Annotated in this window: 43 protein-coding genes and 2 tRNA genes; 28 read left to right on the top strand and 17 right to left on the bottom strand. The window is 61.1% G+C overall.

Annotated elements, in window-relative coordinates; all coding sequences use genetic code 11:
- Nucleotides 1-119 precede the first annotated feature (119 nt).
- Nucleotides 120-193: transfer RNA gene (locus HMPREF3160_RS08550), tRNA-Arg, on the top strand.
- A 95-nt stretch (nucleotides 194-288) separates the two neighbouring features.
- On the opposite strand, the gene HMPREF3160_RS08555 is transcribed toward HMPREF3160_RS08550, so the two are convergent.
- Complete coding sequence (locus HMPREF3160_RS08555; protein ID WP_070490606.1) at nucleotides 289-801, bottom strand: SixA phosphatase family protein; 513 nt, start codon at nucleotides 799-801, stop codon at nucleotides 289-291.
- A gap of 108 nt (nucleotides 802-909) precedes the next feature.
- Complete coding sequence (locus tag HMPREF3160_RS08560) at nucleotides 910-1698, bottom strand: winged helix-turn-helix domain-containing protein (RefSeq protein WP_070490607.1); 789 nt, start codon at nucleotides 1696-1698, stop codon at nucleotides 910-912.
- 537 nt (nucleotides 1699-2235) lie between these two features.
- On the opposite strand from HMPREF3160_RS08560, the gene HMPREF3160_RS08565 reads away from it, so the two are divergent.
- Both HMPREF3160_RS08565 and HMPREF3160_RS08570 read left to right on the top strand, forming a co-directional pair.
- Nucleotides 2236-2976, top strand: coding sequence for a response regulator transcription factor (locus HMPREF3160_RS08565; RefSeq protein ID WP_035754796.1), 741 nt, complete (start codon nucleotides 2236-2238; stop codon nucleotides 2974-2976).
- 49 nt (nucleotides 2977-3025) lie between these two features.
- Nucleotides 3026-4777 carry a sensor histidine kinase gene (locus HMPREF3160_RS08570; RefSeq protein WP_052048265.1) on the top strand — a complete coding sequence of 584 codons (1752 nt, stop codon included), beginning with the start codon at nucleotides 3026-3028 and terminating at the stop codon, nucleotides 4775-4777.
- On the opposite strand, the gene upp is transcribed toward HMPREF3160_RS08570, so the two are convergent.
- Nucleotides 4720-5358: a uracil phosphoribosyltransferase gene (gene upp, locus HMPREF3160_RS08575; RefSeq protein ID WP_035754803.1), complete on the bottom strand. Its 639-nt coding sequence runs from the start codon at nucleotides 5356-5358 to the stop codon at nucleotides 4720-4722. The two genes, HMPREF3160_RS08570 and upp, sit on opposite strands and share 58 nt — an antisense overlap.
- An 83-nt stretch (nucleotides 5359-5441) precedes the next feature.
- On the opposite strand from upp, the gene HMPREF3160_RS08580 reads away from it, so the two are divergent.
- Nucleotides 5442-5981: a nucleoside deaminase gene (locus HMPREF3160_RS08580; protein WP_035754801.1), complete on the top strand. Its 540-nt coding sequence runs from the start codon at nucleotides 5442-5444 to the stop codon at nucleotides 5979-5981.
- A 68-nt stretch (nucleotides 5982-6049) separates the two neighbouring features.
- Nucleotides 6050-6140: transfer RNA gene (locus HMPREF3160_RS08585), tRNA-Ser, on the top strand.
- A 44-nt stretch (nucleotides 6141-6184) separates the two neighbouring features.
- Here HMPREF3160_RS08585 and HMPREF3160_RS08590 read toward each other — a convergent pair.
- Nucleotides 6185-7087 (bottom strand): phosphatase PAP2 family protein, encoded by a 903-nt coding sequence (locus HMPREF3160_RS08590; protein ID WP_070508038.1) that lies wholly within the window; start codon nucleotides 7085-7087, stop codon nucleotides 6185-6187.
- Nucleotides 7084-7710, bottom strand: a complete 627-nt coding sequence (locus tag HMPREF3160_RS08595) for a GNAT family N-acetyltransferase (RefSeq protein WP_070508039.1) — start codon at nucleotides 7708-7710, stop codon at nucleotides 7084-7086. Before HMPREF3160_RS08595 ends, HMPREF3160_RS08590 begins: the two co-directional genes overlap by 4 nt.
- Before the next feature lie 37 nt (nucleotides 7711-7747).
- Here HMPREF3160_RS08595 and HMPREF3160_RS08600 point away from each other — a divergent pair, with 37 nt between their 5' ends.
- From HMPREF3160_RS08600 to HMPREF3160_RS08645, 10 genes are all read left to right on the top strand, one after another.
- Nucleotides 7748-8206, top strand: a complete 459-nt coding sequence (locus HMPREF3160_RS08600) for a 23S rRNA (pseudouridine(1915)-N(3))-methyltransferase RlmH (RefSeq protein WP_070490611.1) — start codon at nucleotides 7748-7750, stop codon at nucleotides 8204-8206.
- Between the two features lie 108 nt (nucleotides 8207-8314).
- Nucleotides 8315-9982, top strand: coding sequence for a radical SAM protein (locus tag HMPREF3160_RS08605; RefSeq protein WP_256174289.1), 1668 nt, complete (start codon nucleotides 8315-8317; stop codon nucleotides 9980-9982).
- A gap of 9 nt (nucleotides 9983-9991) precedes the next feature.
- Entirely contained in the window at nucleotides 9992-10345 is a 354-nt protein-coding gene (locus HMPREF3160_RS08610; RefSeq protein ID WP_232219294.1) for a hypothetical protein, read from the top strand.
- Nucleotides 10324-11304, top strand: a complete 981-nt coding sequence (locus HMPREF3160_RS08615) for a prolipoprotein diacylglyceryl transferase (RefSeq protein ID WP_232219295.1) — start codon at nucleotides 10324-10326, stop codon at nucleotides 11302-11304. Before HMPREF3160_RS08610 ends, HMPREF3160_RS08615 begins: the two co-directional genes overlap by 22 nt.
- Nucleotides 11301-11696 carry a hypothetical protein gene (locus tag HMPREF3160_RS08620; RefSeq protein ID WP_070508041.1) on the top strand — a complete coding sequence of 132 codons (396 nt, stop codon included), beginning with the start codon at nucleotides 11301-11303 and terminating at the stop codon, nucleotides 11694-11696. Before HMPREF3160_RS08615 ends, HMPREF3160_RS08620 begins: the two co-directional genes overlap by 4 nt.
- A gap of 85 nt (nucleotides 11697-11781) precedes the next feature.
- On the top strand, nucleotides 11782-12090 hold the full coding sequence (locus HMPREF3160_RS08625; protein ID WP_035756419.1) for a hypothetical protein: 309 nt from the start codon (nucleotides 11782-11784) through the stop codon (nucleotides 12088-12090).
- A gap of 74 nt (nucleotides 12091-12164) precedes the next feature.
- Nucleotides 12165-12536: a hypothetical protein gene (locus HMPREF3160_RS08630; RefSeq protein ID WP_070490614.1), complete on the top strand. Its 372-nt coding sequence runs from the start codon at nucleotides 12165-12167 to the stop codon at nucleotides 12534-12536.
- 53 nt (nucleotides 12537-12589) lie between these two features.
- Nucleotides 12590-12961, top strand: coding sequence for a hypothetical protein (locus HMPREF3160_RS08635; RefSeq protein ID WP_035756420.1), 372 nt, complete (start codon nucleotides 12590-12592; stop codon nucleotides 12959-12961).
- A 28-nt stretch (nucleotides 12962-12989) separates the two neighbouring features.
- Nucleotides 12990-18038, top strand: coding sequence for an Lhr family ATP-dependent helicase (locus tag HMPREF3160_RS08640; RefSeq protein ID WP_070508042.1), 5049 nt, complete (start codon nucleotides 12990-12992; stop codon nucleotides 18036-18038).
- 158 nt (nucleotides 18039-18196) lie between these two features.
- Nucleotides 18197-18637, top strand: coding sequence for a hypothetical protein (locus HMPREF3160_RS08645; protein WP_070508043.1), 441 nt, complete (start codon nucleotides 18197-18199; stop codon nucleotides 18635-18637).
- A gap of 2 nt (nucleotides 18638-18639) precedes the next feature.
- Here the strand turns inward: HMPREF3160_RS08645 and HMPREF3160_RS08650 are convergent, their stop codons facing one another.
- The 3 genes from HMPREF3160_RS08650 to HMPREF3160_RS08660 are packed head-to-tail and all read right to left on the bottom strand — an operon-like array spanning nucleotide 18640 to nucleotide 21271.
- A complete protein-coding gene (locus HMPREF3160_RS08650) occupies nucleotides 18640-19629 on the bottom strand; it encodes a metal ABC transporter solute-binding protein, Zn/Mn family (RefSeq protein WP_176744728.1) in 990 nt (329 codons plus the stop codon).
- Between the two features lie 8 nt (nucleotides 19630-19637).
- A complete protein-coding gene (locus HMPREF3160_RS08655; RefSeq protein WP_070508045.1) occupies nucleotides 19638-20474 on the bottom strand; it encodes a metal ABC transporter permease in 837 nt (278 codons plus the stop codon).
- A complete protein-coding gene (locus HMPREF3160_RS08660) occupies nucleotides 20471-21271 on the bottom strand; it encodes a metal ABC transporter ATP-binding protein (protein WP_218078983.1) in 801 nt (266 codons plus the stop codon). Before HMPREF3160_RS08660 ends, HMPREF3160_RS08655 begins: the two co-directional genes overlap by 4 nt.
- Nucleotides 21272-21412: 141 nt before the next feature.
- On the opposite strand from HMPREF3160_RS08660, the gene HMPREF3160_RS08665 reads away from it, so the two are divergent.
- The 8 genes from HMPREF3160_RS08665 to tgt all read left to right on the top strand — a co-directional run bounded on the left by HMPREF3160_RS08665 (nucleotide 21413) and on the right by tgt (nucleotide 29651).
- Complete coding sequence (locus HMPREF3160_RS08665; RefSeq protein WP_070508046.1) at nucleotides 21413-22438, top strand: pseudouridine synthase; 1026 nt, start codon at nucleotides 21413-21415, stop codon at nucleotides 22436-22438.
- Nucleotides 22435-23073 carry a DedA family protein gene (locus HMPREF3160_RS08670; RefSeq protein WP_070508047.1) on the top strand — a complete coding sequence of 213 codons (639 nt, stop codon included), beginning with the start codon at nucleotides 22435-22437 and terminating at the stop codon, nucleotides 23071-23073. Before HMPREF3160_RS08665 ends, HMPREF3160_RS08670 begins: the two co-directional genes overlap by 4 nt.
- The gene (locus HMPREF3160_RS08675; RefSeq protein ID WP_070508048.1) at nucleotides 23060-24532 is read left to right on the top strand and encodes an MFS transporter; all 1473 of its coding nucleotides are present in this window, start codon (nucleotides 23060-23062) and stop codon (nucleotides 24530-24532) included. The genes HMPREF3160_RS08670 and HMPREF3160_RS08675 overlap by 14 nt, the downstream gene beginning before the upstream one ends.
- Before the next feature lie 121 nt (nucleotides 24533-24653).
- Nucleotides 24654-25397, top strand: a complete 744-nt coding sequence (locus HMPREF3160_RS08680; protein ID WP_070508049.1) for a glutamine amidotransferase — start codon at nucleotides 24654-24656, stop codon at nucleotides 25395-25397.
- A gap of 106 nt (nucleotides 25398-25503) precedes the next feature.
- Nucleotides 25504-26607 (top strand): NADH:flavin oxidoreductase/NADH oxidase, encoded by a 1104-nt coding sequence (locus HMPREF3160_RS08685; RefSeq protein WP_083285585.1) that lies wholly within the window; start codon nucleotides 25504-25506, stop codon nucleotides 26605-26607.
- Between the two features lie 98 nt (nucleotides 26608-26705).
- Complete coding sequence (locus HMPREF3160_RS08690; protein ID WP_035756437.1) at nucleotides 26706-27248, top strand: NUDIX hydrolase family protein; 543 nt, start codon at nucleotides 26706-26708, stop codon at nucleotides 27246-27248.
- A complete protein-coding gene (locus HMPREF3160_RS08695; protein WP_035756439.1) occupies nucleotides 27245-28288 on the top strand; it encodes a DUF6707 family protein in 1044 nt (347 codons plus the stop codon). The genes HMPREF3160_RS08690 and HMPREF3160_RS08695 overlap by 4 nt, the downstream gene beginning before the upstream one ends.
- A 151-nt stretch (nucleotides 28289-28439) precedes the next feature.
- Nucleotides 28440-29651 (top strand): tRNA guanosine(34) transglycosylase Tgt, encoded by a 1212-nt coding sequence (tgt, locus tag HMPREF3160_RS08700; protein WP_052048537.1) that lies wholly within the window; start codon nucleotides 28440-28442, stop codon nucleotides 29649-29651.
- 45 nt (nucleotides 29652-29696) lie between these two features.
- Here tgt and HMPREF3160_RS08705 read toward each other — a convergent pair whose 3' ends face one another.
- On the bottom strand, nucleotides 29697-30485 hold the full coding sequence (locus tag HMPREF3160_RS08705; protein WP_035756441.1) for a queuosine precursor transporter: 789 nt from the start codon (nucleotides 30483-30485) through the stop codon (nucleotides 29697-29699).
- A 144-nt stretch (nucleotides 30486-30629) separates the two neighbouring features.
- On the opposite strand from HMPREF3160_RS08705, the gene HMPREF3160_RS08710 reads away from it, so the two are divergent.
- The 3 genes from HMPREF3160_RS08710 (at nucleotide 30630) to HMPREF3160_RS08720 (ending at nucleotide 36018) form a co-directional block, all read left to right on the top strand.
- On the top strand, nucleotides 30630-31442 hold the full coding sequence (locus HMPREF3160_RS08710; protein WP_239445927.1) for a hydroxymethylpyrimidine/phosphomethylpyrimidine kinase: 813 nt from the start codon (nucleotides 30630-30632) through the stop codon (nucleotides 31440-31442).
- A 325-nt stretch (nucleotides 31443-31767) separates the two neighbouring features.
- Nucleotides 31768-35091, top strand: a complete 3324-nt coding sequence (locus tag HMPREF3160_RS08715) for a S8 family peptidase (RefSeq protein ID WP_070491805.1) — start codon at nucleotides 31768-31770, stop codon at nucleotides 35089-35091.
- Between the two features lie 237 nt (nucleotides 35092-35328).
- Nucleotides 35329-36018, top strand: a complete 690-nt coding sequence (locus tag HMPREF3160_RS08720) for an HAD family hydrolase (protein ID WP_070491806.1) — start codon at nucleotides 35329-35331, stop codon at nucleotides 36016-36018.
- Here HMPREF3160_RS08720 and HMPREF3160_RS08725 read toward each other — a convergent pair.
- The 8 genes from HMPREF3160_RS08725 to HMPREF3160_RS08760 form a co-directional block, all read right to left on the bottom strand.
- Nucleotides 36015-36941, bottom strand: a complete 927-nt coding sequence (locus HMPREF3160_RS08725; protein ID WP_083285586.1) for a cytochrome b/b6 domain-containing protein — start codon at nucleotides 36939-36941, stop codon at nucleotides 36015-36017. The genes HMPREF3160_RS08720 and HMPREF3160_RS08725 overlap by 4 nt on opposite strands.
- Before the next feature lie 112 nt (nucleotides 36942-37053).
- On the bottom strand, nucleotides 37054-37842 hold the full coding sequence (locus tag HMPREF3160_RS08730) for an ABC transporter ATP-binding protein (protein WP_070508050.1): 789 nt from the start codon (nucleotides 37840-37842) through the stop codon (nucleotides 37054-37056).
- A 10-nt stretch (nucleotides 37843-37852) separates the two neighbouring features.
- Entirely contained in the window at nucleotides 37853-38821 is a 969-nt protein-coding gene (locus HMPREF3160_RS08735; RefSeq protein ID WP_070508068.1) for an ABC transporter permease, read from the bottom strand.
- Nucleotides 38822-38995: 174 nt separating this feature from the next.
- A complete protein-coding gene (locus HMPREF3160_RS08740; RefSeq protein WP_070508051.1) occupies nucleotides 38996-39985 on the bottom strand; it encodes an ABC transporter substrate-binding protein in 990 nt (329 codons plus the stop codon).
- A gap of 384 nt (nucleotides 39986-40369) precedes the next feature.
- Entirely contained in the window at nucleotides 40370-41800 is a 1431-nt protein-coding gene (locus HMPREF3160_RS08745; protein ID WP_035756445.1) for an aldehyde dehydrogenase family protein, read from the bottom strand.
- Nucleotides 41801-42017: 217 nt separating this feature from the next.
- Complete coding sequence (locus tag HMPREF3160_RS08750; RefSeq protein ID WP_083285587.1) at nucleotides 42018-43589, bottom strand: APC family permease; 1572 nt, start codon at nucleotides 43587-43589, stop codon at nucleotides 42018-42020.
- A gap of 195 nt (nucleotides 43590-43784) precedes the next feature.
- Nucleotides 43785-44789 carry an AraC-like ligand-binding domain-containing protein gene (locus tag HMPREF3160_RS08755; RefSeq protein ID WP_176744729.1) on the bottom strand — a complete coding sequence of 335 codons (1005 nt, stop codon included), beginning with the start codon at nucleotides 44787-44789 and terminating at the stop codon, nucleotides 43785-43787.
- Between the two features lie 22 nt (nucleotides 44790-44811).
- Nucleotides 44812-45423 carry a TetR/AcrR family transcriptional regulator gene (locus HMPREF3160_RS08760; RefSeq protein ID WP_070508053.1) on the bottom strand — a complete coding sequence of 204 codons (612 nt, stop codon included), beginning with the start codon at nucleotides 45421-45423 and terminating at the stop codon, nucleotides 44812-44814.
- A gap of 213 nt (nucleotides 45424-45636) precedes the next feature.
- Between HMPREF3160_RS08760 and HMPREF3160_RS08765 the strand changes: the two genes are divergently transcribed.
- Nucleotides 45637-47604: a primary-amine oxidase gene (locus tag HMPREF3160_RS08765; protein WP_052048491.1), complete on the top strand. Its 1968-nt coding sequence runs from the start codon at nucleotides 45637-45639 to the stop codon at nucleotides 47602-47604.
- A gap of 118 nt (nucleotides 47605-47722) precedes the next feature.
- Complete coding sequence (locus HMPREF3160_RS08770) at nucleotides 47723-48637, top strand: NAD(P)-dependent oxidoreductase (RefSeq protein WP_256174323.1); 915 nt, start codon at nucleotides 47723-47725, stop codon at nucleotides 48635-48637.
- Nucleotides 48638-48713 lie beyond the last annotated feature (76 nt).

Genomic DNA, 48713 nt, shown 5'->3' on the forward strand with positions numbered 1-48713 from the left:
TACGCGATCAATATATGTAAGGTACGCCGCCGATTTGCACACCCGCCAAAGTCTCGGTAATCTTATGCAGGTCGCCATCGATGAGAACCGATCAGGTGAACATCAGATGAAAACTGAATGCGCCCTTAGCTCAGCTGGATAGAGCGTCTGTCTACGGAACAGAAGGTCAGGGGTTCGAATCCCTTAGGGCGCGCAAATTGTTAGGTCTCGGGACACCGTTCATGCGGTGCCCGAGACCTTTTATATTCTCGGGGGTTTCATCTCCTGGCACACTGCCTTGAATGTTGCTTACTTAAAGGTCTTGAACCGCTCCAGCGCCGCATCGCGCCCGTCAAGCTCAGCCCACACACCATCAAAGTGGAACACACATAACGATGCGGGCGGGTAATGCCCCGCCATGTCCATGACCGCTTGTTCATCTGACTCAGCTGACGCCAACCGCATTGCAGCATCCTGCACCGCAGGCATGTGCCCGACCACAATCAAACGGGACACCGTTTCCGGCACATGATTAATCGCGGCAATCAGGCCCACTGCATCAGTCAGATACAAATCAGCATCGAGATACGCGCTCGGGGCATCCTCGCCCAGCACCGAAGAGAACATCGCATACGTCGCCCTCGTACGCACCGCATCAGACACCAAGGCTGCATCCGGCACGAGCCCCTGCCCCAGCACATACTCCCCCGCCCGGCGCGCTTGCTCGCATCCGAACTCGGTGAGCTGACGCATTCGATCCTCTTGCCCCCACGGAGCCTCAGCTTTTCCGTGACGCATGATCAACAGAGTCTTAGCTGCCATCTGAATCCCTCGCTTGACATCCAACCGAACCACTTACTCAACACCATTAAATGCGAGCGGGGCAAGGCATCAAGCCTCGCCCCGTTCACACCATGGATTGGTTCTATATTAGATGGAGTATTCCGGAACCGCCCACACGGTCACCTCTGGGTGATCATAAAAGCGGTAGCCCTGGCCGCGGACAGTCCGTACCGTATTGGACAGACGCCCGAGCTTGGCGCGCAATCGACGGATATGAACGTCGATCGTACGCTCATTCGGGATCTCGTCGGCGCCGCGCCACAGACTCTCAAGCAGCTCCTCACGCCCCACAGTGCGGGAACCGTTCTCAACGAGGTAGTTCAGAAGTTCAAACTCTTTATGAGTGAGGTTCAGGATGTCGCCGTCGAGCTGCACTTCGCGGCGAGAAAGATCAATCAATACACCCACGGTGTGACGCGCTGGATCAGCGACAGTCGGGACCGCGCGAGCCGGAGCGTTGCCGCTGACAGTTGGGTCGCCCAAGCACTGGCGCACAACGTCGATGTTGCTACCACCGGCGCTTGCGGGCGCCAGCGCTACTGCCGCGTGAGTTTGAGCGTCCGGAACCAGGGTCTGGAGGAACGTCGTGACCTGCGAGGACAAACGCGAAAGCGACGTGCCCGCGTTTGCTGCGGTCTCTTCATCCAGACCCACATAGAGCACGAAACCGCGCGCCGATGTCTCACCGCCGGATTCTGCAGGGTTGTTATGCCTCATAGCTTGACCGGGCATGGGATGCATCCCGTTCTGCCCTTGAGGTACTGGAGCGAGGTTACCCCAGCCGGCCCGACCTAACTCAGCTGCTCGGCGAGCTGCTGCTGCGCGCTTTTGTGCGGCGCGGACAGAGATGTGAACGTATCCGGGGTTGGTGGACATACCTGCTCCTTAGACGCAGCCCCGACACCTTGCCGCCCCGGGGCCCTGCCAACCAAAACTCCAACGCCTAAAAACATACCAATGCGAAAATGACACGATATAACAGAGCGATTTTCACAATGGTCCGAAATTCTGGAACGTTATATGTTTCGGCTCATTTCCTTGTATGACAAGATATTGCTCGCAATATTTCGATATCGCAAGCAAAGTTTATGCAAACGTCTCAGCATGTGAGATACACGCCGATTTTAGTGACGAACCTCACTCCCGGAGGCACTTTGAACCTAAGGCTTTGAATTATCAAAGAGTTTTTGCACACCCACGAACCGGCACTATGCAATCTTCGTCACCATGCAACCCGCAACCTTCAGGCCTCAAGACTGAGAATCAGTGCCGGTTGGTGAATATTGATTCAATCAGTTGCATATAATTCAGATGCTGTCTTGACAAGAAGAAACAGCTGATGTAGAAGCGTTACACAGCATTTACATAGGTTTTCCATAGAATTACCTCACCTCTCTCAGGAAAAGTGGTTACATGAGCACTTCTCGTTTCTCCCCTCAAGAGCTACCGCGCCTTGAACACCCAGACGGTTCCCCTATCCGCGCTCTCGTCGTCGATGACGAGCCAACCCTCGCCGATCTCGTAGCGATGGGAGTCCGCATGCTTGGCTGGGAAGCCACTGTGTGTCACGACGGCCTCGAAGCCGTCCAGATGACCCGTGACGTCAACCCAGACATCGTTGTCCTCGACTGGATGTTGCCAGGAATCGAAGGGCCTGAAGTGCTCAAGCGAATCCGCGGATTCAAGCCTGAACTGCCAGCACTGTTCTTGACAGCGAAGGATTCCGCCAACGAACGAATCGAAGGCCTGGCAGTCGGCGGCGACGACTACGTCACCAAACCCTTCAACCTCGAAGAACTCCTCCTGCGCTTGCACCGTCTTGTGCAACGCTCCGGCGCAGCAAGCGCCGACGAGACCGAAATCGTGGTCGGTGATCTCAGCCTCAACACCGCTTCGCACGAAGTGCACCGCGCTGGCGAAGAGATTCAACTCACCGCAACCGAATTCGACCTTTTGAAATACCTCATGGAGAATGCTCGTCGGGTAGTGTCCAAACCACAGATCCTAGAATCAGTGTGGAACTATGGTTTTGACGGACAAGCTAATATCGTCGAGCTATACATCTCATACTTACGCAAAAAAATTGACACAGGCCGCTCGCCAATGATCCACACCGTTCGCGGAGCTGGTTACGTCCTCAAACCTGGAGCGTGATTATCACGTGCGTCACCGCAAGCGCCACCTAGCACGCAAGAATACGCGCATGTCTTTGCGCGTACGCTTGGTGGTCTTGCTAACCCTGATGCTCGCCGCTGGATCCATGATCATCGGCGGGCTGACGCACACCCTCATGGCCGCAAAGCTGTGGGGGCAGCTCGACTCGAGCCTCGCCGCGACCATCGACCGCGCGACCTCCGCCAGCGGGCACATGCCGGTCACCGACGTAAGCAGCCAGCCCGTTGGAACCGTCGTCGCCCTCGTTGCCGACGGCAAGTTCCGTGCCGGCCCCGAAGTCACCGACTCCGTTACCGGCGAGCCTACAAAGCTCTCAGAAGCCGACCGGAAAACCATCATCACCAAAATCGACGAGTTCGAGTACAACCCTCAAAAGACTGAAGGCATCACAGCCACACTCGAGATCGGGGACTACCGGCTCCTCATTGAGCCTGTCGCCTCACGCGATTTGCCAGCATCAACAGTGATGGTCGCAGGACTGCCCGCTAAACGCACCTACGCAACCCTGCGGACGCTCGACCTCACGATGCTGGTGGTCTCCACCATCGGCGTCGTGTTGGTGGGCGCTGTAGGCGGCGCGGCCATACGAGCCACGATGCAGCCGCTCCACCACGTAGTGGATGTCGCGGACTCCATCGCGACCCTCCCCCTCACAGAATCCGATGTTCATGTGGATCAGCGGGTGAACCGTAACCTTGCCAGCAAACCTACAGAGATCGGGCGCCTCGGTGGAGCTCTGAACCGTTTGCTCGACAACGTCGGAGACGCATTAGAGACCCGCGCCGCTTCCGAAATGAAGATGCGCCGCTTCGTGGCCGACGCATCCCACGAACTGCGCACACCACTAGCCTCGATCCGCGGTTACGCCCAGCTGATCCACGTGACCCACGAGCTCACCCCCGACGGGGAACGCTCACTCGAACGCCTGATCGGCCAAACCGAGAACATGACCGAACTGGTCGAGCAGCTCTTGCTTCTGAACCGACTCGAAGAAGGCCACGCCACGACCATCGAAACCGTGGACATGGTCCAAATCGCCGCGAACGTGTACCTGGACTCTCAAGCCGCGTTCGGCGAGCACACATGGGAATTCGACGCGTTCACCGACGGCGACCCCGCCTACGTCGAAGGCGACCCGTCCCAGCTCGCCCGGGTTCTCAGCAACCTTGCCTCCAACGCCGCGAAACACACCAGCGCCGGAACGCAAGTCGACATCACAGTCGGCATCGAACCGACACAGCTCACCCATGTTCCAGCGCTGTTCAACGCAAGCACCACACAAATGCACGCGGAAGAACGGGCACGCTCGCACAACAGCGGCTACGACGTCGTAGTCCGTGTCCACGACACCGGCGAAGGTATCGACCCAGAATTCCTGCCGAAAGTATTCGACCGGCTCGCCCGCGCCGACAAAGCGCGCTCCGGTTCAACATCAACCAGCGGCCTCGGCCTGGCCATCGTCAAAGCGATTGCAGAAGCCCACCAAGGCACCATCAACGTTGAATCAGAGCCCGGCAACACCGTCTTCACCATCCGGCTGCCATACTGCCCACCACCGGCGGCAGGCGCGGCAAAGCACCGCGCTGAAACCACACAGCTCGAAGCGCAAGCCCCAGCTGATGCCCAGGCCGCGATAGAGACGCAAACACCAACCACGGCGCAGTCCCCAGCCACGCGACAGGAACCGAAGGTTCAAGAGCCTGCCAACGCTAAGGAGCCGGTCTATTCGGCGAGGCCGTACAGGCGATCTCCTGCATCGCCGAGACCAGGCACAATGTAGGCGTTCTCATCCAGCCCTTCATCGAGCGCCGCGATGTAGAGGTTGACGCGGTCATCATCGCCGTAGGCCGCGTTCAGGCGCTCAACGCCCTCCGGGGCAGCGATCAAGCAGATACACGTGACTTGATCCGCTCCATGCTCAAAGAGGTAACCGATCGATTCCACGAGGGTTCCGCCGGTAGCCAGCATCGGGTCGATCACGAAAACCTGACGGTTCGACAAATCATCAGGCAGCCGCTCGGCGTACGTGATGATGTCAAGCGTCTCCTCGTTACGAGCCATGCCTAAGAAGCCCACCTCAGCGGTAGGCAACAGCCGCATCATGCCTTCGAGCATCCCCAAACCAGCGCGAAGAATCGGCACGACAAGCGGGGTCGGCTTTGCGAAAGCAACCCCCTTGGTTGTCGCCACAGGCGTCTCAACCGTGACTTCACGGGTGCGGACGTCCCGGGTCGCTTCATACGACAGCAGTGTGACAAGCTCCTCAGTCAACTGCCGGAAAACCGGGGACGGGGTCGTCTTGTCACGCAGAACCGAAATCTTGTGGGCCACGAGCGGGTGCTCAACAACATGTACGCGCATGAAAACAGGATACCGTCCGAGCAACAACGCCGCCGCCACTGCCGAGTACGCGGCGGGAAGATTCATGGTTTACCGTTGTGAACATGCCGATCAAACCACCCGACGGGGCCAACGCATGGATGGGGGCCGCCCTCGAAGAAGCCCGCGCAGCCGCCCAGCACGGCGACATCCCCATCGGCGCGGTCATCGTGGGTCCGGACGGGAGAATCGTTGCCCGCGGCCATAACATCCGCGAACGCGACGGCGATCCGACCGGGCACGCCGAAGTCGTAGCGATCCGTGAAGCCGCACGCGCCCTCGCATCCAACGCCGGCAACCCCACCGGTGGCGACGCTAGCGACAGAGGAGACGACGATGGCGGCGATGGTTGGCGGCTCACTGACTGCACGCTCGTGGTGACGCTTGAACCGTGTCCGATGTGTGCCGGGGCAATCGTGCTCGCCCGCATCCCGCGGGTGATATTTGGTGCATGGGACGAGAAAGCCGGAGCAACCGGCTCCGTGATGGATATTCTGCGGGAGCCGCGGCTGAACCATCGCGCCGAAGTTTTCGCGGGCGTCCAAGCCGGAGAGTGCCAAGAAATACTCCAGGAATTCTTCGCCACAATGCGTAGCGAGCCGTGAACGCTACGTACCGAGACACCACTTCGGTTTGGAAACCGGCCGGGCTATGACATAGAGTGTCCGGAGTTGGTAGCGTGTCCGAGCGGCCGAAGGTGCAACACTCGAAATGTTGTGTGCAGTGACCCTGCACCGTGGGTTCAAATCCCACCGCTACCGCCACAAACAAGAGGTCCCAAGAACACCAGTTCTTGGGACCTCTTGGCTTAATCGATGTCTATTTTATGCACCGTTTGTCTTATGCGCCGCCTGCGTGCCGGCTTTACCTCGCGGCGTGGAAGCCTTTCTTCGCTCGCCCGGTTGATCTCCCGCGACCACCAGTGCGAGCGAGCCCACACATCGACCGAGATCATGACAAACCCGATCGCCGCACCCAACATGGCGCCGCATTGGACGTCTGATAGCCAGTGCACACCCATATAGACACGGGAGAACGCCATCGCGAACATGTAAGCCACACCGAGGATCACGGTGGCCCACCGCAGCCAAGTGCGCACTGCCCACCGCAGAACCATTGAGATAGACACACTCACGAGGGCGAACGCGTTCAAAGTATGCCCCGAGGGGAACGACCCGGAATACTCGTAAGGTTGTAGCTGGGTTTCAAGGGGTGGCCGCTGGCGGTTGAACACGTTCTTGATGATCACCGTGGCACTCACCGACAGCGTTGCCGTGAGAGCGAGCATGATCACCGACCACAGCGACCGTTTGAAATACGCGATAGATCCAGCAAACACGATCATGATGGGCGTGAACACCGGCGTACTACCGATCATGCTGAACACAGGGACGATGTGGGTCCAGGGCTCAGAGCGGGACGCTACGATCCAGTCCAAAATATCTCGGTCCACGGGTAGGCCTGTTGAGTTACGGCCTACATGCCCCAGCAACGTGATGGTAGCTACCAGAGGTATGAGCGCGCTCAACCACAGGATGGAGATGTTCCAACCGGGAAGAGGCACCGGGTGAGGTGCAGGCCGCCCAGATATAGGGCTGAACACTCCGCGGTTGCTCACACGATCACCCCAAGCTGTATTGAGGGCTTCAGACTCGTCTTCACTTGGGCCTTCGCCTTGTCTTTCATAGTGGCCTTCACGCTGGTCGATCACCAGGTGATGTCAAGTTCCGTGGTTTCTGGTGCCGGGTCTGTCACCAACCGGCCGCTTAAGTGAACGTCGATACGTTCCCCTTTGACAAGGAACTTCTTCCTTTCGACCCCTTCCGGGATGAATCCGGCCAGGGCGGCAACCCGTTGAGAGCCCGGGTTGTTGGCTCTGTAACCTAATTCGAGCCTTTCATATCCTCCGTGATCTAGAGCCCAGTTCGCAACTGTTGCGGCCGCTTGCGAGGTCCAACCACGCTTCCGTGTTGCAGCGTGCATCCAGTACCAGAACCAGCCAACCTTGTTGGCCGCATCGCGGTTTATACCAACAAGCCCCCACAGGCGGTCATTGTCATCCACGACCGCGAACGCGTCCTTGTCATCGCAAGCGTCCGTGGTGTCGCCGGCGGTTTCGGTTGCGGGTTCATCCGTGGTTTCGGGGTCAGCGCTGGAGTCCTCGTTGATGAGCGCGGCTACATAGCGGGCCGCTGAAGCGGCATCGGTGACGTTGCCTTGGCGGATCATCTCTGGGCACGAGGCGAACGCTGCAAGCACCGCATCCGCATCCCCTGCCCGCAAACGGCGAAGACGTGGATGGGTTCCAGGTTCAGGCTCGTGAGAATGACTCATAGGGTTAAGTCTTCCACACGCATGCCAGGATGGTTGTGTGAGTATTAGGGTTCTGGCCGTGGGCCGCAAACATGAGTCGTGGGTTGAAGAAGGCATCGCCCGTTACGAACGCCGGTTGCGCAAGCCGTGGGATGTGCAGTGGGACCTGCTACAGCATAGTTCCAAAGCCGACGATGTTGCACGGGCTGAAGAGTCAGCTCGCCTGCTGAAGAAGATCGGCCACGGCGACTACGTTGTGCTGTTGGATGAGCGCGGGAAGATGCTGAACTCACCTCAGTTAGCGAAGGCGTTGCGTGGCCCGATCGACCAAGGTAAGAGAGTGGTTGTGGTGATTGGTGGCGCTTTCGGTGTTGATCAGAGCGTGCACCAACGGGCGGACCTCGTATGGTCGCTCTCCAACTTGGTGTTCCCGCACCAGCTTGTGCGGTTGATGCTCGTTGAGCAGGTGTACCGATCACAAGAGATCATGGCCGGTAGTGGATACCACCACGTGTGAGAGCGCCGTGCGGATCTTCCGTTATCCACAACCGCGAACGCTCCGTTATATATCCACAATTTTGATAGGAATGTGGTCTACGGCACGTTCTTGTCTTAGGCTCATATCATGCCTGTCGATGCACCTGGGATGCCGCTTCGTTCGTACCGCATTCACCGTTATGTGAATGCGTTTTGTCCCGTATGCCATGAGCAAGACCCTCATAAACCACTAGCCCAGGTTGAGCGGCTCACCGGTTGGCTTGCCGAATACCCTGACGGGCAAGTGTGGCTGGAACGCGGTTGCCGCAAACACGGTCTGCAGCGGACGCTGTATGACGAATCCGGTGAGATCCTCACCTATCTTGAGCAGTGGACAGCTCCCACCAAAGTGCATACCCCGGACCTTGAGAACAACTTCCTACCGGTTCCCGAAGCCTACGAATATGGTCTTCCCACAATGCAGACCCAGCACACCTGCATCTTGTTGGAAGACATCACAGACCACTGCAACCTCAAGTGCCCCACGTGCTTCGCGTCCTCTTCCCCTGCTGAGTCCTCTGTTGCTCCGCTCGCGGAAGTCCTCGCCTCGGTCGATACGCGTTTGTCCCGCGAAGAGAACCGTATCGACGTGCTCATGCTCTCGGGCGGCGAACCGACGCTGTATCCGTGGCTTGAGCAGCTCATCGAGGAACTTGCTGCACGCCCGGTAGTCCGGATCCTGCTCAACTCCAACGGACTGCGTATAGCCCAAGACCAGGAATTCGTTGATTTCCTAGCCAAGCACCGCGAGCGCCTCGAAGTGTATTTGCAGTACGACGGCGAAGAGGAATGCTCCGTGCGTTACCACCGCGGCGGGGACATCCGGAAGATCAAGTTCGAGGCCCTGGACCGGTTGTCTGAGGCCGGGATCTTCACAACGCTGACCATGACGGCGGCTTTAGGAGTCAACGACCACGAGATCGGCACCGTGATCCGCCGTGCGCTCGACACCCCGTTCGTGGGTGGCGTGACGATCCAGCCGGTCTTCGGGTCTGGACGTTCCGCGGGCATCGACCCGAACAACCGTTTAACGCATACAGGGGTTCTTGCCCGTCTTGAGGAACAGACTGATGGCCTCGTCACGTGGCGGGACATGACCGCGCTACCGTGTTCCCATCCGCACTGTTGCTCACTGGGATACCTACTCAAAGACGATTCGGGCGAATGGTCTTCACTCACGAGCCTCGTGGGCCCTGAGAAACTGAAAGAGTTCCTTGACCTGAACCCTGACATGATCGCCAACCGCATCGCGGATTCCGGGGTCAATAAGACACTCAAGAAACAGGTCAAGCAATCACTTCTGGACTTGTTCTCTGAGCAGTCCTCGCTGTCTCACCCGTCGATCGGTTCGCTGTGGCGCGACATCTGTGTGGGGTGTGATCTGGGGATCGGAACGCTCGCCAAGCTCGCGGCTTCTTCCCTGCCGGGGCAACAACACCGGCTACGCCAGTTCATGGGTGAACGCGTCAAACGCATCACGATCAAACCGTTCATGGACATCAACACGATGATCGAAGAACGCCTCACCCAATGCTGTGTACACGTCGCGACAGTGCGTGAAGGCGCCGACGAGGATGGCAACGCGACCCATCAGTGCGCGCCATTCTGCGCTGTGCAGGCGTGGGCTCCGCTAGGTGAACGCCGCATCTCCACCGCCACTGGCAAAGCAGACACCGCAAGCACGCCGGCTCATGACTCCGCTGGCCGGCACCGTCTCCCTGTGTCAGTGAAAGTTCCTGACGGAGTGACACGATGAGGGTGCATCATGACTAATAGGGCACACGAGGCGGAGCATTCGTTCATGACGCCGAACACCCCGGCGTTGAACCAACGTGTCACGGACGGGTTGCCGGAACCGGCTCAGCCTTTCGACCCGTTGCGGTTGTGCATCTTCGCCACCATCGCTTTACTGACGTGTATTTTCGGCCCGCTTTCGCTTTTGTTCTTCTCGATTCTTGGGATTCGCGGCTACGCGAAGGCACGTCGCGAAGGCCTCATGAAATCCAAATGCAAACTAGGCGACACTAAACGTGTGATCGCCTACCTCACCACACTTGCCGTGCTCGCAGCAGCGCTCACACCGCTGTGGGTCATGGCATGGATCAAGATAGTGAGCTGACCATGTATCCACATTTATCTGATTTGATCGGGTTCGAACTCATCCCTGGGGTCCCGTTGGATACCCACTCGGTGTTCGTTGCTATCGCATTATTGCTCGGTTCCGTGGTGTTCTGGATTGAGGCGCGCAGACGCGAACGCCTCAACGAACGCACAGGCGTGCTTGTAGTGGGCGCACTGGCTGGTGCCGCCGTGTTCGCTCGTCTTGGCACATGGGCGCAACACCTGGACCCGCGCGAGAATCTGGGCCTCGCAGAGCAGCTAGCTTATGGCAATGCATCCTTCCTGTCTGCGCTGGTGGGTGCGTGGCTTGGCGTCCATGTTGCGAAGAAGATCATCGGTTATAAAGCCCGCAGCGGTGACTTGTTCGCACCGGCTGTGGCGCTTGCGATGGCTTTTGGGCGTTGGGCCTGCTATTTGACGGAGCGGCCGGGAACCCCCACGGGGAGCGACTGGGGTGTTGTGCTCAACGAACAGCAAGGGGCTCACCTGCACACCCCGGCGGGTGTGGGTTTGCATCCGAGCTTCGCTTACGAATCCGCGTTCCATCTGATCGCATTCTGTGTTCTGTGGTTCTGGCTACGGTTCAAACCGATCGCACCGGGTGAAACCCTCACCCTGTATATCGGGACGTACGCGGTATTCCGGTTCTTCGTCGAGTTTGTGCGCGGCAACGAGATCGCCTGGATGGGCCTCACCCGGCCGCAAATGTTCCTGCTCGTGACGATCCCGATCTTCGCGATCCGCATTATCTACCTCATAAAACGCGGCAAACTCTGGGTCACCGAAACCAGCCGTGATACTGCGGCTGCTCCGCGTCTGGCGGCTGTTCACGATGCCGCGGCAGAACACGCTCATGGCCACGTGACGCAACCTGCGCTTGAGGGAGAAACTACCCGTGTGGCAGCACCTGTCCACGCAGGAAACCGCGCGCCTGAAGAAAATGAGGTGCCGGCATGAGCACGAACAACAACACCAACGGCTACGGAGACAGCGAACACAGCGGCGAACACCACAACGAGAGCAACAACCAGCAGTATGGCATGCCTGGCACTAGCGACGGTTACGGTCCCCCTCGGGATGATGAGCGGGGCAACGATGTGGGCGGATGCGGGCTCATGTTCGCCGGCGCTGTTGTTGGTGTTTTCTTCTCGGTGCTAGTGTCTCCTTTCTTCTTCTTTATGAACCCATTCGTGGGCCCATTGATTCCACCGATAGGGTTCATCCTCATCGGCATCTCCCTAATCCTGAAAAACGAAAAACACAAATCATTCGGATGGGGGCTCATTGCTGGGCCTTTGGCCAGCATCATCATCTTCTTTGGTCCGTGCGCCCTTATGGCCTTTTCATAGGCTCAGAATGTCCACGTATAAAACTCACTCACCAGAAACTCACAGTCTCCCTGCACTCAGTAGGGTTTCCCACAAGGGGTGATCCGTGCACGAAAACATCCACACACCCAAGCAGACCGAGAAACGACATACAGACCGTCGCGGCGCCTACATCGGTTTTGCTATCGGTTTCGTGGCAACCGGCCTCAGTATGTATGTGCCGCCATTCTTCGCTAACGGGGATATTCTTCCCCTCTTGCTCTTGTCCCCGCTCGTCTACGCAATCATCGGCATAACGATAGCCACGCTGAGCTCTCGTAAACGCCTCGGCTGGGGCATCTTCATAGGAACTGTTGCAGGCTTCATCGTTGTCATCGTGCTCCTGCTCTACTTCCTCGGCAACAGTAAAAACTGAATTAGCTAGCACAGCCACTGTTGCATCTAAACCACCGCTATACCTGCTAGATCTCTTTCCACAAAGGTTGAAACATGAACGAGAACAATCCACCTCCCGAACTGCACACCACACCAGCTCCGGCCCACCAAGAAACCCCATCTCCACGCACACCAAAGCAGACCAAACATCGCCGCCTGGCTTTCCGCCGTACTTTCCTCGGGTTGGCTACCGGTTTCGCACTCTTCCTCCTGTACTATCTTCTGTCGCAGCTAGCCATAGGCCACTACGTATTTCTGCTTCCTCTAGTTTCATTTGGAATCCCAGTGATAGGCATACTGATTGCTCTGCTGACGCCTCACAAACACTTCGGTTTGGGTCTATTCGCCGGATTCGCCATACCCTTCGTTGTAATGTTCATATACGGGGCTTACCTGCTCGCCGACTACTTGAACTGGCCTAACTAACACAGCCCCGCCAACACTTACATTTGCTGGGCTTCTTCCCGCGAAGGTTAAAAATGAACGAGAAGAGTACCCCACCCGAGCCACATACCACCCCGTCCCAGGTGCACGAACAAACCATTTCGTCACATGTAGCGGAGCTGGTCGATGAAAATCGCAAAAAACGCCGCAACGTCTACATCGGTGTTGCAGGCTTCTTGATCGGTTTCGTCCCAACCGTCCTCGGCATGCATCTTCCATGGTTCATTGACCCCGGCGAGACTCTTCTCCTAGTCCCCATGGCCCCGTTCATTCTCGGGATCATCGGCCTGCAAACCGCTTTGTTTACTCCTCGAAAGCACCTCGGCTGGGGCATCTTCGCAGGAACGGTGATCGCGTTCATGGCCTCGATCGCATTCTGGAGCTACCTTATAGGCATCAAGTACTAGCTACCAGCGGGGGATAAACTCGTAACGAGTGGCACCACAAACACCTAACACAGAAACCATCCTGGGCCGGTTCTCAGAACCCACCAGCACCTGGTTCAACGGTGCCTTCCCACACCCCACGGCCGCCCAACTCGGCGCCTGGGACTCAATCTCACGCGGCAACCACACGCTCGTCATCGCGCCCACCGGCTCCGGAAAAACACTCTCCGCATTCCTCTGGTCACTCGACCAACTCCTCCACGGGAAACAGCACCAAGCCGCCGGCGAAAAGCCACAGAGCAACAAGACACAGAGCAACAAGACACAGAGCGACAAGACACTGCGCTCAGAGAAAGAAACCAAGAAGAGCCGGAGCAAAAAGAAACGCACCCGGGTCCTCTACATCTCCCCGCTCAAAGCGCTCGGAACCGACGTTGAACGCAACCTCCGCGCGCCCCTCATCGGAATCACCCAAACCGCCAAACACCTCACCCAAGCCGCTGACAACGGCACCACAACCGACATCACCGCAGACAACGCCGTTCTGGACACCAACACCACCCCGGAGATCACGGTAGGGATCCGCACTGGCGACACCCCCGTCAACCAGCGCCGCAAACTCATTTCCAGCCCGCCGGATATCCTCATCACCACCCCGGAATCCCTCTACCTCATGCTGACCTCCAAAGCGCGGGAGACCCTCAGCAACGTAGAGACCGTCATCATCGACGAAGTCCACGCACTCGCCTCAACCAAACGCGGCGCCCACCTCGCCGTCTCACTTGAACGCCTCGATAGCCTCCTGGCCAAACCCGCTCAACGCATCGGGCTTTCAGCCACAGTGGAACCGCGCCAAGAGGTTGCCCGCTTCCTGGGCGGAAACCAGCCAGTCACGATCGTCGCCCCGCCAGCAGAGAAAACCTGGGACCTCCGCGTCACCGTCCCCGTGCCTGACCTCTCAGACCTCGCGACCGCACCCGCACCCCAAACCGGCTTACCCACCGACGTCGCCAGCGCAAGCATCTGGCCCCACATCGAAGAACGCGTCCTCAGCCTCATCCGCGCCCACCGCTCCACCATCGTGTTCGTCAACTCGCGGCGGCTCGCAGAAAAACTCACCACCGCACTCAACGAACTCAACACCCGGCACGAAAACGAACGCACCGGCACAGAAAGAGCCGTTCCAGACATCGTGATGGCCCACCACGGCTCCGTATCCAAAGAACGCCGCGCCACGATCGAAGAATCCCTCAAAACCGGGACGCTCACATGCGTCGTGGCAACCAGCTCGCTCGAACTCGGCATCGACATGGGCGACGTCGACCTCGTCATCCAGATCGAATCCCCCGGCGCCGTCTCCGCCGGCCTGCAACGCGTAGGCCGAGCCGGCCACCACGTCGGAGCCGAATCCCACGGCCACTTCTTCCCCAAACACCGAAGCGACCTCGTCTCCACCACCATCACGGTGCAACGCATGCGCGAAGGACTCATCGAAACCATGGCGATACCCGCCAACCCACTCGACGTCCTCGCACAACACACCGTCGCCGCCGCGGCCCTAGACACCCTCGACGTCGAAACCTGGTACGACACCCTCCGCCGCAGCGCACCCTACGCATCCCTACCCCACTCCGCCTACATCGCAGTCCTCGACCTGCTCGCCGGGAAATACCCCTCAGCCGACTTCGCGGAACTGCGGCCCCGCATCATCTGGGACCGCGACGAAGGCACCATCACCGCCCGCCCCGGCGCGCAACGCCTCGCCGTCACCAGCGGCGGAACCATCCCGGACCGCGGACTCTTCGGCGTATTCCTCGCCGACGGCGACCAAGCCGGAACCGGCAACAAACGCGTAGGCGAACTCGACGAAGAAATGGTCTACGAAACCAGGATCGGCGAAGTCATCCAACTCGGTGCCAGCGCGTGGCGCATCCAAGACATCACATTCGACCGCGTCCTCGTCACCCCAGCCGCCGGAGAACCCGGCAAGCTACCGTTCTGGCACGGCGACGACCTCAGCCGCCCCGCCGAACTCGGCCAAGCACTAGGCGCATTCCAAGCCCGCATCGCACACCAACCCGAAACTGAAACCCACACCGAACTCACCAACACGGGGCTCGACGAATGGGCCGCGACCAACCTCATCCGCTACATCAAAGTACAGGAACAAGCCACCGGGCGCGTACCCAGCGACACTCACCTTGTGATCGAGCGTTTCAAAGACGAACTCGGCGACTGGCGGCTCATACTGCACTCGCCGTGGGGTAAAGCCGTCCACGCGCCATGGGCGCTCGCGGTCGCCGCCCGGATCGAGGAACGCTACGGACTCGACGGGTCCGCGATGGCAGCCGACGACGGCATCGTCGTGCGGCTACCGCTCGCCGAAGACGAACCACCCGGGGCCGAAATCTTCATCTTCGAACCCGAGGAACTTGAAGAGATCGTGACCGAACGCGTCGGCGGTTCCGCGCTCTTCGCCGCCCGCTTCCGTGAATGCGCTGCCCGCGCCCTCCTGCTGCCCCGCCGCGACCCGGGCCGCCGCACACCGCTATGGCAACAACGGCAAAGAGCCGCCCAGCTACTCGCTGTAGCGGCGAAGCATCCGACGTTCCCCATCGTCATGGAAACCGTGCGGGAAGTCCTCCAAGACGTCTACGACATGCCGGCCCTGCGGGTGCTCACCCAGAAACTTGCGTCCCGCGCGGTGCGCATCACCGAGGTTGAGACCCGCGAACCCTCGCCGTTCGCGCAAAGCCTCCTGTTCGGGTACGTCGCCCAATTCCTGTATGAAGGCGACTCCCCGCTCGCGGAACGCCGCGCTGCCGCGCTCAGCCTGGACCCCAAACTGCTCAACGAAATCATGGGCCGAGGCGAACTACGCGAACTGCTCGATGCGGACATCATCGCCGCTGTCGAAGCCGAAGCCCAACGCCTCACCCCATCACGGCGCGCGTGGGGGCTCGAAGGCGCCGCGGACCTCCTGCGGGTGCTCGGCCCACTCAACGCCGAAGAACTCGCGGCCCGCCTCAACCCGCCCGATGGTCAGGACGACGATGGCCGGACTGGCGGTGCAGGCGCCCACGATGGCGGCGCGGATAGCGACGCCGGCGCAGGTGCCGCACCGCACGCGTCGGTTGAGGACGCGGCGGCGTGGGCTGATGAGCTCGTGGCTCAGCGGCGCGCGCTCAAGGTCAGGATCCGTGGCTCTGAGATGTATGCCGCGATCGAGGATGCGGCACGTCTACGGGATGCCCTGGGCATCCCGCTGCCCATGGGTGTCCCGGTCGCGTTCCTCGAACCCGTCGAAGCGCCGCTCGAAGACCTCGTGCTGCGTTATGCCCGCACCCACGGCCCCTTCACCACAGAACAAGCCGCGCATTCGCTGGGGCTGGCCAACGCCGTCGTGATCCAGACCCTGCGGCGGCTGATGCAGGACAACCGCATCGAATGCGGCGAATTCACGCCCGGGCGCACCGGAGGTGAATGGTGCGACACCGAGATCCTGCGGCGCATCCGCGCCCGCACACTCGCGGCACTGCGTAGCGAAGTCGAGCCCACCCCGCAAGACGCGTACGCGCGATTCCTGCTCGACTGGCAAGACGTCGGCACGGGCGCTGGGCGCGGCACTCAAGCGTCGCATAGCGCTGATGCGTTGCGTGGCTTGGACGGCGTTTACACCGTGATTGAGCAGCTCGCGGGAGTCCCGTTGCCGGCGAGCGCGTGGGAGTCTTACGTGTTCCCGGCGCGCGTGACGGATTATGCGCCGGCGATGCTCGAGGAGCTCCTCGCTTCGGGCGATGTTGTGTTCTCTGGCGCGGGGGCGCTCGCTGCTGATGACGGCTGGATCGCATTCCACACCACCGATACCGCGGCGCTCTCGCTGCCTCTGGCCATGACCGATGCGGTGGTGGCTAACGGCGCGGACTCCAAGAGCCCTGCCGACGCAACCAACCCAGGCGACGCAACGAGCACCGACGACGCGGCCGTCCACTCGACCCTCCACGAACGCGTGCTCGGGGTCTTGGGTTCCGGCGGTGCGTTCTATGTGGGGCAGATTGCGCAGGCTTTGGCCGCCGACGGCGCGGACCCTGGCGCCACCCCAGTCACAGACTCCGTTGTGGGTTCGGTTTTGTGGGATTTATTGTGGTCCGGCCGGGTCACGAACGATTCGTTCCTGCCGGTGCGTTCTCTGTTGACGCAGGGTAAGGCGACGCATCAGTCGCGTTCGCGTGCCCGCACCCGCACCACGAGGGTGGGGCGGGCCGGTTTGCGTGGTTTGCGTTCGGCATCCGCGTCGAAGCCGGCCGTGTTGTCTCCTGCGGAACGGCTGAACGCGGGACGATGGGCCGCGCTGCCTGCCCCGGAGACCGACCCGACGTTGCTGGCTGCCGCCCGCGCCGAGATGCTGTTGGCCCGCTACGGGGTCGTCACGAAGGGCGGGGCCTCAGTTGAGGGCGCCAGTTTCGGGGCGCTGTATAAGGTTTTCCAGCGGCGTGAGGAGACCGGGACGGTCCGCCGCGGCTATTTCGTGGAGAAACTCGGGGCGGCGCAGTTCGCGTTGTCCGGGACGGTGGACAGGCTGCGTGAGTTCGTCCGCGACGGCGATGCACCTTCCGCCGCCCTGTCCGACACCTCCGCCACCTTCGCCACGGGCACACCCGCATACAGTGCGGTGACCCTCGCGGCGACTGATCCCGCGAACCCTTTCGGCGGGGTTCTGCCGTGGCCAGACCCGCCCGCGAAAGCACGACCGGGCCGGAAGGCTGGTGCCCTCGTGGTCATGGTGGATGGTCACGCGGCACTGTATGTGGAGCGGGGTGGTCGGACCGTCATTTCGTGGATCGATGAGCTCGCGCACCATCTCACTACCGCAAGCGGCGCGGTGCCTGCCAGCGCGTCGGCGGCCGATGTGCAGTCAGCGTTGACCTCGATCGTTGCAGTCTCACTGGTTGAGGCGTTGCGGCGTGCCCGGTCGCAGGTCATCACGCTCCAGAAGGTCAACGGCGAAGACATCCTGGGCACGAATCTGGCTGCGGCGCTCCTCGGGGCAGGGTTCTCTTCACTGCCGTCGGGCGTGCGATTCCGCCCGGATTTCTGAGAACTCGGCAGTTCCAAAGCAGTAGAGGTATAGGATCGGACCTATCCGAACACCGCCTAGACCTGACGTGGGACCCCGTGACGACTTGGTACGAGATACTTCCGCTGAGCACCCAGCGAGACTTTTGGATTCGCACAGTTTGGGAAGGGAAACCCCCGTTGGGGCCGTACACCCTTGACGATGGACGCGATATTTACGATGTTGTTGCCGACGGCAACCTCGAAGAGCTCCCATTCGACGTGTGGTTCGAACGAGAAACAATAAGTCGCGGTAAACGTCGGGGCGACATTCTCTGGGGTGGCCCGCCCACGCTCGTGTCCCAACGTTTCGCGGATGCAGTAGCTGAACTCGGGGTAGCAGGGTGCTCAACATTCGAGGTAAACCTTTTCAGCGCGAACGAGGGGCGTGTCACCGGCTACGTCGGATTCGTCGAAAACACGGAAGGCACCAGCGAGATTACGTCATATGCTTGGCGGGAAAGCGCCCACAGTTTCGCGTGGATCGTGAGCGAACGCGTACTTGAAGGGCTCAGAGAACGCGGCGTTGATATGTTCCACGTCGAACCGTTCACTGAGAAGCGCCGGTTCCCGAAGATCTAGCCCTACTGTTCACCGAGCCCGCGGGTCAGGCTTTCAAGGTTGTGTTCAAGGAAACCGATATACGTCCCCGCGGGACTGCCTGGTGCGCCGAGTTCATCCGAGTACAGGGTTCCTGCGATCGGCACACCGGTCTCCTCCGACACAGTCTCCATAGGCCGCTGATTGACGTTCGTCTCCACAAACAGCGCCGGCGGCCGATGCTCCCGCACAAAATCCACGGCACGCTTCAGCTGCTCGGGACTACCCGCGTCCTCCGTATCGATCAGCCAGATGTAGCCTTCGGCAAGCCCGTAACGCTTTGCTAGATACTGGAACGCACGCTCGCTTGTCACGATGATCCGGTCGTCCTCCGCGACGCCTGCGAACAGTTCGTCATAGCTGCCCGCCAACTCGTTGATGCGCCCAACGTAGGCGTCCCGGTTGGCACGATAGTCAGCGGCGTGCTCCGGGTCCGCCCGGATCAGGGCCTCAGCGACGTTCTCCGCCATCTTCGCCCCGTTAGCCGGGTCAACGAAAACATGCGGATTCACTTCATCCTCATCCAGATCGGATGCTTGATCGCCGTCAGCTTCGTCCTGTTCCACCCCGTCGCTGATGTAGAGCGGTTTGATGCCGCGGGTCGCCTCCACGTGTTGGCTGGTGTCTAGGTCCACGGCGTTCATGAGCCGGCTGATCCAGCCGTCCTCCCCGCCCTCTAGATTCATGCCGCTGGAAATCAGCAGGTCAGCATCTTGAGCGTGAGTCGTGTCGGCAGGACGGAGCTCGTATTCGTGCGGGTCCTGCCCCACCGGAACGAGGTTGTAGACATTCACGTGCTCCCCGCCGATCTGCCGCGTCATGTCCTCGAGAACAGAAAAACTCGTCACGACGTTGAACTTGCCGTCACCATCGAACCCGGCGCCACTACCGGCCTCGTCTCGCGGAACCACGCTACAACCTGTCACGGCAAGCAACGCCACCGCGATGGCAGCAAGCACCGCTTTGAAAGTCACTTTCCGCGTCATCGCCCAGCGATCGCTTTCGTAACGACGCCGGTGCGTGGCGCGAAGAGGTACGCGAGCGTGAACATGGTGAACGCGGTGAGCACGATGGCGGGCCCAGACACGATGTTGAACCTTACGGAGAAGTACATCCCTCCAGCAGCCGCTACGACACCGATGAGCGCGGAGACCGCGATCATGCTTGGCAACCGGGTGGTCAATAGATACGCGGTCGCGGCAGGTGTGATGAGCAAAGCGACCACGAGGATCACGCCCACGGTCTGCACGGACGCGACCGTCACGAGTGCAAGCGCAACCAGAACGCCGTAATGCACGGCTTTGACGGGAACCCCGTAAGAATCAGCGAGGACCGGGTCGAACGTCGTGATCTTCAGCTGTTTATAGAACAACAAGACCGCCGCGCACACAACCGCGCCGATCACCACCGCAAGCCACATGTCTTGCTTCCGAACCGCGAGCACGTTGCCGAACAATACATCGGTCAGTGAGAACGTCGCGGTCGTGTTGGAGAGCAAGATGATGCCGAACGCGAGGAACGCGGTGAACACGATCCCGATCGAGGTGTCACGTTTGAGCGTTGTGGTGGTCGAGACCACGCCGATCCCGAACGCCGCGAGCAGCCCCGCGGCGAGCGCTCCCACGAAGAATAAGACGTCGAACATGAACGCGAGCGCGATCCCCGGCAGCACGGCGTGGGAGATCGCGTCCCCCATGAGTGAGAGCCCCCGCAGGATGATGAAGCTGCCGATGACCCCGCACACAAGCCCCACAACGCTTGCGGTGAAGAGCGCACGGGCGAGGAATGTGTATTCGAAAAGGTCGTTGATGAAGGTCATAGGTTCTCGTTCTCCCCGCCGCCGAGCAGCGCCGGCGCGTAGGTGATGATGTCGGGCCCGTAGGTTGCGGAGAGGTTGTCTGCGGTGAAGGTCGCGGCGGTGGCTCCGTTGGCGATGATGCGGCGGTTGACGAGCACGATGTCGTCGAAAATGAGGCGTGCGTTGTTGAGGTCGTGGTGGACCACGATGACGGTGGCGCCGTGGGCGACGCGTTGCTTGAGGATGTGTGTGATGCGGGCCTGGGATGCGGCGTCGATACCCACGAAAGGCTCGTCGAGGAAGAACACGGTGGCCTCTTGCATGAGGGCTCGCGCGGTGAAGACGCGTTGGGCTTGGCCTCCGGAGAGTTCCCTTAGCTGGGTTGTGGCGTACTCGTTCATCCCGACCGCATCGAGGCATTCGCGGGCGTGTTCGCGGTCGGTTCGGCTGGGCCGTTGGAAGGTGCGTAGCCGCGGATAGCTTCCGAGCATCACGGTTTCTAGGACGGTGATCGGGAAGTCCCAGTCGCTTGTGGTGCGTTGGGGAATGTAGGCAACTTCGCCACGCACCTCGTCAAGGCTTTTACCGTTGATGTTGATGCGGCCTGTGGCTCGCGGAATGAGCCCCATGCAAGCTTTGACGAGGGTGGATTTACCGGCGCCGTTGGGGCCCATGACCCCCACCATGCGTCCTGCGGGGATACTGAGGTTGACGTTGCTCAGGATGGTGTTGTGTCCGTAGCGCACGGTCAGCTCTTCGATGCGCACCGCATTGGCTGCTTGCATGGTGTCCTCCTGGCCAGCTTCGTGCTTCAACATACCCCGGCAATTGTTAAGCTACCTTAACTTTGCTGTGGTGCCTAAAGAGCCGCCGTAACGCCGCTACCCCGGCAAGGCCTGCAAGAATGGGCAAGGTATTTCGCATATTCTGTGTAGTTCACACATCCAGTCCTGAAACGCATGAGCTTCAAACCTTCCTCTTATAAGCAGTCCCCGCTACCGGTGAGAAACGGCATCAACGCGACCCGCCTTCGCGTACCGACCACCGGCCCGTGGGAGACCATTCAGGAATACACGCTGGATCGTTTTGGGCACATCGACGCTGAAGGGTTGCGCCGCCGCTTCGCTCACGGCGAGGTTGCCGCGGTCGATGGCAGCCGCGTCACCCCGGAGACCCCGCTGGGCGAGCACGAATTCATTTGGTATTACCGGGACTCCCCTAACGAGGAACACATCCCGTTCTATTGCCGCGTAATCCACCGCGATGCGGACCTGCTGGTGGTGGATAAGCCGCATTTCCTGCCGATGACCCCGGGCGGCCGGTACGTACGCGAATCTGCACTGGCCCGGCTGAGAGTCCAGCTGGGGATCGATGACCTCGTGCCGATCCACCGGCTCGACCGCGCAACAGCCGGTGGGGTCATGTTCTCGATCAATCCGGCGACCCGCGGCGCCTACCAAACCATGTTTGAGCGCCGCGAAATCACCAAGAAATATCAGGCCGTCACGTTGACCCCGCCCGGCTGGGATCCGCAACATCCCGCCCTGGGTGGAACCCGCCTGCCCTTCACCGTCCGCAGCCATATCAAGAAGGTCCGCGGCGAGATCGTGGTGCGCCTCCACCGCCTCGACCAGTTCCCTCCCAACGCCGTCACCCGCATCCGCCTTGCCGCCTATGGCCTCAACCGCCGCGGCGAGGACGTCTGCTTGTGGGACCTCTCGCCGGTGACCGGCCGCACCCACCAGTTGCGCGTGCATCTTGCCCAGCTGGGTTCCGGGATCATCGGAGATCACCACTACCCCTACCTGCTGGATGACGCCCCGGACAACCACGATGAGCCCCTGCAGCTATTAGCCCACACCATCAGGTTCACTGACCCTCTCACGGGCCAGCCGCGCTCCTTCACAACCCAGCAACGCCTCACCCTAGGCCCACTCACCATCCCTACGCAGGACAGCTCCGTCACGCAGGACGGCCGGCCGTGAACCTTTTCGATCCGAACGCGTGGGGTACGTGGTTCTATCTCGGCACGTTCTTGGCCCAGGTGTTGGATGCCGCGTTCCCGCTGATCCCGCAGGAGCTGTTCGCGCTAGCTATCCCAGCGTTGGCGGGGCAGGGAATTATCAACGGGCCGCTGGCTGCCGCGGTCACGGTGATCGGGCATGTGCTGGGTGAGGTGTGGCTCACGTGGGTGGTGCGTACGCGCCACGGGTGGCTTAACAAACGACGATGGGGCCGCCGGTTACTGCAGAGCGTGGACTCCGCGGCGGGTTCGCTTGGTTCTGCGGGCAGTTTCTCTGTTTTGGTGGGTTTGCGTTTCATATCGGGCGGCCGTACGGTCGCGTGCGTTGGCGCGGGCTTGTCGAAGCTGCGGTGGTCCCTGGTGTGGTGGTCTTCATGTGTGGGCTCTACCTTGTGGGTCTTATATATGATTACCCTTGGCGGAATTCTGCACTCGCTTCTGGGGTTGCCGGCGTGGAGTTCCGCGATTCTAGGCATGATTATCGGTAGTGTTTTGGGGGTAGTCCCCCTCGTGTGGACGCACAAACGCCGCCGTCGACTTCGAGGAGCCGTTAGTGCAGCTTCCGTCCCGTTGGAACAATCCCGTGAAGAAAAGTGACCGCTCTGATGAGCAGGTTGAGTCTGCTCGGGACAGTTCTGGCGCCCAGGATTCCGGCGATGGCCAGGGTGGGCGCGCGGACGAGAACGTAGAAGGCTACGGCGAGACCCTCTATTTTCCGGCTCAGATCCGGCCTGAGACGTTGCGTTTCCCTGAACGTGATGAACCGTTCGATGTGGATGACACGAACGCCGAAACCGAACGTCGCGCCGCTGCGGCACAGGCTTCCCGCGAACGGAGCAGCAAAAAGACGGACGAAACACCTGAAGCACCTGCTGCCCCAGACGGCCCTCCAGCCCTGGGCGTTCCACCTGCGCTGGGCGTTCCTCCAGCGCCAGACGTCCCCGCTACGCCAGAGGCGGACGTTCCCTCTACGCCAGAGGCGATTGATGAACCGGACGAGATCGCGGCGGAATCTGAAGAGCTCGAGGAGCCTGATGCGGTCGAGGAAGCACCGCGTGAGCTGACCCTCGAGGAAAGCGTGTGGGAGGCCCGTGAGGCCTTGCGCCTGCAGAACGAGCGCCATAACGACCCGGACTATTCACCGACCGAGTATGTTCCCATCGCGGTGTCCCGCAGGCCGGCATCAACGACTGCACAGGAGCAGGCCCCGCAGACTGTTGTGTTGCCGTATAACCTGCCTGAGTTTTCGCCAGCGCCTGAGCCACGCCCGCACGATCTTTTCCGGCGCATCACGGCAACGGTTGTCTCACTCGTCGCTTTCGTGGCGAGCCTCGCGCTCTTCAGCAAAGGAGTGCCGGCAGGACTCATAACGCATGCTGATGCGCGTGTTGAACTCGCGCCGCTGGTTCCAGGTATAGCTCTGGTTCCGGTTGCGGCTTTAGGGCTCCTCACCGCTAGCGCTTTCTCATGGAAACGCAATCAACATTCAGCCCGCCGCCAACGCAGCACCGGATGGTTAACAGCTGCGACCTCGGCGACGCTGGCCGGCTGGGTCGGCTCCGCGATGGCGGGTTTGTGGTGGCTTGCCGCCGTCTGTGCGGTCCTGTGGACCGCTCTGGCCGCGGAAGCAGTGCGGCGGCTCAACCTGCTCACCGCGCGCACGCATCGTGAGTATTACGAAACCGACCTCCCCACTGAGCTGAGCCTCGGCGCCGGCGCCTTCATGGCCGCCTGGACCGCAAGCGCGGCCGCAACCGCGTCCGGATGGTCGCTGCCACCGCAAGCGCTCTGGGCGCCAGCGACCCTCGCTGTAGCGTGCATCCCCGTGTTCCTCGCCTCATTCACGGAACGTGGGCGCCTGTGGGCGCCGGTTGCCTTCGGTTGGGGTGCGGCGTGGCTCATCATCGCCCACATCGTTACGTTGGGTTTCCATGTAGGGCTCATCCTGGTGGCAGGGCTCGCGGCAGCATGTACGCTGATCGCAGCGACCACCCGACGCAACGACATCCGAGTCAAAGAAGCAGCCATCGACGCGAACCTGCGTCGCAGCAGCTAACGCGCAAACCTGCGTCGCAGTATCGAGCCTGGCCGCCGGCTAGCCTGGCTCACTCGCTAGCCTGGCACGGCTTCGCGTCGGCGCCGCGCCTGCTTGATCTCATACGTGAAAGGATGGGCTGATGAGCGCACCATTCCTGCTGTTGCAGACCCGCCCGGAAGACGCCTTGGCGGACGCCGAATACGAGGCGTTCGTGCGGCTGTCCGGGCTTGAAGCGGGCGATGTTGAACGGTTCCGGCTTGAAGCCGCGCCGCTACCGTCCGGTTTCGAGAACACGTGGAATCAACGCTATTCGGCTCTGGTTCTTGGCGGGAGCCCATTCACCTCAACCGATGTTGATCGAAGCGAAACCCAGATCCGTGTTGAGGAAGAACTCGCGCGAGTGCTGGGGGTCGTGATCGAGAAAGACCTCCCGTTCCTCGGTTTGTGTTACGGGGTGGGTGTGCTCGGGTTGGCCTCCGGCGCGGTGGTTGACCGCACGTATTCAGAACCTGCGGGCATCTCCCATATCAGCCTCACACCGGAAGGTATCGCTGACCCAGTACTTTCTGGCGTTGACCCGCATTTCGATGCGTTCGTAGGCCACAAGGAGTCCACGACCAAGCTGCCGGCCGAGGCGGTGTTGCTTGCCACATCGGACCCCGCACCGGTCCAGATGTATAAGCTCAAGAACAACATCTATGCGACCCAGTTCCACCCGGAACTGGACCCGGACGGGCTCATCGGGCGCATCGAGGCCTACCGTGAAAACGGCTATTTCGATCCGGAAGATTTCGATGCGATCGCTCACCTGGCACGCAACGCGGACGTGACCGCAGCGCACCGTATCCTGGCGAACTTCGCGAAGATCTACCTCCCGCGCTAGGCCTACGCACCCGCTGGAACCCTCACACCCGCCGGCGTCTGCACCAACCCTGAGCCTGTACCAGCCTTGCCCCTGCCAACCGTTCATCAGTTGTCGAAGGAGTGCCGTGGCATCCACACTGTTCACCGAGCTGACCATTCCCGCCCCGCACGGTGCGGGGCTCACTCTACGCAACCGCGCGTTTGTCTCAGCGATGTGCCAGTACTACGCGCCTCGCACCGGGGTTCCGCAGCCGTGGCACCTGGTGCATTACGGCGCGTTCGCGACCGGCGGTTTCGGCCTCGTCACGGTCGAATCCACGGCGGTCGAGGCACGCGGACGGATCTCTGATCAGGACCTCGGGCTGTGGTCGGATGAACAGATCGAAGGCCACCGCACAATGGCGGAGTTCATGCGCGCTCAAGGCGCGGCCGCAGCGGTTCAGCTGGGGCACGCGGGCGGTAAAGCCGCAACCTACCCCAACTTGCGTGACGAGCCCCGCGGGACCCTGGGTGAGGACCGCGCATGGGAGGTCATCGCGCCCGGTTCTGAACCGATCCAGCCCGGCCTGTTCACCCCTCGCGAGATGACCGCTGAGGACATCCAAGAGGTTATCGCCGCGTTCCGTGAAGCGGCACGCCGAGCGGATCAAGCTGGCTATGACGCGGTGCAGATCCACGGGGCGCACGGCTACCTGATCCACGAGTTCTTCTCGCCACTGACCAATCAACGTGAGGATGAATACGGCCGCGACCGGGCACGGTTCGCACTCGAGGTCGCATCCGCGGTGCGTGAAGTGTGGCCTGCGCATAAGCCTCTGGGGATCCGCTTGTCCGCAACCGACTGGGTCGAAGGCGGCGTGACATTACAGGACACGGTCGAGCTCGCCCGTCGGCTGCTGGAGGACGCCGGTGTGACGTGGTTTGACATCTCATCCGGCGGGATCCATCCGGATCCTAAAGTCATCCCGGTCGGGGCCGGCTACCAGGTTCAGCTGGCAGCCGCGTTACGACAAGCGTTACCGGCCGAACAGGCCGTGGTCAGCACGGTAGGGCTCATCACCGAACCCGCCCAAGCCGAAACGATCGTCGCTAGCGGCCAAGCCGACGCCACCAGCATCGGGCGTGAGGCCCTGCGCAACCCTCACTGGGCGGCCGTCGCCGCACGTTCGTTGCGCGTACGCGTTGAAAATAACCCCGCATCGGAGGCTTACTGGCTCGGGATGCGCTAGCGAAAACGCACGGCTACGCTCTCACGCTGTTTGAGAACAAAGCGACAATGCCCCGGGCGAGGCTGGCAACCAGACACACAGTGAGGTAGACAAAGACTATGAGCGCTGTACGGACCCCGGACCCAAACCCAGGCTGGCTATCAGAAGAGGACCTGTACGAGGCCCGACGCCGGCTACCGATCGTCTACGTGCAAGCGATCCCCGTGCGTGTGGACCCGATGGGCTACGTTTCCGAGGTCGGCCTGCTCTACACGACCACGGATGAAGGCCAGTTCGAGCGGACCTTCGTCTCCGGCCGTGTCATGTACCGCGAGACGATCCGCGCGGCCTTGATGCGCAACCTCGAAAAGGACCTCGGCCCGCTTGCGATGCCGTCGTTGCCAGCCTCGCTCACCCCGTTCTCGGTTGCGGAATACTTCCCGTCCCCCTCCGAAACCGGGCTCACTGACGAACGGCAGCACGCCGTCGCACTCACCTACGTGATTCCGGTGCAAGGCGAGTGCAACCCACGCCAAGACGCGCTCGAACTGTCCTGGCTGACCCCAGAAGAGGCCCTCTCAGAAAGCGTTCAAGCCGAATTCACCGGAGGCCGTGGGCAGATCATCCACCAAGCGCTCGCCTACGTGGGGTGGGGACGGTGAGCCAAACACAATCAACGGCGCAGGCGCAGACGGCCCAAACGCAAGCGGCGGCGCAAGCGCAGGCGGGGTCCCCATCCCATGCGGCAACCGTGCATTTCGATGGGCGTTTCCCGCGGCACCGCCAAGCGATCCCCGCCCGCAATATCACCAAGGGTGACCGTTTCATGCACCGTTCCGGCCTGCCTTCGGAGCCGGTCCAGTCCGCGAGGGTCGTGAAGGACTCCTTCGGGACTGACGCCTACGTGGATGTGGTGCTGGAAGACGGCTCGCGTGCAACCGTGGCGATCAATTCGACCATCCGGGTTTTCACCGAACGCAACCTGGGCCCCGGAATCGATGAGCTGTTGGCGGTGCCTGTCGAGGAAGGTTCCGCGGAAGCCGCACTCGTTGAGGCCGCCAAGGCCCACCGCAAGGACGCGCAGTTGCTCAGTGCTGCGCTGCGTGTGGCACCCGGCATCAACACTCGTGCTGGATCCCACCTCGATAGCCTCGTGTGGGCCGCTTTCCAGCTGGCTGTGGTGTATGAAGACACCGAATTCGTGTGGCCTATCCTCAACGTGCTCACCCAACAATCCTTCGAGGACAACGCAACACGCTGGCTCCCCACACGCTACGGGCTCGCGCTCGCGTGCTGGCTTGCCCGCCAAGCCGCAGACCACGATGCCGCCACCGGCTACGCGCAGCAACTCAAGGGCGGCGAGGAAGCACTCATCGCTACCCTGCCGGGCACCGCGCGTGAGATTCACCGCCGCCAGCTTGAGCACGCATCGTTATACGACCGCGAAATACAGCGCGCCCGCGACAGCCTCAACGCACCCCTAGAGCTCGAATTCCGGTGGAGCCGGCTGAAGTCGCTCATGGTCACCACCGCATACCGTTTAGCGTTTGAGCGCGAACGCCCCGACTTCATTGCGTTGATCGAACGCGAGCTACCGATCATCCGCGCCGCATCAGGAGAACCCCGTGAACACCACTCCACCCACCAACACGCCGCTGAACGCCACGCCGCCCAACAGCACGCCACATTCCGATCGAACTAGCAAGCGCTCGGTTGGTTCTAGCCAGCGCTCGGTTCGTGCTAGCAAGCGCTCCGCTGCAGCCAGCCACGCGCCCTCGGCTGATTACGTCAAGCCTGAGCTTCCAGCGGGGCATGAGCGGCAGTCCGAATTCGGTTTCACCGTGGGCACCCGCATGGCCAATGGGCGCGGCCGTACCGGCGTGATCCGCACCCCGCACGGCGACATCGCCACGCCCGCGTTCGTGGTAGTCGGCACTAAAGCCACCGTCAAGGCAGTGCTCCCCCGCGATGTCAAAGAGCTTGGCGCGCAAACCGTGCTATCCAACGCGTACCACCTCTATCTGCAGCCAGGGCATGAGATCGTGGACGCCGCGGGCGGCTTGGGTGAGTTCATGGGCTGGGATGGGCCGACCTTCACCGACTCGGGCGGCTTCCAAGTCATGAGCCTCGGCTCAGGCTTCAAGAAGGTCATCGACATGGGTTCCGACGGCGCCGCCGTGGGTGGTGGAGCCGACGATGCGGTAGCGCCCGGGCATGAACGCATGGCTAACGTCGATGACGACGGCGTGTGGTTCACCTCCCACATCAACGGCGATAAACACCGCTTCACACCCGAGATTTCGATGCAGGTCCAGCACGGCCTCGGCGCGGACATCATGTTCGCTTTCGACGAGCTCACCACGCTGCACAATTCCCGCCGGTACCAGATCGAATCCCTCGAACGAACCCGCCGCTGGGCTGAACGTTGCATCATCGAACACTTCCGCCTCACCGATGAACGCGCCCACCGCCCATACCAAGCACTCTTCGGCGTGATCCAGGGCGCCCAATACGAAGACCTGCGCCGCCAAGCCTGCCAAGACCTCGCAGCTATGCCTTTCGACGGCTTCGGGATCGGCGGAGCACTCGAGAAGGAAAATCTCGGGACCATCGTGGGCTGGTGCGCCGAAGAACTACCCGAGAATAAGCCGCGCCACCTGCTGGGCATCTCCGAACCAGACGATGTGCTGTGGGCCATCGAAAACGGCGCGGACACCTTCGACTGCGTCTCCCCTACCCGCGTAGCCCGCAACTCGGCGTTCTACACCGACTATGGCCGCTACAACCTCTCCAACCGACGCTTCCGCGAAGACTTCCGCCCACTACAGCCCGGCTGTGAATGCGCGACCTGCACCACCTACACCCGCGCCTACATCCACCACCTCTACAAGGCCAAAGAGATGCTCAGCCACACGCTCATCTCGATCCACAACCTCGCCTTCACCGTGAGGCTCGTGGACCGCGCCCGCGAAGCGATCGAGAACGGAACCTACGAGGCGTACAAGCACACCGTCTTGAGCAACTACTACGGAGGCCACGGCTCCCCCGACGGGCTCGCCAGCTAAGCCGCCCAGCTAACTCAACAGCCCCGCTAACTCAGCGGCAGAGCGCTAGGCGGCCGTGACGTCGTTATTCTTCGGGTAGCTCGGCTCATACCGCTTCACCAGCTTGATCACCACAACCGTCACCGGCGAGAACACGACCTCCACACCGAGCTTCCAGCAGAAACCAATCACAAAGTACTGCAGGAACACCCCGAACGAATCGATCCCGATCACAGGGGCGGCAATCGAGCAGAAGATCAGCGTATCCAGCGCCTCACCAACACCCGAAGAACCCAGGATGCGCAACAACAGACCGCGCTCGCCGTGGCGGCGCTTGAGCCACACGATGATGAGCGCGTTCGAAAGCTGGCCCGCCATGAAACCTAGAAGGGAGGCCAGCACGATCTGCCATACCGGCCCCAAGGTCGCTGCGAGCGCTTCCTGGCCCTCATAGAAGCTCGCAGAAGGCAGAGCGATGATCGCCTGGAACGTCAGCACCGCGAGCGCACCGAAGATGAAGGTTGTGATGATGGCCCGGCGCGAGGCTTTCCACCCATAGACCTCGGAGACCACGTCCCCCAGAATGTAGGCCAGCGGGAAGAGGAAGAATCCGCCGTCGGTCACCAACCCGAACAGTTCAACGCCCTTGCTCGCGCCAATGTTGCTGAGCACGAACACGAGGCCCATGAGGGCCAAAATGGTGGGATAGAAACGTGAACCGGTCGATGCGAAAACCGCCCGCCGCTCACGGGTCGCCTCCGTTACGGGGCTGGCGAAGACGGCGTCCTGGGCAGCGTTGGTGTCACTAGCCGGGTTGGTTTCATTGGCAGGGTTGGTTTCGGGCCGGGTAGGCATAGCTCTCCTTCAACGGAATGGTGTTGCGCGGCCCGGTCCTGCCACCACCGGGTTGCTACGAAACATGAAAGTTCCCGACCTATTTTGGCACGACCAGTGACTGGTTTGCCGGATCGTGACTGTGCGTGGTTTTACGATATGACTATGAGTTTTGAGAATCCTCCCATCGTATTGACCATCGCAGGTTCTGAGGCCACCGGCGGTGCGGGCGCCCAGGCTGACCTGAAGACGTTCCAGGAGCTCGGTGTTTTCGGTATCGCAGGGCTCACGTGCATCGTCTCTTTCGACCCGAAGGATGATTGGAACCACCGTTTCGTACCGATCGATCCGCAGGTGATTGCCGACCAGCTTGAGGCCTCGCAGACCTCGTATGAGGGCAAGCTACGTACCGTGAAGCTCGGCATGATGGGCACCCCGCAGACCATCGAGACCGTCGCGGGCGCGCTCGAGCGCCAGGAGTGGGACAACGTCGTCTTGGACCCGGTGCTGATCTGCAAGGGCCAGGAGCCGGGCGCGGCTTTGGATACTGACCAGGCTTTGATTGCCAAGCTCCTTCCGAAGGCTACGTTCGTGACCCCTAACCTGTTCGAGGCTTCAACCCTGGCCGGTTTTGAGGTCACGGATATCGAGGGCCTCAAGAAAGCCGCGCAGGTCATCCATGAAAAGTCTGGTGCCGCGGTACTCGCCAAGGGTGGGGTCCGTATGGACGGCCCGGACGCTGTGGATGTGTTCTATAACGGAGGCGAATTCGAGGTTCTCGCGACCCCTAAGGTCGGCGATCACGCAGTCTCCGGGGCCGGTTGCTCATTGGCTGCCGCCGTCGCCGCACTGCTGGCTCGGGGCCGCTCCCCACTTGACGCGGCACGCGAGGCCAAGGACTTCGTGACCCGCGGCATCCACCAGCGGGTGTCTTCGCAGCTTCCGTTCGATGCCTTGTGGCAGGGCGGGCTGCGCTGACTCTAATACGAGGCTGTGCGGGAGCTGTTTGTGAGCAAAAAGTTCTTGCAACATTTCGTATACGAATAAACCCCGGCTTTCTCAGGCTTCACAGGCAAAAACCTGGAAAGTCGGGGTTTTTGATAAAAGTGACACGTAAACTATCTTGGCTACACCACAGCCTTTTCATAGCCTTTGCATAGAATCATAGATTCGCCTTGACATTACTCGCGGTTTAGAGAAATCTCATCAGTGTTGATGTGACATTACGCACATGATGTTCACAGCCTTGTTCCCATCAACACAAATCTATTCACAATACTCAAAGCACTCTTGAGGAGCTCTCTTGAAAAACAGCAAAACGCGCCGCGTTGCACGCGGTGCCGCCGCGCTGGCTGTGGGTGCTGCGTTAACTATGGGGTCAATCCCAGCCGCTAACGCATCGTCATTTATGAACCCAGCAGCCAAATCAGACTCGCTCAGCCAGAGCAAGGACAAGGTAGATAAGAATAAGCTCAAGCCTTCTGACCTTGACCTAGACAAGCTGGCCAAGCTGAAGATCCAGGGCTCACTGGCCGACATGGAAGGTCAGGCTTCCGTCTACGTTCAGTTCACTGGCAAGGGTGCTTACGAACTCTCCCAGCCAGTCCAGGTTCGTACCGGCAAGAAGCGCCCTGTCAAGAACGTTGCTAAGGTCCGCCAGGTCCGCAAGGAAATCCAGTCCAAGGCTGATTCGGCTGCACAGCAGTCCCAGTCCAAGGTCCTCTACAAGACCACGAACGCTCTGCCAGGTGTAGCCCTCCAGGGTGAAGCGAGCCGTCTGCGTGATCTCGCAAAGCGTGACGACGTCGTGAAGATCTCCGCGATCATCCCGAAGACCCGTGAAAACAAGGGCACCGTCATCGACACCGGCGCAGTCCAGGCTTGGGCGGCACAGCACCAGACCGGTAAGGGTGTCACGATCGCTGTCATCGACTCCGGCGTGGACTACACCCACGCAGCTTTCGGTGGCCCAGGCACCAAGGAAGCCTACAAGGAAGCTAAGGCTTCCAACGACATGCCATCCGCGAAGTCCGGCCTCTACGACCCTAAGAAGTACAAGGGCGGCTGGGACCTCGTTGGCGATGACTATAACGCGGCTTCTTTCTTCTCCTGGCCTCAGCCAGACTCCAACCCGCTTGACTGCGAAATCGGCGGCCACGGAACCCACGTAGCGGGAACCGCTGCCGGCTACGGCGTCGATAAGGACGGCAAGACCTTCCGCGGCGACTACCAGTCCCTCAACGATGACCTCGTCAACGCTATGCGCATCGGCCCGGGCGCCGCTCCGGAAGCCGGCATCGTTGGCCTGCGTGTGTTCGGTTGCGAAGGCTCGACCAACGTTGTCGGCGAGGCACTCGACCGCGTGCTCGACCCGAACGGCGACGGCGACTTCTCTGACCGTGCACAGATCGTCAACATGTCGCTGGGCTCGACCAACAGCCCGGCCGATGACCCTGAAGCAGACATGGTCAACGCGCTCACCGATCAAGGCATCCTGACCGTCATCGCTTCCGGTAACTCCGGCGACATCACCGACATCGGTGGCGCGCCAGGCGTTGCCTCATCCGCTCTCACCGTCGCTAACTCGGTGGGCTCCCAGGCCGCGGCTGACGCGGTCACCGTGACCAAGCCTAAGAACCGCGCTAAGGACTACCCAGGCCAGCTCTCCGGCTCCTACCCATGGAAGAAGGCAGAGTCAGGTCAGGTTGTCGTCCCTAAAGCCGGCCCTAAGACCACCGGTTGCTCCGCGCTCACCGGCGATGACTCGCTCAAGGGCAAGTGGGTATGGCTGCACTGGTCGGATGACCCAACCGGTGAGACCTTCGAATGCGGCTCCAAGGCACGCTTTGACAACGCAACCGCCGCAGGCGCCAAGGGCGTTATCCTGGATGGCCCGAGCGAAGTCTTCACCTCCGGCATCGCCGGTAACTCGAAGATCCCAGGCGTTCAGCTGAACAAGTCCGGTTCCGAGGCTCTGCTTGATGCCGCTAAGAAGGGCGAGCTCGAGGTCACCGTTGATCCTGAGAAGACGTCTTCGATGGCGATCAACACGAACGCTCTCGATACCCTGGCTCCGTCCTCCTCGCGTGGTCTGCACGGCTCGGATTCCATCGTGAAGCCAGACATCGCAGCACCAGGTACCTCGATTCCTTCCGCAGGTGTCGCGATGGGTAACGGTGCTCTGACCATGACCGGTACCTCGATGGCCACCCCATACACCGCAGGTGTTTCCGCACTGGTGGCGGCTAACGGCAACTACAGCCCAACCGAGATCAAGAACATCGTGATGAACACCGCGGCAGCCGACATCAAGAAGGGCAAGAACATCTACAGCCCTAACCGTGTTGGTTCCGGCCGTGTCATGGCTGATGCTGCTTTGAAGACCCCGGTCATCGCTTACGACAAGGACCGCAAGGACCTCGTCTCCGCGAACTTCGGTGTAGTTGAGGTTGTCAAGGACACCGATTCCGTCACCAAGACGATCGAGGTCCGCAACCTGACCACCCGTGCACAGACCTACAACGTCGCCTACAAGGGCGCAACCCAACAGAAGGGTGTCAAGGTCTCCCTCGATAAGGACCGCGTCTCGGTTCCTTCCAAGGGCGTCGCACATGTCAAGGTCACCGTGTCCTTCGATAAGAACGCGATGACACGCACCATGGATCCAACCATGGACGCGATGCAGATGGACCTGCCACGTGCATACGTTGCAGACACCACCGGCCGTGTAGAGTTCACGTCCTCGACCCAGCCAACCCTGCGCGTGCCTGTCACCTCGGCACCTAAGCCAGCCGGTAACGCTACCGCTCAGCTGGCCAAGGTACGCGGCGACCGCGGCACTGTACGCTTCCGCGGCGCAGACGCCGACTCCGGTTCCCGCAACGAGGCCTTCATCTCGAAGGCAGCGCTCCTTGAACTCGGTGCAAGCTCTGACCGTCAGGGCAAGGAGCTCGACAAGGTTCCAGGCGGCCGTGAAATGGACCTGCAGTACGTAGGTGCAACCACGACCGCACCAGTCACCGGTTTGGATGACGCGGTCTTGGGTATCGGTATCTCCACTTGGGGCAACTGGGCACGCATGTCCACCGCTACCGAGTTCAACATCGAACTCGACATCGACGGTGACGGCAAAGCTGACTACGAGATGTTCAACACTCGTATCAACAAGCTCGATCTGGACCTCGTGACTACCGTCCACTCCCAGACCGGTAAGAACATCGATCTGCGCCCAGTCAACGACCTCGTTGGTAACCAGGACCCAGCAACCTTCGATTCGAACGTTGCAGTATTCCCGGTAGCCCTCAAGGAACTTGGACTCACCAAGGACGAGGCCTCAAAGCTGCGTTACAAGGTCAGCTCGTGGTCCCGTTACAACGTTGACGAGGACGGCCGCCTCGCCGCGGTTGACGAGACCGACTGGATCGAGTTCGATGCAACCAAGCCAGCTATCGCGAACCGCACCGACGGCCTGCTCGTCACCTCGGTTCAGGGCTCGGCCGCACCAGTTCTGGTCAATGACGCAGCCAAGGATCTCCTGGTTCTGCACCTGAACAACCGCACCGGCAACCTCAAGGGTGGCAACGACAAGCAGAAGGGTTCTCGCGCACAGGTGATCCCAGGCAAGTAACCACTTGCACTGAATCATTGGCAAGAGAACGCTGGCACATCAGCGCATAGGGATCACGAACGTGGACTAGCGCTTCGCCACCAGCGACTGCGGGGGTATGGGAATTCATCCCATACCCCCGCAGAGCTTTAACCGGGCCTTCCCATAGGCTTTGCCTTCACTAGAATTGGGGCAGGCCGAACCGGAACCACACCACCGCGTCGGCGGCTACAGCACAAGTGAGAGTGAAACGTGAGTATGCAGGTACCAGCGGCAGTCTTGTGGGACATGGACGGCACCCTCATCGATTCCGATCCGCTGTGGGGCCGCGCTGAGATCTCGCTCATGCAGCGGGCAGGCGCGCCGTGGACGCAGCAGGACGTCGAGGATTTCGTCGGTGCTTCCCTACCCACTGCGGCTGCGAAGATGCGAGATGCTGGGCTTGATTTGTCTGTTCGACAGATCATCGACCACCTCATCACCGAGGTTGCCGCCGGTGTGCGCGAACACGGGATCCCGTGGCGGCCAGGCGCCCGCGAACTGCTTGAGGCGCTGAGCGAGGCGGGTGTTCCGCAAGCGCTGGTCACGATGTCTGAGACGCCTCTTTCGAGCGCTTTCATCGAGGTGCTGGGACACAACCCCTTCCAAGCGATCGTCACAGGAGACACGGTGCATCCGCACAAGCCAGAACCTGAACCCTACCTTCAGGGTCTGCGCCTGCTGCGTGAAGCCACGGGGCTAGAGCTACCTGCAGAGCGGGTTATCGCGATCGAAGACTCAACACCCGGAACAACCTCCGCCGTCAACGCGGGGCTGGCGACCCTCGGCATCCCACACACCGCGGCGATCACCGGACGCGACGGGCTCATCATCCGCGAAACCCTCACCGGTATGACGCCTGCGCGGCTTGCAGAAATCATCGCGTTAGTTCACGCGACCGCGAACTAACGCGTCGTGACTTTGCCGTGGGTTGCGGCGATCGGCCGCAGAACCGGCGTGGTCGCGGCCGCCGTCAAACCGATGGCGATCACGGTCGAGATCACGAAGCCCCAGAAACCGACCCACGAGGTATCGGCGGTGCCTGCGAACATGTGGTTGAGGTTCTGCCGCATCCCGGTCGTGAACACGAGGAACACGTGGAACACCACGAAGGCAATGAACACGAGGATGACCGGGAAGTGCAGACCGCGCGCAACCTTGGCTGAGACGATCTTGTTCAAGCGTGGAGCATCCTTAGGCCAGAAACTGGAAAGCCTCAGGCCGGAGATGATCGCAAGCGGCGCTGCGATGAACACGATCACGAAGTACGCCAAAAGCTGCAGCGAGTTATAGGCCGCCCACGATTCAGTCAGAGGCCAATCCAGCGAAAGGTACTGCAGGCCCGCGGAGATCGCGTTCGGGAACACGTCCCAACTAGTCGGCACCATCCGGCCCCAGCGTCCGGTGGAGAACAGCAACACAACATAGACGATGCCGTTGGCGACCCACAGAACATCCACGAACTGGTGCCACCACAGCAAGAACGGGATCTTACGTCCGCCGCGCTTGCTCGGGGTCCAGTACGCGGGATGCTTGCGTGCGCCGATCGCCCGTTTCTGCATACCCGAACGCATCAAGAGCAGGATGAACAGGAAGTTCAAGTAGTGCGTAATACGCACCCACAACGGAAACCCTGGCTCGCTGAACGCCGGCGGCTTAGAGGTTCCTGGGTAGCGTTGAATGAACTCTTCAACCGCATCCAGGCTCCGCAGGCCGCGGGCAACAAGCACCAGGACCGCTACGACAACGATCGCACCGAGCACCAGCGCACCGATTTTCACGGCGGGGTTCATGGCCGCACGCTGGCCACGCTTAACAGACTGTGTGGGCATACTCCTCAAGATACCGCGCCGCACGCTCGGTCAGTAAATACCACGGCATCATCCGCGAAGTACCACAGCACCATCCGCGCCAGTTACCTCGTCTGCGCCACCTCGTCGGTTGTTAGGCAAGCAGCGCGCGGTCGGAGAGTTCACCACCGATCTTGTCGAACTCTGCGAGCAGGCTGGAGACGGTTGCGTTCTTCTTCGCTTCGCCGTCGAGTTCGAGGATGATCTGGCCGTCGTGCATCATGATCAGCCTGTTGCCCAACTGGATCGCTTGCTCCATGTTGTGGGTCACCATGAGTGTGGTGAGCTGATCGCGTTCCACGATTTCGCCTGTCAAGCGCGATACGAGCGCTGCACGCTGCGGATCCAGTGCCGCGGTGTGCTCATCCAGCAGTAGGATCTGCGGATGCGTCATGGTCGCCATGAGCAGGCTGAGAGCCTGACGCTGACCACCGGACAGCAGCCCGACCGGGGTCCTCATGCGGTTCTCGAGGCCGAGCTCGAGAGTTTCCAGCGCGGTCCTAAACTGTGCGCGGTCCTTACCGGATACCGCCAACTGCAGCCCGCGGTTCCGAACACGGGAGACCGCGACCGAAAGGTTCTCTTCGATCGTCAGTTCCGGGGCGGTACCGGCCATCGGGTCCTGGAACACCCGAGAAACCCACAAGGCACGCTTATGTTCCTTGATCTTGGTGACGTCCTTGCCGTTGATCACAACCTTGCCGGTATCCGGACGCAACCGTCCACCGATCATGTTCAGCAACGTCGACTTACCTGCACCGTTAGACCCGATCACGGTCACAAAGTCACCGTTATTAAGGGTCAGGTTGATGTTGCGCAGGGCTCTTCGTTCGTTGACTGTTCCCGGGAAGAACGTGCGGGAGAGGTTCTGAATTTCAAGCATGCTTCTCTCCTTATGCCTGAGCGTCAGCGCGTGCGGTGCCCGCGGCATCGGCGTGGGTGTCTGTATCGTCTGGGAGGCCGGATTCGACCTCGGCTTGTTCGCGGCGCATCTTACGTGCCTTGAGCTTCTTGAAAATCTCAAGCCGCGGCAGCAGCAGTGCGACCACCACGAGCACCGCAGAGGCGAGCTTCATGTCCGAGGACGGCAAGCCGGCACCGAGCGCGATCTGCAGAACCAGACGGTAGATGATCGCACCTGCAACACACGCGAGCACCGCTTGCCATACGCGACGCTGACCGAAGATCGCCTGGCCAACAATCACGGAAGCCAGGCCGATCACGATCAAGCCGATACCCATCGTCGCGTCCGCGATCGCCTGGTACTGGGCGAGCATCGAGCCTGAGACCGCGACCAGGCCGTTGGAGATCGCAAGCCCTAGGATCTTCTGGTTGTCCGTGTTGACGCGGAACGAGGTTGCCATCTGGCTGTTGTTACCGGTTGCACGCAACGCGAGACCCGTGCGGGTGTGCAGGAACCAGATGAGCAGGAACGAGATCCCCAAAACACCGAGGAGCATCAGGCCGGACCCTCCCCAGTCGTCACGCAGCAGGCCGTTTTCTTCGAGCGGGGTCAGGATGGTTTCTTCACCGAGGAGCGGCTTGGCGGCCGAGTTGTCCATGATGTGCAGGTTGATCGAGTACAGCGCGATCATCATGATGATGGACGCGAGAAGGCCGTCGATCTTACCTTTGGTGTGCAGAATGCCGGTCAAAGCGCCCGCGATAGCGCCAGCGCAGAACGCCATGACCATCGCGAGCCACGGCGGCATGCCAGCAACGATGGCGGTTGCCGCGGTGGCGCCGCCGGTAGTGAAGGAACCGTCGACGGTCAGGTCAGGGAAACCGAGGACGCGAAAGGTCAGGTAGACCCCGAGGGCTGCGATGGCATAGATCAGTCCGAGCTCCATTGCGGAAGGCATCTGCTCCAGCATGTCGCTGAAAAACATGGTGTGTGCTCCTGCGTGCGTGGTGATGTTCTCACAGTTCGGCGGTGCAGAGGGCTGTGTACTGCTCCCTGCACCGCCGCTGTTGTCTTCAGTGAAGTTAGGTGGGCGGGCCGAGCTTCACGTCAGGGTGTGTGATCCTTGCGAGGATCAGTATTTTTCGGCTGCCTTCTCTACGAGTTCCTTTGGAAGTTCGATGCCGGACTTCTTTGCGGAGGTCTCGTTGACGTAGAGGTCGTATTCCTCCTGGGTTTCAACCGCCATGTCTTCCGGCTTGGCTTCGCCTTTGAGGACCTTCGCGGCCATCGCGCCGGTCTGTTCGCCGAGCTTTTCGTAGTTGATACCCACGGTCGCGGTTGCGCCACGCTTGACGGAGTCGCCTTCGGCGGCGATCGCTGGGATCTTCTTGTTCTCTGCGACCTTCAGGAGGGATTCAAGGGAGGCGACAACCATGTTGTCAGTTGGCACGTAGAACGCGTCAACGTTCATCGAGCTTGCGGCCTGAGATACCTCGGAGGATGCGGAGATCGCCTTGGTTTCCACGGTCAAGCCGAGCTCGCTAGCAGCATCTTGAGCCCAGTCAACCTGAACCTTGGAGTTCTGTTCTGCCGAGGAGTAGACGATGCCGATCTTCTTGGCGTCTGGGTCGATCTGCTTCAGCAGTTCGAGCTGTTCCTTGACCGGGTTGGCGTCCGAGGTTCCGGTGACGTTCTTGCCTGGCTTTTCGAGCGAATCGACGAGCTTGGAGTCAACTGGGTCAGTGACCGCGGTGAAGAGGATCGGGCGGTTCTTGACTGCCTGCGAGAGCACCTGTGCGCTCGGGGTCGCGATAGCGAGGATCAGGTCAGACTTGCTGGTTGCGACCTGGGAGCCGATCTGGGCGTTGTTCGCGGCTTCACCCTGTGCGTTGTATTCCTTGATCTCAGCGTCGATGCCGTTGTCCTTCAGGCCCTTCTGGAAGCCCTTGTTCGCTGCGTCAAGCGACGGGTGCTTTACGAACTGGACGATGTCGACCTTCTTCTTTTCACCGCCGGAGCCTCCGGAACCTCCACTACCCGAGCCGTCACCGGAGCAGGCCGAGAGCCCGAGAGCTGCGATCGCGGCTACTGCCGCAAGGGATGCTACGCGAGTGCGCTTCATAGTTTTACTTCCCGTCGTGTCAAAGAGGAGAGTGTGATGTGAACTTTGTCACATAGGTTCGCCAAGGATCAGCCGTTTTCGAAAGATTGAAGCTTATCTCGAGGATTCCTTGGACGAACTGTTCTTGATGATGGTTGATTGTACCCAAATTTCCAGAACGAATATGCGCTACATCACTTTTCATAGCTTCCATTAAGCACAGCTAAATCACCGTTGAGACACAGAAAGGGGTTTTAAGGAATCCTTTCAGGTTCCCTAAAACCCCTTTTGTATGCGCTCACGTGCGGCGCAAACGGCGCCTACACCGCATCGACCTGCATGCAACCTAGCCGTGCCGGCGCCGCCTAGCTACGCCGGCCAACTAGCGTGCGCCGAGCCACGCGATCAGTAGTTGATGACGTGCGGCTGGGCGACCTCCTTGAGGCCTTCCAGAGCGAACTCGACGCCGTAGCCGGACTGCTTCGCGCCACCGAACGGCATGCGCGGGTCGATCGCACCGTGCTTGTTGATCCAGGTGGTGCCTGCCTCGAGGCGGTTGGCGACCTCGAGCGCACGCTCACGGTTCGAGGACCACACGGAGGAGCCGAGGCCCACCTCAAGCCCGTTGGCCATCTCGATGGCCTCCTCAACATCCGTGTAACGAATGATCGGCAGAGCCGGGCCGAACTGCTCTTCAGCGACCAGCGGGTTGTCGTTGTCGATATCAGCAACCAGGGTGGCTGGGTAGAAGAAACCAGCCTCGTCAGCTGGGCGTTCTTCCCCACCGGTCACGATGCGCGCGCCACCATCCTTAGCGGCTTGCACCAAACGCTTGACCACATCGAGCTGCATCTGGTTCTGCAGCGGGCCGAGCACGTTCTCTTCGCCCAGGCCCACGCCCATCGGCATCGCTTCAGCGACCTTGCGCAGCTCCTCAACAACCTCGTCATAGATCGAATCCGGAACGTAGAGGCGCTTCAGGGCCGCGCAGGTCTGGCCCGTGTTGATGAACGCGCCCCAGAACAGGTCTTCAGCGATAGCGGCCGGGTCGACGTCATCGAGGACGATGCCGGCGTCATTACCGCCGAGTTCCAGCGTTACGCGCTTGAGGGTTTCAGCGGAGGCCTTCGCGATCGCCTTACCGGTTTCGATCGACCCGGTGAACATGATCTTGTCGATGTCCTTGTGCGCGGTGAACGCCTCACCTACGTCGCGGCCACCAGCGATGACCTGCACGAGGCCTTCTGGCAGAACACGGTTCATCACGCTAACCATCGCGAGCACCGAAAGCGGGGTGTATTCGGATGGCTTGATCACGGTCGCGTTGCCCATCTTGAGGTTCGGGGCGATCTGCCACATCGTGATCATCATCGGCCAGTTCCACGGGCCAACCGCACCGACCACGCCGAGCGGGCGCCAGTGCAGTTCAGCCTTGCCGGACTCATCATCGAAAAGGACCTCTGGCTTGACTTCGATCGCGGCGGTCGCACGCAGCCATGCGGAGCACGCGCCGACCTCGAAGCGGGCGTTCGGGCCGTTGAGCGGCTTGCCCTGCTCACGGGAGAGCAACTGCGCCAGCTGCTCGGCGTTCTCATCGAGCGCATCGGCAACAGCCATCATGACGTTGGCGCGCTCCTCAAAGGACTTAGCGGCCCAGGACTTCTGCGCTTCACGGGCCTTGACCACAGCGCGGTCGAGGTCCTCAACGGTTGGTTCTGGTGCGTAGCCAACAAGTTCGCCCGTTGCGGGGTCCTTGATTTCACGACCCTCGCTTGGAAGATCGAACGCCGCGCGAAGTTCTTCGACGGTCGCGTAGGTGACGTTTTCGGTAGTCATGACACTCCTTGTCTGTATGAGGCTCAGCGGTGTGAGGCGAGTCTCACGTGTATGTCTTTAAATCTATCCCGCGCTTGCGGGAAAGAACGATCTGAAACGTTTCGCGCACTGCGAAGCCTGTTCAGACGGGCTGGTTTCAGCTGCGCTGCGGTTTCAGTTGCACTGTGGTTTCAGTTGTGGCGGTTTCAGCTGCGTTGTGATTTCGATTGCGCCGTTTTCACTCCTGGGTGGATGTTCTCCATTCGAATTCCGCGGCCTCGCCGCCACCAAGCTTGAGGTAGCGCTCTGGGTGGGCCGAGCGCAGCCATGCCGCCCAGATGCCACCGAAGAGTGCGGCAAGAACAACGAGGCCTGGGAGGATCCAGTTCAGTGGGCTGGTTTCAGAGATTCCTACGAGGAAGGAGAAGTTCGTGATGATGAGCACCACGATCCCGCTCAGGCTCAGGCCAGCAAGCAGTGGGGCAACGAACCTGGTCCACATCGAGAGATCCCGCGCGTTGGTTCCGAGGTAGGCCATGGCCGCGAAGCTCGTGACAGCCATGAGCGCGATGAGACCGAAGGAGCCGAGGTTGGTCAGCCACGTGAACAGCGTCAAGACCGGGAACATGACCGGGTCTTCCGAACCTGAACCGACGACAGCGAAGATGATGAGCACGGCGAGCGCGATCGAGGACTGGCAGATGGAACCTAGCGCTGGGGCTTGGCCGCGGCCGAGTGAGATCGCGAGGAACTTAGGCATCGCGCCTTCGCGTGCCAGGGTGCGCAGGTAGCGGGCTACGACGTTGTGGAAGGAGATGAGTGCTGCGATGAGCGAGGTCACGAACATGACTTGGGCGAAGATCACTAGGAAGTTCGGCACGTGCGCCCCGAGCAGTGAGAACACCACGCCTGGGCCTTGTTCCCCGGCTTCTGCGACGGTGTTTTCTGGGGTGAGCGCCATGATCATTGCCCATGCGGAGATCGCGTAGAAGATCGCTACAGCAATGACGGCGCCAAAGGTTGCGCGGCGGACCGTGTTTTCTGGGTCCTTGACCTCTTCGACATAGACGGAGCCGGATTCGAAGCCCATGAACGCCGCCATCGAGAACGCGAGTACCGCGCCCACGCCTGGTGCGAAGAAGTCACCGAACTGGAAGCCGTCAGCGGACAGGCCTGCTGGTGCGTCGACGACCGCGAAGATGTCGTAGATGATCACGATGATGAACTCGATGACCACGAGGATTCCGAGGACCTTCGCGGAGAGGTCTACCGAGTTGACGCCGAGGATGCCCACGATCACCCAGCCGGCGAGCGCGTAGACCCACCATGGGACGTCGATGCTGAACAGTGCGTTGAACGTGTCTGCCGATGCGAAGCCGAACATTCCGTAGATGCCGACCTGCATCGCGTTATAGGCCAGCAGCGCGACCCACGCAGCGGAAACACCGGTGACGCGGCCGAGTCCGCGAGCCACATATGCGTAGAAAGCGCCGGCGGTGCGTACGCGCGCTGATAGGGCTGCGTAGCCGACTGCGAACAGCGCGAGGACCACGCCGAGTATGAGGAAGCTCAGCGGGACACCGAGCAGGCCGGTCACGGCATAGTTGGAGCTCACGCCACCTGCGAGCACCGTCAACGGCGCTGAGGCCGCGATGATCATGAGCGCGAGCGAAACCGTCCCGATGCGCTTGGATGCCGGTGGTTGGCCGTTCGGTTCGTCACTGTTGAGCTGTCGGCTGATGCTGGTATCCAGCGAACCTGGCTCTATTACGTGCGGCGTTTTAGCGGACCCCGTCGTTTCAGCTGTCATGAGGGCACCTCACTCAAAAGATGGGACCGCGGTAACCTTCGATACGGAAGAGACTGCGGCCGCCTAAGGACAACATGTGATATAGCTCACCATCTTGCTCGCGTGAGGGCCAGCTCAGCTAGCATTCCCGTGCACACGCCTTGCATTCCCTTGCAGAGTCAGCTCAGCGCCGGGGCTAGCTCGGCGCCCACGTACTCAGCGCGGCGCCCGCATTTTTTGGCGGGCTTGGGTTGGGGTTTGCCCGAATTCGGTTTTGAAGGCCCGCGAGAAGTGCGCGGCTTCCGGGAAGCCCCAGCGCGCCCCGATGTGGGACACGGGAACCGAGGCGTGCGCGGGGTCTTGGATTTCTTTGCGGGCTTCTTCAAGCCGGCGGGTCCTGATCCAGGTTGCTACTGGCACGCCCATCGGCTCGAAGATCGTGTAGAGCTGCCTCACGGACATGAAGTGCGCCTGCGCGAGTGTGGCCGGGGTCAACGATGGGTCGCGCAGTTTCGCCTCGATCGTGGCACGCACGGCCGCCAGCGCGGAGTCCGCGATCGCTTCGCTGCCGAGGTCCCGCTCGGCCTGGTCACGGCACATCGCATCCAGTAGCCCCACGGAATGAGCGCACAACGCCGCCAACCCTGCCGCGTCCTGCCGCCCGCCTGCGGCATCTTGCTGTGCGATGCGGCGCGAAAGTCCCGCAAGCAGCGGGGCCACGACATCGGACATTCCGCCGTTTTCGCCCAGCGCCACCGCGGTCAGGTTGCGTGCCGGGGCGGACAGGCGGGCGTATGGGAGCATCACGATGAGCATGCTCGAATCATCGTCCACGACCATCGTGTACGGCTCTGAGGTGTCATAGACCGCGAGCCGCCCTGGGGTCAGTTCAAGTTCGCGGCTTCCCTGGATCAGGTAGGACCGCCCCGCCTCTTGGAGGGTGAATTTGAGCATCCCTCCCCCGCCCGCGGAGATCAGTTCCGGGGTGCGTTCCACGGCGTGCGCGGACGCGTCGATGCGGATGGCCGATGCGGCGGGGTGCTGAAAGCTGGTGAGCTTGCCGCTGAAGTCGCCACCGCGGGTCGCGTGAGCATGCAGCGGCACGAAGGCCTGCGACGACGCCCGCTGCCACTCGACGAACGTGCGGGTGATCGGCGTGCCCGTGATCGCGCGATGAGTTCCAGCGCGGTTGGCTGGCTCAGTTTTCTGCATAGGTGACATAGGCCACATAATAGGGCTCAATCTACGTCGTTGGGGTTTCTGTGTCACGAGAGAAACCGTCAAGGAGCACGTGCAGCTGTGCGGTCAAAGATTCGGGTCGAGTGCTCTGCGGTTCCATCGTGAGCATGACTTGGGCACCCAGAAGAAAGGTCACGAGCGCATCGGCGGCCTTATGCGGGCGCAGCGCGGACCTGAACTCGCCGGCCACTTGAGCCTGCATGAACCATTCGGCTACGCGTTCACGCCAGCGCCGCATCGCGCGCTCGTGAATGGCTTTGAGCTCGGGGCTGTCTGCCGCGGCACCCCAGAAGGCCACCACGCCGGCGGCTTCCTCTCGGGACTCCGGAGTCAGCGGAAGCACTTCCCTAGCGAACGCCTCGATCGCCGCGCGGCCCGTACGTTGTGTGCACGCCCGGCGCGCGCGGGCGTTGGTCCTGTCCACCGCGGATTCATACACGGCCTCCAAAAGTTCGCGCTTGGTCCCGAAATAGGGCTTGATCGCGCCATTGGCGAAGCCGGCCTCGGCGGCGATATCGCGCATCGTGGCGGCATCGAAACCTTCGCGCCCAATGAGCGCCCACGCGGCATCGACGATGTGCTCCCTGCGGGCTTGATGATCAACAACTTTAGGCATGACATCCTTCCAACCGCCCGATGCGCGTTTAAGCAAAAACATATAGTTACGCGGCCGTAAAACCGAACCGATTCACATGCTCCAGATCACTTGCATGTAACCCGAATCACATTTATTCTCTACGAGTATAGAAAAACCCGGGTCCGCACGAAAGCGCGACCCGCCACCATGCCATCCGGCGCACCGGCGCACGCGTGTCGAATTGGAGAAAGCATGTCGCAGACCATCACCCCCACCAACGCAACCCCTGGGCATCACACTCTGCTGACCCCAGCGGAAGTGGAAACCGCAGTGAACATCCTGCGCGAGGCAGGCAAGTTCAGCGAAGCAACCCGCCTGGCCTACATCGGCCTGGTTGACCCTGATTTTGATCTGCCAGAAGACGCCCCCGTCAACCGTTTGGTCCGCATCTACCTGTATGACGCACAAGAGCAGAAGTCCTATGACGCAACCGTGTCCGTGACCAACGGGACCGTTGAATGCCACCACGAAATCGACACCCAGGAATACGGCGAGCTCCCGGTCCTGGCGGAAGAGTTCCCGATCGTCGAGGCGCTGCTCTCCCAGCACCCCGAGTGGATCGCGGCGATCGAAAAGCGCGGCCTCAAAGTCGAGAACGTGCGAGTCGCCCCACTGTCCGCTGGCGTGTTCGAATACCCGGAGGAATCCGGCAAACGCGTTCTTCGCGGTCTTGCTTTCGTACAGGAACACGAAGCCGACTCCGCCTGGGCACGCCCAATCGAGGGTCTGCTCGGATACGTCGATGTGGGCAACAAGGAAGTCATGCAGGTACTCGACTTCTTCGACCACCCGATCCCTGAAGAGCACGGTAACTACATGACCCCGGAAGACACCGGGCACCCGCTGCGTGAAACACAGAAACCGATCGTCATCACCCAGCCTGAAGGTCCATCTTTCACCGTGACCAACGGCAACCACGTCGAATGGGAACGCTGGAGCCTGGACGTTGGATTCGACATGCGCGACGGCCTCGTGCTGCACAACGTGTGCTTCGACGACCCGGTCAAGGGCCGCCGCCGCATCCTCAACCGCGCATCCATCGCCGAAATGGTGGTCCCCTACGGCGACCCGAGCCCGGTCCGTTCGTGGCAGAACTACTTCGACACCGGCGAATACCTCATCGGCCAGTGCGCCAACTCGCTCGAACTCGGTTGCGACTGCCTGGGCGACATCACCTACCTGTCCCCCACCATCGCTGATAACGACGGCAAGCCAGTGACCATCACCAACGGCATCTGCATGCACGAGGAAGACTACTCGCTGCTAGCAAAGCACACCGACGACTGGGCAGGCACCGCCTACACGCGCCGCAACCGCCGCATGGTGTTCTCGATCTTCACCACGGTAGGTAACTACGACTACGGCTTCTACTGGTACCTCTACCTGGATGGCAACATCGAGTTCGAAGCGAAAGCCACCGGCATCGTCTTCACCTCGGGCTTCACGGGCGACCCGCGCTACAACAGCGAAATCGCCCCAGGCCTGGGTGCACCGTTCCACCAGCACCAGTTCGCTGCGCGCCTCGACTTCGCCCTGGACGGCGGCCCGTCCCGCATCGAAGAAGAAGACGCCGTCCGCGTACCGGTCTCCGAAGAGAACCCGCGCGGTAACGCCTTCAGCCGCAAACGCACCGTGCTTGCTAAAGAATCCGAGGCGGTACGCGATCCGGACGGCTCCGTGGGCCGCGCCTGGGTCATCTCCAACCCAGAATCCACCAACCGGCTCGGCCACCCCGTGGCCTATAAACTGCACCCGGCAGGAACCCCAGTCTTGCTGGCCGACCACGACGATTCCTCGATCGGCCGCCGCGCAACCGTGATGTGCCACGCGCTCTGGGTGACCCGCTACGCGAAAGAAGAGAAGTACCCGACCGGCGACTACCCGAACCAGAACCCGGGCAAGCACGGCATCAAACAGTGGATCGAAGCCGACCGCGATATCGATACCCAACGCAACGTCGTATGGCACACCTTCGGCCTGACCCACTTCCCACGGCCTGAAGACTGGCCGATCATGCCGGTAGACACCGTCGGGTTCAAGCTACGGCCTGAAGGCTTCTTCGACCGCTCCCCAGTCCTGGATGTCCCGCCACCTGAGAAGCAGCAAATGTGCTGCACCAGCGACGGCAGCGACTCCAACGATGCAGGATGCGGCTGCTGACACTAGTCGCTAGCTCTCATGAGTTCATGGTCTCCCCGGGTCTTCTTTCTCAAGACCCGGGGAGACCTGCGTCCCGGGACTGTTGGGCGCTGGCATCACTGTTGGCGTGAGCGCCGCAGTGCGAGAGACTGAAAGCATGAAGATTGCTTTTCTTGGTACTGGCCGGATGGGCACCGAGCTTGCCCGTAAGTTGCTCGCTGATCACGATGTGACGGTGTGGAACCGCTCCGCCGAGCGTGCCCAGCCGCTGGTTGATGAGGGTGCCGTGCTCGCTGAGTCTGCCGCTGATGCGGTGGCTGGCGCGGACATCGTGGTTTCATGCTTGTTTGGCCCGGATGTGGTGCGTGAGGTCATCACGGGCGCGGGCTTGATCCCGGATGGTGTCCCGTGGCTTGATGCCACGACGGTGGGGCTGGCTGATGCACGTGAGTTCGCTGCCGCGGTCCCGAGCTATGTCGCAACCCCGGTGGTGGGCACGCTGGGTCCGGCGCGTGCCGGCAAGCTCGGCGTGTATGTGGGCTCCCCGGATGAGGGCCTGCGCACCCGGGCCGCCGATGTGGTGGCTGTGTGGGCTGATCCGGCGCGTTTGCGTCCGGTCGATACTGCCGAGAAGGCTACCGCTGGTAAATTGCTGGCTAACCTCGCGTTGGCGGTTTCAGCGCAAGGCCTGCGTGAGGCCCTGACGCTGGGTGCGGCCGCTGGCCTGGACGGTTCCGCAACCCTCGACATGCTGGATTCGACTGGCTTGGCTTTCATCGCGAACATGAAGCGCCCATTCGTTGAAGGCGAGCGGGAGAGTTCGCCCGGCGATTTCACGGTGGACGCCATCGCTAAGGACGCTCGGTTGATGCTCGATGCCGTGGCTGGCTCGGAGCGTTTCGGTGAGCTGTACGAGCAGGGCCGAGTTGATGCGGATGCATTCGATGCGAACATGCCTGCCGTGCGTGCCGCACTGGGTTCGCTAGATGCGGCTCAGGAGACGAGCCGCGGGGACCGGGACTTCTCCACGATCTTTGTAGACAGCGCAGAATAGTCAGCGCCGAATAGACAGCGCCGAATAAGCAACAACCTTTACACGCCAGTGGCGGGCGGTTCACACGAACCGCCCG

The sequence above is a fragment of the Arthrobacter sp. HMSC06H05 genome (assembly GCF_001807395.1).
Taxonomy (GTDB): domain Bacteria; phylum Actinomycetota; class Actinomycetes; order Actinomycetales; family Micrococcaceae; genus Pseudoglutamicibacter; species Pseudoglutamicibacter albus.

Coding starts and splice junctions, on each gene's coding strand:
- HMPREF3160_RS08555 (WP_070490606.1), bottom strand. CDS start 801: ATGGCAGCTAAGACTCTGTTGATCATGCGTCACGGAAAAGCTGAGGCT.
- HMPREF3160_RS08560 (WP_070490607.1), bottom strand. CDS start 1,698: ATGTCCACCAACCCCGGATACGTTCACATCTCTGTCCGCGCCGCACAA.
- HMPREF3160_RS08565 (WP_035754796.1), top strand. CDS start 2,236: ATGAGCACTTCTCGTTTCTCCCCTCAAGAGCTACCGCGCCTTGAACAC.
- HMPREF3160_RS08570 (WP_052048265.1), top strand. CDS start 3,026: ATGTCTTTGCGCGTACGCTTGGTGGTCTTGCTAACCCTGATGCTCGCC.
- upp (WP_035754803.1), bottom strand. CDS start 5,358: ATGCGCGTACATGTTGTTGAGCACCCGCTCGTGGCCCACAAGATTTCG.
- HMPREF3160_RS08580 (WP_035754801.1), top strand. CDS start 5,442: ATGCCGATCAAACCACCCGACGGGGCCAACGCATGGATGGGGGCCGCC.
- HMPREF3160_RS08595 (WP_070508039.1), bottom strand. CDS start 7,710: ATGAGTCATTCTCACGAGCCTGAACCTGGAACCCATCCACGTCTTCGC.
- HMPREF3160_RS08605 (WP_256174289.1), top strand. CDS start 8,315: ATGCCTGTCGATGCACCTGGGATGCCGCTTCGTTCGTACCGCATTCAC.
- HMPREF3160_RS08610 (WP_232219294.1), top strand. CDS start 9,992: ATGACTAATAGGGCACACGAGGCGGAGCATTCGTTCATGACGCCGAAC.
- HMPREF3160_RS08615 (WP_232219295.1), top strand. CDS start 10,324: ATGGATCAAGATAGTGAGCTGACCATGTATCCACATTTATCTGATTTG.
- HMPREF3160_RS08620 (WP_070508041.1), top strand. CDS start 11,301: ATGAGCACGAACAACAACACCAACGGCTACGGAGACAGCGAACACAGC.
- HMPREF3160_RS08630 (WP_070490614.1), top strand. CDS start 12,165: ATGAACGAGAACAATCCACCTCCCGAACTGCACACCACACCAGCTCCG.
- HMPREF3160_RS08635 (WP_035756420.1), top strand. CDS start 12,590: ATGAACGAGAAGAGTACCCCACCCGAGCCACATACCACCCCGTCCCAG.
- HMPREF3160_RS08655 (WP_070508045.1), bottom strand. CDS start 20,474: ATGACCTTCATCAACGACCTTTTCGAATACACATTCCTCGCCCGTGCG.
- HMPREF3160_RS08660 (WP_218078983.1), bottom strand. CDS start 21,271: ATGTTGAAGCACGAAGCTGGCCAGGAGGACACCATGCAAGCAGCCAAT.
- HMPREF3160_RS08665 (WP_070508046.1), top strand. CDS start 21,413: ATGAGCTTCAAACCTTCCTCTTATAAGCAGTCCCCGCTACCGGTGAGA.
- HMPREF3160_RS08680 (WP_070508049.1), top strand. CDS start 24,654: ATGAGCGCACCATTCCTGCTGTTGCAGACCCGCCCGGAAGACGCCTTG.
- HMPREF3160_RS08690 (WP_035756437.1), top strand. CDS start 26,706: ATGAGCGCTGTACGGACCCCGGACCCAAACCCAGGCTGGCTATCAGAA.
- tgt (WP_052048537.1), top strand. CDS start 28,440: ATGGCCAATGGGCGCGGCCGTACCGGCGTGATCCGCACCCCGCACGGC.
- HMPREF3160_RS08705 (WP_035756441.1), bottom strand. CDS start 30,485: ATGCCTACCCGGCCCGAAACCAACCCTGCCAATGAAACCAACCCGGCT.
- HMPREF3160_RS08710 (WP_239445927.1), top strand. CDS start 30,630: ATGAGTTTTGAGAATCCTCCCATCGTATTGACCATCGCAGGTTCTGAG.
- HMPREF3160_RS08720 (WP_070491806.1), top strand. CDS start 35,329: ATGCAGGTACCAGCGGCAGTCTTGTGGGACATGGACGGCACCCTCATC.
- HMPREF3160_RS08725 (WP_083285586.1), bottom strand. CDS start 36,941: ATGCCCACACAGTCTGTTAAGCGTGGCCAGCGTGCGGCCATGAACCCC.
- HMPREF3160_RS08730 (WP_070508050.1), bottom strand. CDS start 37,842: ATGCTTGAAATTCAGAACCTCTCCCGCACGTTCTTCCCGGGAACAGTC.
- HMPREF3160_RS08735 (WP_070508068.1), bottom strand. CDS start 38,821: ATGCCTTCCGCAATGGAGCTCGGACTGATCTATGCCATCGCAGCCCTC.
- HMPREF3160_RS08740 (WP_070508051.1), bottom strand. CDS start 39,985: ATGAAGCGCACTCGCGTAGCATCCCTTGCGGCAGTAGCCGCGATCGCA.
- HMPREF3160_RS08745 (WP_035756445.1), bottom strand. CDS start 41,800: ATGACTACCGAAAACGTCACCTACGCGACCGTCGAAGAACTTCGCGCG.
- HMPREF3160_RS08750 (WP_083285587.1), bottom strand. CDS start 43,589: ATGACAGCTGAAACGACGGGGTCCGCTAAAACGCCGCACGTAATAGAG.
- HMPREF3160_RS08755 (WP_176744729.1), bottom strand. CDS start 44,789: ATGTCACCTATGCAGAAAACTGAGCCAGCCAACCGCGCTGGAACTCAT.
- HMPREF3160_RS08760 (WP_070508053.1), bottom strand. CDS start 45,423: ATGCCTAAAGTTGTTGATCATCAAGCCCGCAGGGAGCACATCGTCGAT.
- HMPREF3160_RS08765 (WP_052048491.1), top strand. CDS start 45,637: ATGTCGCAGACCATCACCCCCACCAACGCAACCCCTGGGCATCACACT.